Raw genomic sequence first — 55665 nt, 5'->3', positions numbered from 1 at the left:
GATCGACAGCGACACGGGTGCGGTCGTGCGGACCTTCACCGGCTCGCACAGCGGCGTCATCGCGGCGGGCGCGAGCACCGGTTCGATCGGCCTCGGGTCGTGGACCGCGGTGGACGGCCAGTACACCGTGGAGGTCACAGTTGCCGTGGACGGCAACGAGCACGAAGTGAAGCAGGGCAACAACACCACGAGCCGGACCCTGTCGGTCGGGCGCGGCGCGGACATGCCGTACACGCTGGACGAAGCGGAGCACGCCACTCCGGGCGGGGGCGCGCAGATCCTCAGCCCGAACCGCAAGATCGGCGACCTCGCGGGCGAGGCGAGCGGCCGCCAGGCCGTGGTCCTCGACGGGACCGGCGAGTACGTCCAGTTCACCACCACCACGGACACGAACACGCTGGTGACGCGCTTCGCGATCCCCGACGCCGCGGGCGGCGGGGGCATCGACTCGACGCTGAACCTGTACGTGAACGGGCAGTTCGTGCAGCCGGTCGAGCTGACCTCGAAGTACGCGTGGCTGTACGGGGCCGAGGCGAGCCCGAACAACTCGCCGAGCTCCGGCCCGGCCAGGCACATCTACGACGAGGCGAACGTGCTGCTCGACGACGTGATCCCGGCGGGGTCCACGATCCGGTTGCAGAAGGACGCGGCGAACACCGCGGCCTACTACGCGATCGACTTCATCAGCCTCGAAGAGGTCGCGCCGCAGGGGAACCCGGACCCGGCCCGGTACGTCGAGCCCTCCGGGTTCACGCACCAGGCCGTCCAGAACGCGCTCGACCAGGTGCGCATGGACACCACCGGGAACCTCGACGGCGTGTACCTGCCCGCGGGCGACTACGCGACCGCGCAGAAGTTCCAGGTGTACGGCAAGGCCGTCGAGGTCATCGGGGCCGGGCCCTGGTACACCCGGTTCTACGCGCCGGAGAACCAGGAGAACACCGACGTGGGCTTCCGCGCGGAGGCCACCGCGAACGGCTCCGTGTTCTCCGGGTTCGCGTACTTCGGGAACTACACCAGCCGGATCGACGGGCCGGGCAAGGTCTTCGACTGGCAGAACGTCTCGGACATGACGATCGACAATACGTGGACCGAGCACCAGGTGTGCATGTTCTGGGGCTCCAACATGGACGGCATCCAGATCACGGACTCCAGGACGCGGAACCTGTTCGCGGACGCGATCAACATGACGAACGGCAGCACCGACAACCTGGTGCAGAACGTGGAGTCGCGGGCCTCGGGCGACGACAGCTTCGCGCTGTTCGCGGCCACCGACTCCGGCGGCGGCCTCCAGTCGGGGAACGTGTACGAGAACCTGACCTCGATCCTGACGTGGCGGGCCGCGGGCCTGGCGGTCTACGGCGGGACCGGGAACACGTTCCGCGACATCCACATCGCCGACACGCTCGTGTACTCGGGGATCACGATCAGCTCGCTGGACTTCGGGTACCCGATGGACGGCTTCGGATCGAGCCCGACCACCGACTTCGAGAACATCTCGGTGGTCAGGGCGGGCGGCCACTTCTGGGGGCAGCAGACGTTCCCGGGGATCTGGCTGTTCTCGGCGTCCAAGGTGTTCCAGGGCATCAGGGTGAGCGATGTGGACATCGTGGACCCGACGTACTCGGGGATCATGTTCCAGACCAAGTACACCGGCAGCCAGCCGGAGTTCCCGGTCGCGGACACGGTCTTCACCGACGTCTCGGTCACGGGCGCGCGGCTCAGCGGCGACGAGTTCCAGTCCAAGTCCGGCATCGGCATCTGGGTCAACGAGATGCCCGAGCCCGGTCAGGGCCCGGCGGTCGGTGAGGCGGTCTTCAACGGCCTCGAACTGAGCGGGAACAACGAGGACATCCGGAACAACACGACGACGTTCGAGCTGATCATCAACTAGGGGAAGGGGACAGGGCCCCGCCGAGGCGACTCGGCGGGGCCCTGTCGTGTGCGACTAAGCGCGCGGGCGCTCGATCACGGTGTTGCCGAACGGGGCGAGTTCGACGGTCTCGCCAGCGGCCTCGAACGCGACCGCCTCCGGGGTGAAGTTGAGCACGAACACGTAGTCCGTGGTCCCGTCGGTGCGGACCTGCGCGGTGACGCCCGCGGGGAGGTCCGCGTCGAGGGCGCGCTCCACACCGGACTCGGCGATGAGCCCGCCGTAGAAGTCCGCGAGGAAATCGGCCCCGGTGCGGGCGGCGATGAAGTACGCCTTGCCCTCGCCGCGGCGGTTCACCGTCAGGGCCGGACGGCCCGCGTAGAAGTCGGCGCCGTACGCGCCCAGGGGCTCGGCGGTCTCGGCGTGGATCAGCTCGCACAGCTCCACGGCCTCGTAGGACTGGCCGTTCCACTCGACCGCGTTGCGGTCCTCGGGGTACAGGGCGTCGATCTCCTCGGCCCACACGCCGAGCGTCTCGCGGAGCGGGCCGGGGAAGCCGCCCAGGAACGTGCGGTCGTGCTCGTCCACGTAGCCCGTCGCGTACGTGGCGACGAACGTGCCGCCGCGCTGCACGAACGCGTCGATCGCCTCGGGCACGCCGGGGCGCAGCATGTACAGCATCGGGGCGACGAGGACCTTGTACCGGTCGAGGTAGCCCGGGGTGGCGATGAGCGAGGAATCGATGACGTCGGTGGGGACGCCGCGCTCCCAGAAGGCCCGGTGGTGCTCCATCACGGTGCGCTCGTAGGCGGTCCGCTCCTGGAGCATGCCCTTCTGGTCCTCCAGGGCCCAGCGCAGGTGCCAGTCGTAGACCACCGCGACGTCGGCGGGCGTGTCGGTGCCGACCACGCCGTCGAGCTCCGCGAGGCGGGCGCCGACCTCGGCCACGTCCTTGAAGACGCGGGTCTGCTCGGTGCCCTCGTGGTCCACGACGGCGCCGTGGAACTTCTCGGAGCCGCCGCGGCCCTTGCGGAACTGGAAGTACTGCACGGTGTCCGAGCCGTGGGCCACGGCCTGGAGCGACTGGAGCAGGTGGACGCCGGGGCGGTGGAGCTTGGCGACGGGGCGCCAGTTCGTGGCCGAGGGCGAGGACTCCATGAGCATGAACGGCTTGCCCTTGAGACCGCGCGTCAGGTCGTGCAGGAAGGAGGCGCGGGCGCCCTTCGCCGCGTCCTTGTCGGTGCCGGTCCACTCGGGGTAGGAGTCCCAGGAGACGACGTCGAGGACCTGCGCGAGCCGGTAGTAGTCGACGCCCGGGTAGGTGCCCATGAGGTTCGTCGTGCACGGCACGTCGGGGGTGACGGCCTTGAGCGGGGCGGTCTCGTGGAGGTAGAAGTCCACGAACTGCTCGGTGGTGAACCGCATCCACTCCAGGTTGAGGCCGTGGATGTCCTGCTCGCCGCGGCCGTGAGAGGAGGGCGACTCGATGTGGGACCACTGGGTGTAGGTCTTGGCCCAGAAGCCGGTCCACCACGCCTGGTTCAGCTCGTCCAGGGAGTCGAAGCGGCCCTGGAGGTAGGTGCGGAAGCGCTCCTGGCACAGGTCGCAGTGGCACTCCCCGCCGTACTCGTTGGAGAGGTGCCACACGCCGAGCGCCGGGTGGTCCTTGTACCGCTCGGCCAGCGCGGTGTTGATCGCGGTGGTCTTCTCGCGGTAGACCGGGGAGGTGAGGCAGTGGTTGTGGCGGCCGCCGTGGAGGTTCTTGGTGCGGTCCTTGTTGACGCGCAGGACCTCGGGGTACTTGTGGCTCATCCAGCCGGGGCGGGCGCCGGTGGGGGTGGCGAGCACGGCGGTGATGTCGTTCTCGGCCATGAGGTCGAGGATCTCGTCGAGCCAGCCGAACTCGTAGCGGCCCTCTTCGGGTTCGAGCGCGGCCCAGGAGAAGATGCCGACGGACAGGGTGTTGATCCCGGCGAGGCGGGCCAGCCGCATGTCCTCTTTCCAGGTGGTCTCCTTGGTGGGGAGCCACTGGTCGGGGTTGTAGTCGCCGCCGTGCAGGAGGTGGGGGACGCGTCCGATGACGGGCGCGTGGCGGACGATCGGTCGGTTCACGGGTGGGTGCTCCTTGGGCCTGGTCTGCTTTACCGGTATAACGCTTGCCAGTACAAGCTAGGTCGCGTCCGGCGGCATGTCAATGCGATCCCAGGTTCCGGACCGGCGCCCCGGATCGGGGGCGCCGGTCGCGGGGCTCAGGCCAGGCCGGGGGCCGGGGCGTCCTCGAATTCGCCGGGGCGGGCGCCGCGGCGGTTCGGGGGTTCGGTCGCGGCGGCGTCGAGGTGGGCGCGGGCGAGGGTGCGGCCCTGGTCGTCGGCGAGCCAGAGGATGAGGCGGCCGGGGGTCTCGCGGGCTGGGACGGTGAGCTGGACGGCGGGCGAGAGGCGGAAGGGCTCGGCCTTGACCGGGTCGGTCGTCGTCTGGGCCTGCGGGACGGCGGTGCCGACGGGGGTCCCGGCGGGGACCCAGGCGGCTTGAATCGTGCCGGAGGCGGCGTCGGGGCCGTGGTGGGAGACGTGGACGTCGAGCGCGAAGGGCGCGGCGGGCGGTTCGATGTCGGCGCCGGCGGCGAGCGGGACCAGGTCGAGGACCAGGACGGTGTCGGCGTTGACGTCGGCGGGGACGGCCCCGCCCCAGTCCTTGGGCCGCCGGTCGGCGTCGAGGAGGCCCGCGGCCTCGTGCTCGACGTCGGCGAACTCGGTGTACACGTACCCGGCGAACCGGTCGTGGCGGCGCAGCTCCTGGGTCTCCCAGCGCAGGTGCCAGGCGCGTTCGAGGCTGGTGAAGCCCTCGCCGTACTCGCTGTTGATGATCGGGACGCCCGCGCGCGGGAACGACGCGTCGCCGTACAGGGACTTGTCGACGATGAAGTCGGGGCCGAGGCGGACGGGGAAGTCCTCCTGCTCGCCGGAGGCGAGGCGCGCGACGGCGTCCTTCCATCCGGCGATGCTCGGCTCGTAGTAGTGCCAGTCGAGGAGGTCGGTGCGCACGTGGGACCAGCCGGAGTTCTCCACGATGGGGCGGGTCGCGTCGAGTTCGCGCAGGCGCTCGTAGGCGTGGACGGCGGCTTCGGCGCGGGCGGGGCTGCCGGGGATGTCCCAGTCGAGGCCCCACTCCTCGTTGTACAGGCCCCAGATGACGATGGAGGGGTGGTTGCCGTCGCGTTCGACCATGGCGGGGAGCTGGGCCTCGAACGCGGCGGCGGCCTCGGGCGAGAAGCGGCTCGGGCAGGCGGGTTCGGCCCACACGAGCATGCCGGTGCGGTCGGCCTCGTGGAGCCACAGGGGCTCTTCGAACTTGAGGTGCTTGCGCACGAGGTTGTAGCCGAGGCCGCGGGCGAGTTCGAGGTCGCGCAGGAGCGCGGGGGCGTCGGGGGCGGTGAGGCCGGTGTCGGGCCAGTAGCCCTGGTCGAGGACGCCGCGCAGGTAGATCCGCTCGCCGTTGAGGTGCAGTTCCTCGCCGCGGGTCTCGAAGCGGCGCAGGCCGGTGGCGGCGGTGACGAGGTCGGCCGCGTCCCCTTCGCCGGTGCGGATCTCGACGCGGTACAGGTGGGGGTCGGCGGGGCTCCAGAGGCGCGGCTCGCGGATCTCGATGCGGCCCTTGGCGACGCCGTCGGCGTCGGCGGTGAGGGTGATCGTCTCGCCGGTGTCGGCGGCGGCGGTGACGGCGGCCCCGGCGGGGGCGTCGCCCGCGAGGCGGACGGTGACGTCGATGCCGGTGAGGCTGTCGCCGCGCAGGGCGACGGAGGCGGCGTGGGTGCGGCCGCGGGCTTCGAGCCACACGGTCTGCCAGATCCCGGAGGTGGGCGTGAACGAGACGCCGTCGTAGTCGTCGCGCGGGAGGGACCGCTGCTTGCCGTGGGCGATGGCGCGCTTGTCGGCGGGCGCCTCGACCTCGACTTCGAGGAGGGCGGGGACGCCGGGGGCGAGGGCGTCGGTGACGTCGAACTCGAAGGACTCGTAGCCGCCGGTGTGCTCGCCGACCACGGTGCCGTCGAGGCGCACGACCGCGCGGTGGTGGACGGCCCCGAAGCTGAGCACGACCCGAGACCCGGCCCACTCGGCGGGGGCGGTGACGGTGCGGCGGTAGGTCCCGCGTTCGAGCCAGGTCCGCCGCACCCCCGAGGCACGGCTCTCCCACGCGAACGGGACCGTGATCGGGCCTTCGTAGCCGTCGGCGGCGAAGTCCCAGGCGCCGTTGAGGTTCTGCCAGCGCGCGGAGCGGTCACGGTCGGGCCGCGGGTATTCGGGGCGCGGCGTCTCGGGTGGGAGGGTCATGCGTCAGCCTTTCACGCTGCCGGCGAGGATGCCGTTGATGAAGTGCCGCTGGAGCAGGATGAATAGCACCAGCAGCGGGACGAGTGCGACGGAGCTCGCCGCGAGCAGTTCGCCTGTGACCGTGGCGTAGTCGGCGCCGATGCGGTTGCCGGTGATGTTCTGCGCGAGGGTGGAGAGCACGACCTGGAGGGTCGCCATGCGCTCGGAGCTCGCGGCCACCACGGGCCAGACGAAGTCGTTGTAGATGTTCATGACGGTGAGGACCGCGAGTCCGGCGAGGCCGGGGCGGATGACGGGGACGACGACGCGCCAGAAGATGGCGAACTCGCCGCAGCCGTCGACGCGGGCGGCGTCCAGCAGCTCGTCGGGGACGGCGCTGATGACCTGCCGCATCCAGAAGATCGCGAAGGCGTCGACCGCGCCGGGGAGGATGAGCGCCTGGTAGGTGTTCACCCAGCCGAGCTCCTTCATCTCCAGCAGCAGCGGGATGATGAGGACGATCGTGGGGAGCATGAGGGTGACGAGGACCGCGCCGAAGACGAGGTTCTTGCCGATCCACTGGTACTTCGCGAAGGCGAAGGCGGCGAGCGGGGCGAGGAACATCGTGGCCGCGCCCTTGACGAGCAGCACGACGGCGGTGTTGACGAAGCCCTGTCCGATGGGCACGTCCTGGAACATCGCGGTGTAGTTGTCGAGCGTGAACGTGGACAGGTCGAAGGTCAGCGGGGACCTGACGATGTCGTCGGCGGGTTTGAAGGCGGACAGGAGCGCCCAGCCCACGGGGAACAGGAACGCGATGCCGAGGAGCGTCAGGAGCAGGTGGGAGCCGACGTGGGGCCGGGTGCGTTCTGGGTTGGCGGCCATCGTCAGTCCTTCGCTCGCAGCAGGCGGACGAACAGGAGCGACAGCGCCATGACGAGGACGACCAGGAGGAACGAGTTCGCCGCGCCGGTGCCGAGGTCCGCCCGGGTGATGTGGTTGTAGAGGTAGTAGCCCGCGGTGGTGGTGGAGTTGTACGGGCCGCCCTGGGTGACCACGAACGGCTCGGCGAACATCTGGAACACCGCGAGGGTCTGGAGGACCACCGCGAACCCGATGGTGCGCCGCAGGAGCGGCACGGTGATGCTCCACAGCTGGCGGGCCTTGGAGGCGCCGTCGAGGTCGGCGGCCTCGTAGATCGAGTTGTTGATCGACTGGAGGCCCGAGAGCAGGATGATGACGATGAACCCGGTGGTCTTCCACAGGAACAGGAGCGCGAGGGTCGGCTTGGCCCACGCGCTGGTGGTGAGCCAGCCGGTCTCGGGGAGCCCGAAGAGGCCGAGGAACGCGTTGACGGCGCCGTACCGCTGGTCGAACAGGACGACCCAGATCTGGGCGACGGCCACGAGCGGGGTCACGAACGGGACGATGAAGGCGACCCGGTAGAGGCCGCGCAGGCGCAGTTTCGCGTTGTTGAGCAGGACGGCCACGAGGATGCCGAGGGCCATCTGGACGGGCACGATGAGCAGCCACAGGACCGCGGAGTTCCCGAGGGAGGACCAGAACGCGGGGTTGGTGAGCAGGTACGTGTAGTTGTCCCAGCCGACCCAGGTGGCCGCGCCGGTGCCGCGCCAGTCGGTGAAGGACAGGCGGGCGGTGAAGAACAGCGGGTAGACGCTGAACGCGGCGAAGACCGCGACGAACGGCAGGACGAACACGTACGGCGCGAGGCGTCGCCGCAGGCGCGGGCCGCGCCCGGCGCGAGGGGCGCGCCGGGTCGCGGGTGCGGTGGTCAGGGCCGTCACTGGCGGTCGACCAGGTTCGTCTGGATGTCCTCGCTCGCTTGGGCGAGGACCTCTTGGGGGGTCAGGTCGCCGTCGAGCATCCGCTGCACGTCGTTGCCGAGGTAGTCGACGGCGCCGGTCCACCAGGCGGGCGTGGGGGTGCCGCCGGGGATCTGGGCCCCGGCCTCGGTGGCGACGGTCCACAGGTCCTGGCCGCCGAGTGCGGTGATGCCGCTGTAGAGGGGCTTGGCGGGGTCGGCGGCGGGCGTGTAGCTGGGGATGGAGGTGGCGAGGCCCTCGGGGTAGACGTCGCCGGGGCCCCACACGGCGGCGTACCCGGCCTCGTCGAACATGAGGAACTCGTAGAACAGCCAGGCGAGGTCGGCGTTCTTGCCGTCCTTGGGCAGGACGAACGAGGAGCCGCCCATGGCGCCGGAGCGGGCGCCGCCCGCGTCCCAGGCGGGGAGCTGGGTGGCGCGCCAGTCGCCCGCGGTCTCGGTGAGGACCTGCTGCGGCGCGAACGAGAACCAGATGGCCCAGGGGTAGAACACCTGGTTGCCGTTGTCGAGTTCGGCGATGTCGGTGGGGGTGAGGTACTCGGCGCGGGTGCCCAGGCCCTCCTGCCGCACGGTGTCGAGGAACGTGAGGATGCGCTCGAACTCGGGGGTGTCGAGGCGGAGGTTCCCGTCGGCGTCGGCGATGGAGGTGCCGAGCTGGCTCGCGTACATCTCCAGTTGGAGCTGGCCGAGGAACGCGGACTGCTCCAGGTGGATCGGGGCCGAGCCGGGGACGGCGGCCTGGTAGTCGCGGGCGGCCTGGAGCAGGTCGTCGTAGGTCTCGATCGCCTCGACGTCGATCCCGGCGGCTTCGAGGGCGGTCGCGTTGTAGAACAGCAGGCCCGGGTCGAGGTCGAAGGGGACGCCGTAGACGCCGCCGCCGACGGTGTTGACGTCGAGCTTCTGCGGGGCGATGTCGGCGGCGTAAGGGGCGAGCACGTCGCTGAGGTCCCACAGGTAGTCGGTGAAGCCGCCGACCTTGGCGTCGTCGAGGAACACGCCGTCGGGCACGTCGGCGCCGGTGATGAGCGTGTTCTGGAGCTTCGCGTCGATGTCGACGGCGACGTGGTTGACCTTGATGTCGGGATATTTGGCGTTGAAGTCGGCGATGACGCCCTCGAAGACCTCGAAGAGGTCGCCGGAGCGGTCCCAGACGGTGATCTCGCCTTCGGTGCGGTCGGGGGCCTTGAGGAGGCTCGACGCGCCGGATTCCTCGTCGGAGGCGATGTCGGGTCCGCAGGCGGCCAGGGCGGGGGCCCCGGCGGCGAGGGCGGCGGACGCGAGCAGGGCGCGTCGCCGGAGGAGATGGCGTTGCATGGAACACTCCCTTGTGTGATTTTCCAACGTGTGCAAAACCTAGCACCCTTTGCCGACGTTGCAAACGGTAGGATGGGCCGTATGCCGGCAACACTTCGCGACGTCGCCGAACTGGCGCAGGTCTCCGTCCGCACCGTGTCCAATGTCGTGAGCGGATACGCCCACGTCAGCGAGCGCATGCGCCAGCGCGTGCTCGCCGCGATAGAGGAGCTCGACTACCGCGCGAACCCCGTCGCGCGCACCCTCCGCACCGGCCGCACGGGGATGCTCGCGCTCGTGGTGCCCGAGATCGACGTACCGTACTTCAGCGAACTCGCCCGCGACGTGATCGACGCGGCCGCCGAGTTCGGATACCGCGTCATGATCGACCAGACCGGCCACGACCACGAGCGCGAGCGGCGCCTCCTCATGGGCGACGACCGCACGATGCTGTTCGACGGCATCCTCTTCAGCCCGCTCGTGACCAAGTCCGAGCTGCTCGACATGCACCGCTCCGAGCACATGCCGCTGGTGCTGCTCGGCGAGCACGAGTTCGACGGGCGCTTCGACCACGTGGCGATCGACAACGTGCAGGCCGCCCGGGACGCCGTGTCGCACCTGGTGGCGGCCGGGCGGACCCGGATCGCCGCGATCGGGGCGCAGCCCCTGGAGGAGTACTCGACGCCGCTGCTGCGCACCGCCGGATACGAAGCGGCCCTTGAGGAGGCGGGACTCCAGGCGCGGCCGGGGTACGCGACCCCGGCGCCGCACTACAGCCGCACCGACGGGTACGAGGCGGCGACGGCGCTCATGGCGCTCGACCCGCGGCCCGACGCGATCTTCTGCTTCTCCGACCTCCTCGCGGTCGGCGCGATGCGCGCGGTCTTCGACGCCGGGCTGAGCGTCCCCGAGGACGTGGCGGTCGTCGGGATCGACGACATCGAGGAGGGCCGGTTCGCGCGGCCCTCGCTGAGCACGGTCTCCCTGGACACGCCGTTCATCGCGCGGGAGGCGGTGCGCCGCATCGTCGCCCGCATCGACGACCCGTCCGTCGCGGCCGAGGAGGTCGTGGCGCCGCACCGGCTCGTGGTGCGGGAGTCCACCGCTTCCTGAGTCCGATTTGCCCCCTTGCAACGTAGGCAAATTGCTGGCATGGTGTTTGCAACGTCTGCAAAGATGCGGGCGCACCCACTCCACAGGAGGCAACCCATGACGGTGACTAGACGGCTGGCCGCTCGGGCGCGCCGCTGGGCCGTGCTGCTGGCGGCCGCGGTCCTCGCGGCCGCCGGGGCGCAGGCCCTCGTCGCGACCCCGGCCCAGGCGGCGTATCCGGGCACGGTGCTCTACTCCCCCAACCTGACCACCTACCCGAGCGGCACCGCGGGCTACCCGCGCGCCATCGGCCTCGAACACGACGGCTCGGCCAACGAGACGATGCTCGCCACGTTCGCCAAGGGCGGCCACGGCGTCCCCACGAACCTCCCGATCTACCGCTCCACCAACGGCGGCACGAGCTGGACCCAGATCTCCACGATCACCTCGAACACCCCCGGCTGGGACCTGGAGGCGCCCACGCTCTTCGAGGTCCCGCGGAACATCAACGGGCTCAACGCGGGCGACCTCCTCGCCGCGGGCACCGCCTGGGACGTCGGGAACTACTCGGCGCAGAAGGTCGAGGTCTTCAAGAGCACGAACGGCGGCACGAGCTGGACGTTCCTGTCGAACTGCACCCAGACCTCGGGCGAGCCGAACACGTGGGGCCACGGCATCTGGGAGCCCACGTTCCTGGTGGCCGACAACAACACCCTCGCGTGCTTCATCTCCGACGAGCGGCCCTCCGGCGGCGCCACCAACAACCAGAAGATCGCGCACTACACCTCGACCAACGGCGGCGCGAGCTGGAGCTCCGGCATCCAGGACGACGTCGTGTTCCCGGCCGACAACCTGCTGCGGCCGGGCATGCAGACCTTCGCCGAGCTGCCCGACGGGCGCTTCGTCATGAGCTACGAGCTGTGCCGCGACGCCACCAACGCCGACCACGCGTGCGAGGTCTACATCAAGTACTCCGACGACGGCCTGAACTGGGGCGCGGCGGGCGACCGCGGCACCCTCGTGCAGACCTCCGACGACCGCGAGCTGCTGCACACCCCGTACGTGTCGTGGACGCCCGCGGGCGGCCCGAACGGGACGCTGCTCATCTCCGGCCAGCGCGTCGTCGCCGGGCCCACCGGGAACAAGACCGTGCTCGCCGAGTCCGGGACGGTGCTGTTCGCCAACCGGAACCTCGGCGCGGGCGACTGGTTCGAGGCGACCACCCCGGTGACGGTGAACCCGACCGGCGGGTACGCCTCCGGCGTCCCGTCGTGCCCCGGGTACTCGACCCCGGCGATCCCGCGCGAGGACGGCACGAGCTACCTGTACCTCGCGGCGACCTGGCTGGGCCAGAACAACCAGTGCGAGGTGCGGTTCGGGATCGGCACGGTCCCTGGCGCGACCGGCGCGGTCGTGAACCCGCAGACGGGCAAGTGCCTCGACGTGGACACGAACACGGCGGCCAACGGGAACCGGGCGCAGATCTACGCGTGCGGGGTCGCCTCGGGCCAGGACTGGTCGCGGTACTCCGACGGCTCGATCCGCTCGTTCGGCAAGTGCCTCGACGTGGACGCGCAGGGCACCGCCAACGGCACGAAGGTGCAGCTGTGGGAGTGCAACGGCTCGGGCGCGCAGGTCTGGACGCCGCAGGCGAACGGGTCGCTGCTGAACCCGCAGTCGGGCCGGTGCCTGGACATCTCGGCGGGCGGCACCGCCGACGGCACCAAGCTCCAGATCTACGACTGCAACGGGCTCTGGACGCAGGTGTGGACGCTGCCCGCGTAAGGGGCGCATGAGGTGAGGGGCCGGGGCCGCGGACGCGCGGTCCCGGCCTCCTTTGTAGGGTCGGCCGCATGGACGTGTTCGAGGAGCGGCGGGGCCTGCTGAAGGCGGTCGCCTACCGCGTCCTCGGCACGGTCACCGACGCCGAGGACGTCGTGCAGGAGGCGTGGCTGCGCTGGAACGGCGTGGACACGGCGGCCGTGGAGGACCCGGAGGCGTACCTCGTCACCGTCACGACGCGGCTGGCGATCGACCGGCTCCGCAGCGCCAAGGCCAAGCGCGAGTCCTATGTGGGCCCGTGGCTGCCCGAGCCGGCGCCCGCCGAGGGCGACGCCTCGGACCGGCTGGCGCTGGCCGACACCGTGTCGTCGGCGATGCTGCTGGTCCTGGAGGCGCTCTCGCCGCTGGAGCGGGCCGTGTTCGTGCTGCGGGAGGCGTTCGGGTACTCGCACGCCGAGGTCGCGCGGATCGTGGACCGCAGCGAGGCGTCGGTGCGGCAGACCGCGATGCGGGCCCGCGAGCACGTGGAGTCCAAGCGGCGCAGGTACGACACGGACGAGGCCACGCGGCGGCGGGCCACGGCGTCGTTCATGGAGGCGTGCGCGGGCGGGGACCTCGCGGCGCTCCTGGGGACGCTCGCGCCGGACGTGGTGCTCGTGTGCGACGGCGGCGGCCTCGCCCCGGCCCCGCGGCGGGCGCTCGCGGGCATGGAGCTGGTGGCGAACGCGCTCATCTCGTTCACGCGGCGGATGCCCCCGGACCCGAGCATCGCGTTCGAGGAGGTCAACGGGGGCCCGGCGGTCGTGGTCCGCTCCGGCGGCGTCGCGGCGGCCGTCGTCGTGCTGTACCTCGTGGACGGCGCGATCGAGGAGATCCACCTCGTCAGCAACCCCGAGAAGCTCGGCGCGCTGTGAACTGGGCCACCGCACCTCACGTCCGGGGCCCGGCGCCCGTCCTTGGGGCATGAACGACATCCTCATCATCGGCGCCGGGTACACCGGCATGATGGCGGCCGTCGGCGTCGCCCGCCGCACCAAGGCCGCCCGCGTCACCCTCCTCAACCCGGTCGAGCGCTTCAACGAGCGCCTGCGCCAGCACCAGGCGGCCGCGGGCCACGAGCTCGCCGAGTTCCGCATCCCCGACCTGGTCGGGCCCGCGGGCGTCCGGTTCGTCAAGGGCCGGGCCGCCGCGATCGACACCGCGGCGCGGCGCGTGGTCCTGGACGACGGCCGCGAACTCCCCTACGACACGCTGGTCTACGCGCTCGGATCGAGCACGCCCGCCGTCCCGAACGCGTTCACGATCGAGGACCCGAAACTCGCGGTCGCCCTGCGCGACAACCCGACCGGGACGTTCACCGTCGCCGGGGCGGGCCTCACGGGCATCGAGGCCGCCACCGAGGCGGCCGAGGCCCACCCGGACCTGCACGTGCGGCTCCTCAGCCGCGGCGAGCCCGGCGCGATGATGGGCCCGAGGGCCCGCGCGCACCTGGCGGCCGCCCTCGACCGGCTCGGCGTCGAGGTCCGCACCGGCGTCACCGTGGCCCGGGTGCTCCCCGACGCGGTGGAACTCGAAGGGGGCGAACGGCTCCCGAGCGACGTCACCCTGTGGACCACCGGCGTCTGCACGGCCCCCCTCGCCGCCGAGGCCGGGATCGCCACCGACGAGCACGGCCGGGTCGTGGTCGACGCGACCCTCCGCTCCACCTCCCATCCGGAGGTCTACGCGATCGGCGACGCCGCCGCGATCCGCCAGGCCTACGGCCTCGTCCACGGCACCTGCCAGAGCGGCATCCCCTCCGGCGCCCACACCGCCGAGTCCATCGTCCGCCAACTCAAGGGCAAGGCCCCCAAGCCCTTCCGCTTCGGCTACGTCCACCAGCCCGTCTCCCTCGGCCGCCGCGACGCCGTCATCCAGTTCACCAACCCCGACGACACCCCGAGCCGCTGGTACCTCAAGGGCCGCGCCGCCGTCGCCTACAAAGAGGCCGTCAGCTCCAGCCCCGTCAAGTTCTACCGCTCATCAATGCCGATCCCGGCCCGAATGACCGGCCGCACCGGGGGCCGAAAGAACCGCCTCTGACGGCGCAGGCCGGGGACCCGAACGGTCCCCGGCCGCTCTCGTCAGCGGGCGCCGGTCTGGGTGAGGTGCATCTTCGCGTAGCGGCCGGCGGCGTCGAGGAGTTGGGCGTGGGAGCCCTGTTCGGCGATGCGGCCGCGGTCGAGGACGACGATGACGTCGGCTTGGCGGATGGTGGAGAGGCGGTGGGCGACGACGAGGGTGGTGCGTCCGCGCATGAGGCGGCCCAGGGCCTCCTTGACGAGTTCCTCCGCTTCGGGGTCGAGCGCGGAGGTGGCCTCGTCGAGGAGGAGGATGCGCGGGTCGCGGACGAGGGCGCGGGCGATGGCGAGGCGCTGGCGCTGGCCGCCGGAGAGGCGAGCGCCCCGCTCGCCCACGACCGTGTCGAGGCCGTCGGGGAGGTCGCGCACGAACTCCCAGGCGTTGGCGTCCTTGAGGGCCGCGGTGATCCGGTCCTCGTCGGCGTCCATGCCATACCCGACGTTCTCGCGGATCGTGCCCTCGAACAGGACCGACTCCTGCGGCACCACCGAGGTGAAGCGCCGCGCCGTGCGCAGGTCGAGCTCCTGCATGTCCGTGCCGTCCAGGAGGATGCGCCCGGAGGTGGGCCGCACGAAGCCGAGGACGAGGTTGAGCAGGGTGGACTTGCCGGAGCCGGAGGAGCCGACGAACGCGACCGTGGTGCCCGCCGCGATGTCGAGCGAGACGTCCTGCACCGCTTCGGCGTCGGCACCGGCGTAGCGGTGCGAGACGCGGTCGAGGACGAGGCGGCCCTCCACGGCGGGGACGGCGCGCTTGCCCTCGTTCTGCTCGATGTCGGGGTCTTGGAGGACCTCGGCGATCGAGCGCACGGACTCCATGCCGCGCGCGCCGATCGGGATGAGCATGAGCAGGTTCGTCAGGCCCTGCGTCAGCAGCGCGAAGTACGTGGACAGGAGCACGACCTCGCCGGGCGTGATCGGCAGGAACCCGGTGATCGCGAAGACCGCGGCGAGCCCGAGGCAGCCGACGCCGAGGATCTGCATGGTGACCCACGAGATCGAGGCGACGTGCCCGTTGAGCATGTCGAGGTGGAGCCCGGCGCGGCGCACGCCGTCGGCGCCGGAGGCGACGCGCGAGACCGCGGTCTGCTCCAGGCCGTGCGCGCGGGTGACGGGGATGAGCGAGGCCATCTCGCCGACCCTCGCGGCGAAGCCCTCCATCTCGCGGCGGAACCGCTCGTTGCGGGCGCGCGAGCGGCGCTTCAGGGCCGCGCGCAGGCCGATCGCGATGGGGACGGTGAGCGCGTAGATCGGGAGGAACTGCGGGACCGCGATGGCGGTCATGGTGATCGCGCCGACGAGGACCATCGTGGACGACAGCAGCGGGTGGGTCATCTGCTGGAGCATCTGCTCGACGTTCTCGACGTCGCGCACGACCTTGTTCTGCACGATCGAGGCGCTGGTGCGCGTGTAGTAGCCGATCGAGAGGCTCTGGAGGCGCGCGGCCAGCGCGTTGCGCAGGTCGGCGCCGGTGTCGCGCACGACGGTCATGAAGTTGCGGGTGTAGACGATGTGGTTGGGGTAGTTCTGGACGAGGAGGGCCACGGCGACGGCGAGCCAGCCCAGGACCGCGCCGACAGACCCGCCGGAGGAGACCAGGTCGATGATCGCGGCGGTCACGACCGGGAGGAACCACAGCGGGACCTCCTTGACCGCGAACGCGGCGAACGCGGCGGTGAGCCGCCAGGGGCGGCGGGCGAGGAGGCGGAGGACGGAGCGGGCGGGATGGGCGCCATCGAGCAATACTGCGCTTTGAGCAAGCGCTTTCTTATGCATGGCTCCGATCGTACGGACCTGCCGGGCGACAGGCAATCCCGTAAGCGGACGGATGCGGAACGGGGCGGGGCCGGCGCCCCGCCCCGCCCGCGCGTTCCGTCAGGCGCCCTCGATGTCGATGACGACCTTCACTTCCCCGGACCCGGCGTGGAAGGCCTCCTGGTAGTCCGCGAGCGGCACCCGCTTGGTGATGAGGCGCCGCAGCCAGTCGCGGTCGGACTCGGCGAGGACCTCGGCGGCCCGCGCGCAGTGGCCGAGGTTCGCGTTGACCGAGCCCACGACCACGTCGTTCTCCAGGACGATGTCGCGGTTGAGGCTCCCGGCGTCGACGTTCACGCGCCGCCCGGCGGGCGAGACGCCCGTCAGGCAGGTGACGCCGAAGTTCCCGGTGGCGGCCATCGCGTCGAACACGAGCGCCTCGGCCCCGGTGGCCTCCACGACGATGTCGGGGACGACCGCCTCGATCGCCTTCGGGAAGCCCTCGTAGTGGTAGGTCGCGCCGAGCGCCTCCACGAGTTCGGGCTTCGCGCCGTCGGGGGCGCGGTCGAGCACGTGGACGTCGAGCCCGCGCTGCGAGCCGATGAGCGCGGCGAGGAGCCCGATCGGCCCGGCGCCGGTGACGAGCACCGACTGCGGGTCGAACCACGAGCGCCCGCCGACCTTGTCGATCTGCTCCCAGGCCTTGACGAGCACGCTCATCGGCTCCAGGAGCACCCCGACGTCGGCGAGCGACGGGTCCAGCTTCACGGCGTAGTCGGCCTCCACGGTCCACACCTCGCTGGCGTAGCCGTGGATCTCCTTGATGCCGCGCTCGGTGTAGTTCCCGTTGCGGCAGTTGTCGAACAGGCCGCGCGCGCACGCGCCGCACGGCTCGGGGTCGGGGCGGCGGACCACGCCGACCACGAGGTCCCCGGGCGCGAACCCGCTGCCCGCGGGGGCCTCGCGGACCCGCCCGAGGGACTCGTGCCCGATGACGAGCCGGTCGGCCCCCGGTGGGGCCCAGCCGTACTCGCCGTCGGCGAGCTCCCTGTCGGTGCCGCACACGCCGAGCGCGATGGCGTCGACGAGCAGCTCCCCTTCGCCTGCCACCGGCTCATCCATCTCCCCCAGCTCCAGCGACCCCTTGACGCCGGGCTCCACGGTCAACGCGCGCATGCCGCCCACCTCCCCTTTCACCTGCGAAACCACCTCAGTATGGGGGCTCGCGCGGGATCTCTCCCGGTTCTGGGGGAAGTGGGCGGGGGACGCTACGACTTGAAGTAGTGGCCCTCCTCCAGGTCGGCGAGGAAGCTCGGGTGCTCGGGCCTCCAGCCGAGGAGTGCACGGGTGGCCTCGCTGGAGGCGGCGCGGTCGTGGGCGAGGAAGCCCGCGAGCCAGCCGAAGTGCGCGGCGGCGTCCTCGGGCGCGACGGAGCCGGTCGGGATGCCGAGGCGCTCGCCCACGACGGCGGCCAGGTCGCGGATCGCCACGCCCTCGTCGCCGACGACGTGCAGTGTGGACCCGGCCGGGGCGTTCTCGACGGCGAGGCGGATGAGTTCGGCGGCGTCGTCGCGGTGGACGCCGGACCAGCGGTTGGTCCCCTCGCCGATCCACGCGGCCAGGCCCTTGTCGCGGTCGGCCTGGATCATCGTCGCGGTGAAGCCGGGGTCGCCGGCGCCGTAGACGATCGGGAAGCGGAAGACCATCGAGCGGACGCCGCGCTCGGCGAGGCCGAGCACGTACTCGGCGACGGCGAACCGGCGCGCGGGGCCGGAGGCGTCGGTGCCGAGGTCGTGGCCGTCGGCCTCGGTGGCGGCGGCGCCGTCCGTGACGGGGACGCCGGAAGCGAGGCCGAAGACCTTGCCGGTCCCGGCGAGGGCCTCGCCGATCGCCTCGGCGGCGGCGCGGTCGGCGTCCACGGCCTCGTCGAAGCGGCCGGAGAACGCGATGTCGTGGCGGAAGGCGAGGTGGACGACGGCGTCGGCGGCGAGGGACTCCTCGCGCAGGACCGCCAGGTCGCCGATGTCGCCGCGGCGGACCGCGGCCCCGGCCGCGGTGAGCGCGGCGGCGGAGGCGTCGGAGCGGGCGAGGCCGGTGACCTCGTGGCCCGCAGCGATGAGAGCGGGGACGACGCCGGAGCCGATCCAGCCCGAGCCGCCGGTGATGAAGACGCGCATGAGATGACCTCCATGATGTCAGTTCCTGACATCAAACATAGCACGGTCATGTCAGTCCATGACATCGGTATGATCGCGGCATGGCCAGGTGGGAACCGAACGCGCGAGGACGCCTCGAACAGGCGGCGATGGACCTGTTCACCGAGCACGGGTTCGAGCAGGTCACCGTCGCCGAGATCGCCGCGCGCGCCGGGCTCACCGAGCGGACCTTCTACCGGCACTTCAGCGACAAGCGCGAAGTGCTGTTCCCCGACGCGAGCCCGCTCTACCAGGGGCTCACCGACGCGCTCGCGGCCGCGCCCGACACGGCGACCCCCATCGAGGCCGTCGCGGCGGTCCTCGACACGACCGCCGCGTTCTTCACCGACCGGCACCGGTTCTCGCGCCGCCGCCAGGCCGTCATCGCCGCCAACGCCGAGCTGCGCGAGAGGGAGGCCGTCAAGCTCGCCTCGCTGGCCGACGCGCTCGCCTCGGGCCTGCGTGAGAGGGGCGTCGCCGAGCCCGCCGCGAGCCTCGCCGCGGAGGCCGGGATCGCGGTGTTCAAAGTGGCGCACCTCCAATGGGTCGCCGACGACGACCCCGGAGACCTGGGCGCGCTCATGCGAACGGCCCTCGGCGAGCTGCGGACGACGCTCAGTCCTTGACGGTCCCCGCGCCGTCGGCGCGGGGACCGGCCGGGCGGCGACCGCCGCCGCGCCGATCACGTCGCTCGTCCGCGACGCCGACGCCTGAACCAGGCGTCAGTCGATGACGGCCCAGCCGAGCGGGCCGAGGATCAGCCGGAACTCCTCGTCCCCGGCGGCGACGGTGAACGAGCGGGGGCGGCGGTCGAGGTTGGCGGCCGCGATGCGGACGCGGCCCCCGGCGCGCGAGCCGAGGGCCCACAGGTGCTCGTCGGGGCGCTCGGCCCACAGCAGCTCCCCCGCCGACATCTCGTCCAGGGTCTCCAGGACGGCCGCCACCGGGTAGTCGTCGCCCGCGGCCGAGCGGATGCCGCGCGGTCCCCACTCCTCGAACCAGGCGAGGCCCGCGACGCCGGGCACGGCGAGGGCCGCGGCCGCCGCGATCGTCCACGCCGCCAGCGGGTCGTCGCTCTGGCGCGGGTCGGCCGCGCCGGTGAACTCCGCGCCGTAGCCGTCGGCGAGGTCGGACCGGGTCGACATGAGCGGCGCGTCGGCGGTGGCGTTGTTGAACCGGGGCCGCAGCGTGACAGGTCCGATGAGGACCATCCGGCCGCCGCTCTCGGCGACCGCCTGGCGGGCGGCCAAGCGCTGCATGGCGACCGCTTCGAGGAGCTGCTCCGTACTGGTGTCGTGGAACAGGGGCGTGGTGGCGAACGCGAGCACTTCGGCGGCGTCGGGGATCGCGGCGAGGTTGCGGTTCAGCTCGGTGAAGTGCGCCCGGGAGCCGCCGACGAGCGGCGGGTGCAGTCCGGCGCGGGCCAGGGCCCCTTGGAGGGCGTCGAGGGCGGGCGCGTCGGTCACGTGGGTGTCGGGGTCGAACGCGGCGACGCGCGCGATCGGCAGGGGCGCGAGGAACTCCGCGAAGGCGGCGAGGTTCGCGCCCGACCTGGGGACGACGGCGCGCACGTCCAGCGGGAGGCCCGCGGCCGCGGCCCGGTCGAGGGCGGCGGGCCAGTTCGGGGCCCGGAGGTCGACCTCCACGAGGACGGTGCCGCCGAGGGGTGCGACGTCGGGGGCGGGGTCGGCCTCGGAGGAGGGCGCGGTCGCCGCGCCGAGGGAGATCTCCGGGAACAGGCCGCCGGGGATGAGTTCGACGCGCGGGGCGTCCGGGGTCGGCGCGGGCGGGCGGTGGGCCTCGGCGGTGACGGTGATCGACTGGCGCACACGGGCTCCCGCGGCCAGTTCGTACGGGGCCGGCAGCGCGAGGGGCCGGGAGTAGGTCTTGAAGGAGGCGTCCGTCCAGTTGCGCTGGTCCTCCATCTCGAACACGTCGCCGGTGAAGGCGAGGTCCACGGCGAGGCCGTCGTGCTCCCATGCGAGGGCGGCGATGTCGAGGACGGGCTGGTGCGGGCTGATCGCCGCCGGGAACCAGGTGTCCTCTTCGGACCCGTCTGAGTGGGTGGCACGCAGCGCGGTCCCGGCGAGGCGCGGCGGGTGGAGCGCGACGAGGCCGGTGCGGTTCGTCGGGAACGGTTCGGACGCTTCGAGATCGAGGTCGATCACGAGGGCGGCGTCCCGCACCAGGGCGGTGAGGGTCCCCGCGAGCGGGCCCCAGCGCAGGCCGAGGCGCAGGGTCTCGGCGTCGTCGAGGAGCGCGACGTCCCAGGCGGGGGTGTTCCAGTCCCGGTCGCGGGCCGCGGCCCGGACGCTGCGGAGCACCGTGCGGCCCGCGAAGGCGATGTCGGCGAGTTCGGCGCCGCGGCGCTCGATCGACCAGGGGCCGCGGCTCCAGGGCGTGGACTCGGTCCTCCAGTCGGCCATGTCAGAGCGCCGACATGCCGCCGTCGACGGCGAAGAGGCTGCCGGTGGCGAAGGCGCTCTCGTCGCTGGCGAGGAACACCATGATCCCCTCGACGTCGGCGGGCGTGCCGGGGCGGCCGAGGGGGATGCGGCCGATGATCGCGTCGCGGGCCTCGGCGTCGTCGGCGAGGGCGGCGGTCAGGCTGGTCTCGGTGTAGGTGGGGACCACGGTGTTGACGCGGATGCGGTTGGGGGCGTAAGTGGCCGCGGCGGTGCGGGCGAGGCCGTGGACGCCGGCCTTGGAGGTGCTGTACGCGGCGAACTCGCTGCCCTCGCCACTGAGGCCGGTCGGGCTGCCGGTGAGGACGATCGAGCCGCCGCCGTGCCGCAGCATGGACCTGACGGCGTGCTTGACGGTGATGAACGTGCCCGTCAGGTTCACCTCCATCGTGCGGCGCCACACCGCCGTGTTCAGGTCGGCGATCGGCGCGTCCTCGCCGATCAGCTGGACCGCCGCGTTGGCGACCACCGCGTCGGGGGCCCAGCCGCTCGCGTCCAGCTCGGCGAACACGTCCATGACGACGGCCTCGTCGGCGATGTCCACAGTGACCGCGCGGGCCCGGTCGCCGATGCGGCCCGCGGCCGCCGCGGCCGCCTCGCCGTCCCGGTCGGCGACGACCACCCGCGCGCCTTCGGCCGCGAACCGCGCCGCCACCGCGTACCCGATCCCGTTGGCGGCTCCGGTGATGAGGGCGGTCTTCCCGTCGAGCCTGCTCATGTGCGTTCCTCTCGGCAGCGTGGGATCGGCGAAGCGGGGCGCACGCGGCACCTCGGTCCACGATACTGACCGGCCCGTCGCCCGGGACCGCGGTCTACAGGCCCAGGACCTCGTCGAGGAGCGCGCCGCGGGCCTCCATGTCGGCGAGCGCGAGCGGCTCGGCGAGGTCGGGCGCGACGTCGGCGACCGCCTCGCGGGCCGCGTCGGTGAAGTGGACGGTCCCGTCCGGGTCGATGCGCTCGACCCCGTCGGCGCGGGCCATCCGCTCGTTGAACGCCACCGCGTCCTCAAGGGACGTGCCGGGCGGCAGGTCGAGTTCGACGGCGCCCTTGTCGATCTTGACGGGGTACCCGCCGGGCAGGCCGCCCGGGGCGGGCACCGACCAGCGCAGGACCTTCGAGTCCGGCAGGAGCGCCTCGATCACCGGGAGCGCGACGGCGGCGGTGAGGAAGTTCCAGCGCAGGCCCGCGTCGATCGCGGGCGCGCGGTACGCCAGCTCGTCCTCGCGGCGGCCGTCCTCGCCGAGGTAGACGCGGCAGCGGTCGTCCGGGCCGGGGTCCTCGGAGGTCATGACACCGGTGAGCTGCGAGTGGTGGCCGACGACGCGGACCAGCGGCGGCACGCCCCCGCCCGCCTCGGCGCGGAGCGCGGCGCTCGCCCGGCGCTGCATCATCCCCGCGTTCCCCAGGCCCAGCGCGGGCGCGAAGCCGATGCGCTCCAGGACCGGGCCGGTCACGTCGGGGATCGAGAGGTTCGCGACCGGGGCGGCCAGGCCGACCTCCTTGGCCGCGCGCATCACGTTGAGCACCACGGGGACCTGGTACGGCAGGCGCAGCGCGAGCCCGGCCGAGACGACGGCGTGCGCGGCCGGGTCGTCCCGCTCGGCCAGGCCCCACGGGCTGCGCAGCGAGGCGCACTGGACGACCACGTCGGGGCGGACCCTGTCCAGGAGCGCGGCCACGTCGTCGAGGCGGGTCGCGTCGAGCGGCGCGGCCTCCACGAGGCAGTCGGCGGCGCTGGCGATGACCGCCGCCGCCTGGTGGACGTTGCGTTCGGAGCGGCTGGCGATGACGAGGCGCCGCACGAACCCGCTCGCGGCGAGGCCCGCGGCGACCCGCTCCCCCATGTCGCCCAACCCGATGACCAGCGCTGTACTCATGCGGCCGATCCTATGCGACCGGGTGCGGCCGGGCGCGGACTCGGTCGAGCCCGGCCCGGCCGGAACCTCCTAGCCCCACTGGCCGGGCGTGTAGTTCCCGGCCGGGGTCTGGGTGATGGCGTTCAGGCGGTTGTAGGCGTTGATCGAGGCGATGAGCGAGACGATCGCGGCGAGCTGGTCGTCGTCGAAGTGCTTGCGCGCGTCGGCCCACACGTCCTCGGGGACGCCCGCGCCGTCGGCGATGCGGGTGCCCGCCTCGGTGAGCGCCAGCGCGGCCTTCTCGGCCTCGGTGTAGACCACGGCGTCGCGCCAGGCGCCGACGAGGGCGACGCGGACGGCGGTCTCCCCGGCGTGGACGGCGTCCTTGGTGTGCATGTCGAGGCATACGCCGCAGCCGTTGATCTGGCTGGCGCGGATGGTCACCAGGCCGCCGACGCCCTCGGGCAGGGCGGCTTCGAGCGACCGCGCGGCGGAGGTGAGGTGCTTGGCGAACTTGGCGCCGACGGGGTTCGCGTAGTAGTCGATGCGGGCTTCCATGGCGGTCTCCTTCGTTCCGTTGGGATTCACTGCCATGACGGATGCGCGCGGACTTGTGTGACCGGTGGTGCCGGGTGTCACAGGGACCGGCGGCCGGGCCCCACGGTCGGCCGCCGGTCGGTTCGGGTCTATCCGAAACGCCCGGGAGGGGTCCCGGACCTGGTCCCGCCGGGGGCCGGGGCGGTCTGATTTCATGGAGGCGGCCGCGGGGGGCACCGGTTCGGACCGGTTCGCGCCTTCCGTTCCGTGCCCTCCTCCCCCTTGAAGGCGGTTCCGATGGACGAGACGTCCGACCCGTTCGCCCGCATTCGCCGCAGGCTCGCCGAGCTGCTGCCCGAGTACCGCCTGGAGGCGGAGCCGGTGAGCACCACGGGCCTGAGCCAGGTGTTCCGGGCCGAGGACCTGCGGCTGCACCACCGCCCGGTGGCGGTGAAGGCGATGGCCGGGTACCTGGCGATGCACCCGGGGTACCGGCGGCGGTTCCTGCGGGAGATCCAGTTGATGACGGAGCTGGAGCACCCGAACGTCATGTACCTGATCCGGGCCTCGGCGGCGGACGAGGACCTGCTGTACCTGGTGATGCCGTGGGCGGAGGACGACCTGCGGCGGCGGCTGGGGCGCGAGCGGCTGGACCTGGCCGCGGCGGTGGACGTGGTGCTCCAGACGGCGCGGGCGCTGGACTTCGCGCACGACCGCGGGGTGGTGCACCGCGACGTCAAGCCCGCGAACCTCCTCTTCGGGGCCGAGGGGCACGTGTACCTGAGCGATTTCGGAGTGGCGAAGGACCGCACGGGCCCGGACCTGACGGTGGCGGGCGAGAGCATCGGGACGCGGCGGTACACGGCGCCGGAGGTGTACAGCGCGGGCCCGGCGGACCCGGACGCGCCGGAGGCCCCGGCCGGGCCGGTGTCCGAAGCGGACCGGGCGGGCGACGTGTACTCGCTGGGCGCGGTGCTGTACCACTGCCTGACCGGGCAGCGGCCCTTCGACCAGCTGGATGACAGCGCCGCGGAGCGGGCGCAGCGCGAGGGCGACCTGACGCCGGTGACGCTGCTGCACCCGCATCTCCCGGCGGCCCTGGACCCGGTGGTGGCCAAGGCGATGCACGTGGACCCGGCACGGCGGTACCGCACGTGCGGGGAGCTGGCGCACGCGCTGGCGCAGACGGTGGGGGTGACGGAGGCGGGTTCGGCGCTGCCGATCCTGCGGGACATCCAGGAGCGGCTGCGCGCGGAGCCGCCGGAGCCGGTCGCGCCGGCGGCGGTGCGCGCGCCGGGGCCGCGGCTCTTGCCGTTGCTCGCGCCGGTGGCGTCGCTGCTGCTGGTGGCGGCGGTCCTGGGGTGGACGGCGTTCGGGCCCGAGGACGGCGGGGGCAGCGGTGTCGCGGCCGAGGAGACCACGGGCCCGGAGGTCGAGGAGGAGGCCGGGCCGACGGCGCCGCCGCCGGTGACCGGCGACGAGCGGGTGGAGCGGCGGCCGGTGGCGGGCGAGTGCACGACCGACGACGAGGACACGTGGGTGGTCGTCGCCTGCGACTCGCCGGACGCGGCCGAGTACTACTACCGGATCGTGGTGAACCCGGAGGACCCGAACCCGTCGCAGCCGGACCACGACGACGCGTCGTGGCTGGCGTGCGGGGACGCGGGGGCGACGGACTTCGAGTACTACTGGGGCGATTCGACGACCGACTCCGACGAGGCGTGGGACCCCGAGACCGGGGTCGTCTACTACATCATGTGCTACCAGGAGATCTAGCCGTCGAGGCCCGCGAGGTCGCCGGGGTCGAGGGTGGCGCTCTGGAGGAGGGCGCGGATCAGGTTGTCGTTCAGGGCGTTCCCGAGCGGCTCGCCGAGGACTTCGTCGCGCAGGAGCCCGGCGACGCGGGGCCGGTACTCGGCGCTGGAGAGGCGCTCGCGCACGCCGGAGACGACGCGGGCGGCGGTGCCCTCGCTCCAGCTGCGTTCGCCCGCGAGAGCGGTGCGGCGCATGTCGTCGGCGACCTGGCGCCATGAGACCGGCTGGGGGCGCGGGAGCCCGCGGAGGTAGCGCTGGGCGAGGGAGGTCAGGACGAGCCGCTCGACCGGGGTCAGCTCGTGGCGGCCGGGGACGGCGGTCTCGTCGTCGGCGGCGCCGTCGTCGGGGGTGCGCCTGCCGCCGATGAGGCGGATCTCCAGGCAGTGCACGGCCTCGGCGAGGTCGCCGATGTAGACGGGCGTGTAGGAGTGCTCGATGAGCTTCTCCTGGCCCGCGAGGAGCATCGTGTCGCCGGGCAGGAGCATCGGCAGGCGGCCCTCGTTGCGCATCGTCCACTCGGTGCCGTGGCAGACGAGGCGGCCGTGGACGCGGGAGATGCGCTTGTCCTTGACGCCCAAGGGGATGTTGACGTTGTCCTCGTCGCGTCCGAAGAGGAGTTCGAAGGGGCGCGGCGGCACGACCCAGCCGACGGCCTCGCCGAGCGCGAGGACCGTGCCGGGCGGAGCGGGCGGCAGCGGGTCGGCGTCGTCGGGGGCCTCGGGGACGCCCGCGGCGAGGCTGCGGACCCACGGGGGCAGGATCTGCGGCGGGAAGACTGGCGTGCTCATTGCGGGCGTTCCTCTCAGGCGGTGTGGCTCCGATTATGTGCGGGCGGGCGCGGGACCCCTCTCGGCGCGCCCGGGAGGGCCTTGCGCGAGCACGTATACGTATATTATGTTTATACGTGGAAACCGACCGACACCACTCCTGGAGCACCCATGAACGACACCGTCCCCTACGGCATCCCGCTCGACCGCGAGCAGCGCTACGACCCGCCCGCCGCGCTCATGGCCCTCCACCGCGAGGCCCCGCTGCGGCGCCTGCGCTACTACCCCGACGGCACCCTCGGGTGGATCGTCACCGACCACCGGCTCGGCCGCAAGGTCCTCGCCGACACGCGGTTCAGGTCGCAGCTGCACGCCCCCGTCAAGGTCCCGATCCCCATGCCCCAGGTCGAGGCGCTCGGCGACTTCGAAGGGCCCCTGCCGGTCACGCCCGGCATGTTCATCGAGATGGACGGCGCGGACCACACCCGCCTGCGCCGCAAGCTCACCGGCGTCTTCACCGTCCGCCGCATGCGCCTGCTCGAACCGCGCGTCGCCGAGATCGTGGAGGAGCGCCTCGACGCACTCGAAGCGGCGGGCGGCGGCGCCGACCTCGTCGCCGAGTTCGCGCTTCCCGTTCCCGCCCTGGTGATCTCCGAACTCCTCGGCGTGCCCCGCGCCGACCAGGACCGCTTCACCGGCGACGCGGCCACCGTCATGACCATGACCGTCTCGGCCGAGGAGAAGGCCGCCGCGAGCGAGCGGATCATGGCCTTCATCGCCGCGCTCGCCGCGTCCAAGCGCGCCGAACCGCAGGACGACCTCCTCTCCGACCTCGCCGCCGACGAGGACCTTTCAGAGGCCGAGGTCATCGGCATAGCGATGCTCCTGCTCGTCGCCGGGCACGAGACCACCGCGAAGATGATCGGGCTCGGGACCATGGCGCTCCTGGAGAACCGCGACCAGTGGGACCTCCTGCGCGAGCGGCCCGAGCTCATGGCGAACGGCGTCGAGGAGCTGCTGCGGTACATCGGCGTCATCCACACCGGGATCATCCGGCAGGCCGCGGAGGACTTCGAGTTCGAGGGCGAGCAAATCAAGGCCGGGGAGTACATGACCGTCTCGGTGCAGACCGCCAACCGCGACCCCGAGCAGTTCGCCGAGCCCGACGTCTTCGACGTCGCCGGGAACGCCAAGGGCCACATGACCTTCGGCCACGGCGTCCACCAGTGCCTCGGCCAGCAGCTCGCCCGCGTCGAGATGCGCATCGCCTTCCAGCGGCTCATCGCCCGCCTGCCCGGCCTGCGCCTCGCCGTCCCCGCCGCGCAGGTGCCGATGCGCACCGACCAGAACTTCTACGGCGTGTCGGAGCTGCCCGTCACCTGGTGACGCGAAAACCGTTCGGCCCCACCGGCTCCGCCGCATAGCGTGGAGCCGGTGACCGACTTGACGTACGAGGAGTTCGTCCGGACCGCGACCGCCGACCCTCGTGGGCGAGGACCTGGCGAGCCTCCTTCCGTAACGGCCGCAGGCGGAACCCCTGCGGGGTGGCGTGGAAGCCCGCCTCCTGCAAGGCCGCGGCGAGGCCGGAGCCGGGGGCGTAGGCGTCGTTGACGCGTTCGATGTGGAGGGCCCCGGTGCGCCCTTCCCTGACGGCGTCGGCGAGCGCGGCCGCGGCGGCGCTCATGCGCGGGTCGGTCGCCAGGTCCTGCGTGGCGGGCCAGGCGATGAGGGTCCGGCCGCCGCGTTCGACGTAGAGGACGAGGTCGCCGCCGACGAGGACCACGAGCGACCCGGCCTTGCGGCCGGGCTTGTGGCCGTCGGCCTCGGGCCAGGGCAGGGCCGCGCCGTACGCGTTCGCGGGGTCGGCGGCGGCGAGGACCACGGCGGTGGCGTCGCCGCGGTTCGCCGTGGCGCGCAGGCGGTCCACCGCGCCTTCCATCGCGAACTGCGCCGCGCCGAGGCCGTCCACGACGTAGCCGCGGCGGGCCCGCCCGGACTCCTCGAAGGCCGAGAGGACCCGGTAGACCTTCGCGAACCCGCCTTCGACGCCTTCGGCGGCGACCGCGCCGCGGGTGACGACGCCGTGCCGGTCGAGCAGGGTGTGGGCCAGCGCGTGGGCGCGGACCGTCGGGTCGGGTTCGGGGGCGGGGAGGAGGGACCAGCGCCCGGCGACCGTGGGTCCGAAAGCGGCGGGCCCGCCGGCGGGCGCTTGGCGCAGGTCGCGCCAGCCGCCGCCGAAGCGGGCGCGCGGGGCGGCGCGGCGGGCCCGGTGGGCGGTGGACCCGGCGGTGCGGCCGGAGCCGAGGAGCGCGCGCAGCGGCGCGAGCGTGTCGTTGGCGACGCGGCCGGACCAGGCGAGGTCCCACAGGGCCGCGGTGAGTTCGGCGTCGGTGAACGTCGCGAAGCTCGCCTCGCGGACGCGGTCGGCGAGCTGGCGGAAGAAGAGCCCGTAGCCGCCGTCGAGGGCGGTGAGGACGGCGGTGTGGAGGTCGGTGGCGGGGAGGGGCTGGGGTTCGGGCAGGAGCAGCGGGGCGGTCTCGGCGGGGTAGAGCGCGATCCAGCCGTCGTTGCCGGGGAGCGATCCGGCTCCGGTCCAGAGGACTTCGCCGGAGGAGGTGAGCTCGTCGAGCATCGCCGGGCGGTAGTCGGCCACGCGCGAGGGCAGGATGAGGGACTCCAGGGCGGAGGCGGGGACGGACGCGCCTTGGAGCTGTTCGATCGCGCGGGCGAGGCCGTCGATGCCTTCGAGGCGGTCGTCCTCGGCGGTCTTGCCGCCGACGTGCTGCCAGCGCGGCAGGAACTCGGCGAGCGCGGCGGGCGGGACGGGTTCGAGCTCCTTGCGGAGCGCGGCGAGGGAGCGGCGGCGCAGGCGTCGCAGGACGGCGGGGTCGCACCATTCGCGGTGTTCGCCGCCGGGCCGGAACTCGCCTTCGACGAGGGAGAGGTCGCGGAGGGCGCGTTCGGCGACGGCGGGGCCGATGCCGAAGCGGGCGGCGGCGTCGGCGGTGGTGAAGGGGCCGTGGGTGCGGGCGTAGCGGGCGAGGAGGTCGCCGAGGGGGTCGGGCACAGGTTCGGTGAACGCGGCGGGGAGGCCGCCGGGGACCGCGGCGCCGAGGGCGTCGCGGAGGCGGGCGGTGTCTTCGACCGCGGCCCAGTGCGGACGGCCGGAGATGTCGGCTTCGACGGCGCGGCCCGCGGCGGCGAGGGTTTCGGCCCAGGCGGGGTCGGCGCCGCGTTCGGCGAGTTCGGCTGGGGTGAGGGGGCCGAGGAGGCGCAGGAGGTCGGCGACGCCCTCGGCGTCGCGGACGGGGTAGGTGCGCCGCTGGAGTTCGGCCTCGACTTCGGCGAGGACGCCGGGGTCGAGGAGGTCGCGGAGCTCCACTTGGCCGAGGAGGTCGGCGAGGAGGCGCGAGTCGAGGGAGAGGGCGGCGGCGCGGCGCTCGGCCAGGGGCGTGTCGCCTTCGTACATGAACTGGGCGACGTAGCCGAAGAGGAGGGAGCGGGCGAACGGCGAGGGGTCGGCGGTGGTGACCTCCACGAGGCGCACGTCCCGGGACTGGAGGTCGGCCATGAGGTCGGTGAGGCCGGGGACGTCGTAGACGTCCTGGAGGACTTCGCGGACGGCTTCGAGGATGATCGGGAAGGTGGGGAACCGCCCGGCGACTTCGAGGAGCTGGGAGGAGCGAAGGCGCTGCTGCCACAGGGGCTGGCGCTTGCCGGGCTGGCGGTGCGGGAGCAGGAGCGCGCGGGAGGCGGCCTCGCGGAAGCGGGAGGCGAACAACGAGGAGCCGGAGACGGCGCGGGTGACGGTGTCGCCGATCGCGGCGGGGTCGAAGGCGAGGTCGTCGGCGTGGAGGTCGGGTTCGGCGTCGCCGGTGTCGGGCAGGCGCAGGACGATGCCGTCGTCGTGGTGCATCAGCTGCGGGTCGATGCCGTGGCGGTCGCGGAGGCGCTCGCCGAGGGCGAGGGCCCAGGGGGCGTGGACCTGGGCGCCGAACGGGGAGTGGACGACGACGCGCCAGTCGCCGGTCTCGTCGCGGAAGCGCTCGATGAGGACGGTGCGGTCGTCGGGGACGAGGCCGGTGGCCTCGCGCTGCTCGGCGAGGTAGGCGATGGCGTTGCGGGCGGCGGACGCGTCGAGTCCGGCGGCGGCGAGGCGGTCGTGCGCGGCGTCCTCGTCCATCGCGGACAGTTCGCGGACGAACGCGCCGAGGGCGCGGCCGAGTTCGAGGGGGCGGCCGAGGCCGTCGCCGTGCCAGAACGGGAGGCGGCCGGGGACGCCGGGCGCGGGGGTGACCATGACGCGATCGCGGGTGATCTCCTCGATGCGCCATGAGGAGGTGCCGAGGGTGAAGACGTCGCCGACGCGGGACTCGTAGACCATCTCCTCGTCGAGTTCGCCGACGCGGCCGCCGCCGCGGCCGGTGGCGGCACCGGAGAGGAAGACGCCGAAGAGGCCGCGGTCGGGGATGGTGCCGCCGGAGGTGACGGCGAGGCGCTGCGCGCCGGGGCGGCCCGTGACGGTGCCCGCGGTGCGGTCCCAGACGATGCGCGGGCGCAGTTCGGCGAAGGCGTCGGAGGGGTAGCGGCCCGCGAGCATGTCGAGGACGGCGTCGAAGGCGGAGTCGGGGAGGGTCGCGAAGGGGGCGGCGCGGCGGACCAGGCCGAGGAGGTCGGCCACGTCCCACTCGTCCATGGCGGCCATGGCGACGAGCTGCTGGGCGAGCACGTCGAGGGGGTTGGCGGGGACGCGGAGCGCCTCGATCGCGCCCGCCTTCATGCGCTCGGCGACGACGGCGGACTGGATGAGGTCGGAGCGGACCTTCGGGAAGAACACGCCGCGCGAGACGGCCCCGACCTGGTGCCCGGCGCGGCCGACGCGCTGGAGCCCGGAGGCGACCGACGGGGGCGCCTCCACCTGGACGACGAGGTCGACCGCGCCCATGTCGATGCCCAGTTCCAGGCTGGAGGTGGCGACGACGGCGGGCAGGCGTCCGGCCTTGAGGTCCCCTTCGACCTCGGCGCGCTGCTCCTTGGAGATCGAGCCGTGGTGGGTGCGCGACAGGACCGGCGGCGCGCCCGAGGCGGCCCCGGAGCCGCCCATGGCGTCGGCCGGGCCGTGCGCCTCCGGGAGCGGCGCGCCGTGGCGGCGCTCGTACTCGATCTCGTTGAGGCGGTTGGAGAGCCGTTCGGCGACGCGGCGGGCGTTCGCGAAGACGATGGTCGAGCGGTGGGCCTCCACGAGGTCCACGATCCGCTCCTCCACGTGCGGCCAGATCGACCCGGCCGAGCGGGCCGCGGAAGCGGTGGGGGCGACGGGCGCGTCGCCGAGCGCGGCCATGTCCTCGACGGGGACGACCACTTGGAGGTCCCACTGCTTCTCGGAGGGCGGCTGGACGACCGCCACGTCGTGGCGCGGCGACAGGAACCGGGCCACCTCGGCGACGGGCCGCACGGTCGCCGAGAGGCCGATGCGGCGCGCGGGGCGGCGCAGGCGGGCGTCGAGGCGCTCCAGGGACAGCGCCAGGTGCGCGCCGCGCTTGGTGCCCGCGACGGCGTGGACCTCGTCGAGGATCACCGTCTCCACGCCCGCGAGCGCGTCCCGCGCGCCCGAGGTGAGCATGAGGAACAGCGACTCGGGCGTGGTGATGAGGATGTCGGGGGGCCGGTTCGCGATCGAGCGGCGCTCGTTCTGGGGCGTGTCGCCGGAGCGGATCGCGGTGCGCACGTGCGGTTCGGGCAGGCCCAGGCGGCGGGCCTCGGCGCGGATGCCGTCGCGGGGCGCGGCGAGGTTGCGCTCCACGTCGACGCCGAGGGCCTTGAGCGGGGAGATGTAGAGGACGCGGCAGCGCTCCTTCGGCTCGGCGGGCACCGGGGCCGTCGCGAGCGCGTCGAGGGCCGACAGGAACGCGGCGAGGGTCTTGCCCGAGCCGGTGGGGGCGACGACGAGCACGTCCCGGTCCTCCGCGAGGGCCGCCCACGCGCCCTGCTGCGCGGTCGTGGGAGCGCCGAACGCCGATGTGAACCACGAGGCGGTGGCCGGGGAGAACCGCGCGAGCGACGGGTGCGGGGCGGGGCTCGGCGCTCGACGGGACATGCGCTCAATGGTGCCCCGGGGGACCGACACCGGGTCCGGAAACGCGGGGAGCGGCGGCCGGCGCGGGCGTCAAGAACGCGTATGGAACGTCAGAAGCGGCGTCAAGAACACGTATGGATTCACGTGAATGCCCTTCGGGCCGGGCATTCCACCCCGGGATCGCGCTAGCGTGCGGCACCGGAGAGGAGCTCACGTGACCGCTCAAACCAGCGAGGGCAGGCTGGACCAGGAACCGGCCGGCCCGCCGCTCAGGCATGCCGCGAAAGGCGGCCCCCTGCGCATGGGGCTGTTCCTCGGCGCGCTCGGCGTCGTCTACGGCGACATCGGGACCAGCCCGATCTACGCCCTCCAGACGATCTTCAACCCCGGCGACCCGCACCCGGTCCCGGTGAACACCGAGAACGTGTACGGGATCGTCTCCCTCATCTTCTGGTCGGTCACCATCATCGTCACCGTCTTCTACGTGGGCCTGGCGATGCGCGCCGACAACGACGGCGAGGGCGGCATCATGGCGCTCATCACTCTCCTGCGCCGCCACGTCGGCGGCCGCGGCCGCAAGGCCGCGTTCGCGCTCGCCGCCCTCGGCATCTTCGGCGCGGCCCTGTTCCTGGGCGACTCGATGATCACCCCCGCGATCTCGGTCCTCTCGGCCGTCGAGGGCATCAAGACGGTCTCCACGGGCCTCGAAGCGGTCATCATCCCCGCGACCGCCGTCATCATCGTGATGCTGTTCGCACTCCAGAAGCGCGGCACGCACGTCATCGGCCGCTGGTTCGGCCCGATCATGGCCGTCTGGTTCGGCGCGCTCGCGCTCCTCGGCGTCGGCGGCATCGCCGGGAACCCCGAGATCCTCCGGGCCCTCTCCCCCACCTACGCGATCGACTTCGTGTTCGGGAACTTCGGCATCGCGTTCTTCGCGCTCGCCGCCGTCATCCTCACCTTCACCGGCGCCGAGGCCCTCTACGCCGACATGGGCCACTTCGGGCGCAAGCCCATCTCCCGCGCCTGGATCGCCGTGGTCTTCCCCTCGGTGATGCTCAACTACATGGGCCAGGGCGCGCTCATCCTGGAGGACTCCGGGAACGTCTCCGGGTCGTTCTTCCTCCTCGCCCCCGAGGCCCTGCGCATCCCGCTGCTGGTCCTCACCACCGTCGCCACGGTCATCGCCGCGCAGGCGGTCATCTCCGGAGCGTTCTCGGTCGCCTCGCAGGCGTCCGAGCTGGGGTACCTGCCGCGGCTGCGCATCGCGCACACCTCCGAACACCAGTACGGGCAGATCTACGTGCCGTGGATCAACTGGCTGCTCATGGTGTCCGTGCTGGTCCTGGTGTTCGCGTTCCGCACCTCCGAGGCGCTCGCGTTCGCGTACGGCATGGCCGTGATCGGGACGATCACCATCGTGGCCCTCCTGTTCCTGTACGTCGCGCGCATCCGCTGGGGCGCGCCCCGGTGGGCCCTCGCGACCGGCGGCGGCCTGCTCCTGGCGATCTGCCTGGCGTTCCTCGCCGCCAGCTCGACGAAGATCATCCACGGCGCGTGGCTGCCGCTGCTCATCGGCGTGGGCGCGTTCACCGTCATGATCACCTGGCAGCGGGGCCGCGAGGTCGTCACGTTCGAGCGCGAGAGCCGCGAGGGCTCGCTCCTGGAGTTCGTGGACAAGCTCCGCGAAGGGGAGCCGAAGGTCGCCCGCGTCCCCGGGACCGCGGTGTTCCTCGACCGCGGCAAGCACAGCGCGCCGCTCGCGATGCGCTCCAACCTGGAGCAGAACCACGCCCGGCACTCGCAGATCGTGATCCTCTCGGTCCTCACCGAGCCGGTCCCGCGGGTCGCCGAGGACGACCGGCTCACCGTGGACCAGCTCGGCGACGACAGGGACGCGGTCATCCACGTGACGGCCCGCTTCGGCTACATGGAGACCCCGGACGTGCCGCGGGCCCTGGAGGCCATCGACCCCGAGCAGGCCGAGGGGCGGCGCCTCAACCTCGACCGGGCCACGTACTTCCTGTCCACGATCCAGCTCAAGCCCGGCAAGGCCCGCACGATGGCGACCTGGCGCAAGCACCTGTTCATCGCCACGTCCCACATCACCGCGGACGCCGCCGAGCACTTCCGCCTCCCGCGCGAGCGCACGATGATCATCGGCTCGCACATCGAGGTCTAGGCGTACTCCCCCGCGAACGGGACGACCTTGATGACGTCGATCATGACGCCGTCGGGGGCCGCGACGATAAAGTGGCGCTGGCCGAAGTCCTCGGTGCGCAGCGGGAGCAGCTCGGTGAGCCCGGCGTCCACGACGAGGCGCCGGTGCTCGGCGTCGGCGTCCTCCACCTCGAAGTTGAGGAGGAGGCCGCCCGAGAGGGTCCTGCGGTGGCCTTCGGGGACCGTGGGGTGGGTCGCGTCGAGGATCGCCAGCTCGTACTGCGGGGCGTCGGGGCGGCGCAGGCTCACGTACCAGTCGGCGGTGAACACCGCCTCGAAGCCGAAGTGGCGCATGTAGAAGTCGGCGGTCGCGGCGACGTCCCCGGTGGCGAGCACGGGGTAGAAGCCGGTCAGGGTCGCGGTCATCGGGGTCTCCTCGGATCGGGTTTCGCATACCTCGGGTATGTGGAATGCGATGCTAACATACCCCGGGTATGCGAATTGGGGGTCGAGGCGATGGGCAGGGCCGAGCAGCGGGAGGCGACCAGGCGGGCGCTCCTGGAGGAGGGCCGCCGCCGGTTCGCGGCCGAGGGGTACCACGCGGTGGTGCTCAACGAGGTCGCGCGGGCCGCGGGCGTCACGAAGGGCGCGGCGTACCACCACTTCGGGAGCAAGCTCGGGCTGTTCCGGGCCGTGGTCGAGGAGGTCCAGGAGGAGCTGGGCGCGCGGGTCGCGGCCGAGGCGGAGCGGCACGAGGGGGCCTGGGAGCAGCTCCGGGCGGGCTGCCGGGCGTTCCTGGCGGCCGGGACCGACCCCTCGGTGAGCCGCATCCTGCTGGTGGACGCGCCCACGGTCCTCGGCTGGGACGAGTGGCGGGCGATGGACGAGGCGCACTCGGCGCGGCACCTCACGGAGGCGCTGCGGGCGCTCATCGACGCCGGGCTCATGGCGGACCGGCCGGTCGAGCCGCTCGCGCGGCTCCTGTCGGGCGGCATGAACGAGGCGGCGCTGTGGCTCGCGCGGTCCCCGGACCCGGACGCGGAAGTGCAGGCCGCCCTCGCTTTGGACCTGGTCCTGGGCGGCCTGCGTTCCGGGGCCGCCTGACGGCGGCCCCGGACGTCGTTATGCGGGCATGAGGACGGTGTCGATGATGTAGACGGTGGCGTTGGCGGTCTGCACGTTGCCGCAGACCACGGCGGCCTCGCCGTTCACGGTGAAGGCCTCGCCCGAGCCCTCGACCGACAGGTTCGTCCCCTGAAGGGTCGCGTGCTCCCCGGCGAGGTCCTCCGGCGCGAGCCGACCGGCCACCACGTGGTAGGTCAAGATCGACGTGAGCGTCTCAGTGTCGGCCAGGACCGCCTGGAGGTCGGCCTCGGGGATCTTCGCGAACGCGTCGTCCGTCGGCGCGAACACCGTGATGTCCTCAGCAGTGTTGAGCGTGTCCCCCAGACCCGCCTCAGTCACCGCGGTGACCAGCGTGGACAGGACCGGGTTGTTGGACGCCGCGGTCGCGACCGGGTCATCGGCCATACCGGTGAACGAGCCCTCGCCGTCCGCCGGGACCGCCGAACAAGCGGCACCGAACTCGCCGGAGACGGGCATCTCCTCGGTGGTCTCCTCCTGCACCGACTCCTCACTGGACGTGGCGTCCTCGTTGGAGGAGTCGTCGCCGGAGCCGCACGCGGTGAAGACGAAGGCGCAGCCGGCGGCGGCCAGCACGGCGCCTGCGCGGGTGAGCAGTCGATTGTTCATGGTCTTGCCTCTCTGTCGGTGCGGGGCGCTTGGCGCCCCGCGGTTCATTCGGCGTTCAGGACGATCGAGTGCCATCCGGTGGCGCCGTCCGGGAACGGGGCGACCCGCTCCGCTGTCTGGACGTCGCCGTCGCCGTCGGTCGCGCGGACCTCCAGGGTGCGGCGGCCGGATGCCGCCTCCCAGGTCCACTTCCATTGGCGCCACGTGTCGTCGCCGATCACGGGCGCGAGTTCTGCCTCGCTCCAGGGGCCTTCGTCCACGCGGACTTCGACGCGGGCGACGCCGCGCTGCTGGGCCCAGGCCACCCCGGCGACGGTGACCGGCCCGGCGGCGACCGTCGCGAGGGGTTTGGGGGTGTCGATGCGCGAGAAGGTCTTGATGGGGGCCTGGGCCTTCCAGTCGCGGCGGACCCAGTAGGCGTCGAAGTCCGCGAAGGACGACAGCTCGATCTCGGTGAGCCACTTGGTGGCCGAGACGTAGCCGTACAGGCCGGGCACGATCATGCGCACCGGGAAGCCGTGCTCCAGCGGGAGCGGGCGGCCGTTCATGCCGACGGCCACGAGCGCGTCGCGCCCGTCCGTGCAGGCCTCGGTCGGGGTGCCCGCGGTCCAGCCGTCGGCCGAGCGCGAGACCACCTGGTCCGCGCCGGGTTCGGGCCCGGCCTCGGCGAGGAGGTCCGCGAGGGGCACGCCGAGCCAGCGCGCGTTCCCGGCGAGGTTCCCGCCGACCTCGTTGGAGACGCAGGAGATCGTGATCTCGCGTTCGACCAGGCCGCGGTCGAGGAGGTCCCGGTAGGACAGTTCGAGGGGGTTGGCGACGCGGCCGGTGATGCGAAGCGTGTAGTCCTCGGGGAGAACGCGAGGGAGGACCAGGGCGGTGTCGACGCGGTAGAAGTCGGCGCTGGGCGTGAGGTACGGGGTGAGGCCGTCGATCTCGGCGGCGTCGGCGAGGCCGGTGCCCGCGGGGCCGACGTCGACGGGCGCGGGGAGGTCGATCGCGTCGCGAGCGTCTTCGAGGTCGGAGGTGCCGGTGAGCCGCCAGCCCGCCGCGCCGGCGAGCCCGGCGCCGCCGAGCGCGATGAGCACGCCCCGGCGGTCGACGGCGCGGCCCGGCGCGGCGGGTCCTTCGAGGCGTTCGCGGAGCAGCATCGCGAGGACGCCCGCACCGCAGGCGGCGCCCACGAGGGACGGGACCGCCCACGAGGGGGAGGCGGCGGGGCGGGCGAGGGCGGCTGCCGCGCCCGCCCCGCCGAGGAGGGCCAGGACCGCGTACCCGATCCAGGGGCGCCGACGGGCGGCGACGCCGGTGGCGGCGGCGAGCACGGCGAGCGCCGTGCCGATCCCGGCCAGGAGTGCGAGCTTGTCGTGCTCGCCGAAGGTGCGGATCGCGAACTCCTTGACGGGTTCGGGGACCGCGTCGACCACGGCGGCGCCGATGGCGGCGACGGGGGCGCTGCCGGGTGCGACGGCGGCGGCCGCGAGCTGCGCGGTCGCGAGGGCGACGGCGGCGCACGCGGTGCCGGCGAGTGCGGCGGCGGTGGTCGGTCTCATGCCCCTCATTCGGGGGCGGTGGGGCCGCGGATGGGTCGGCGGGCCGGAAAATCGGGGATTTTTTTCGCGGCGGGCGCGAAAGCGGGCCCGGCCTGGCGGCCGGGCCCGCTTCTGCGGAGGTCAGCCCTCTAGGGGGACGTCCGCGACCATCGGGAGCGTGGGGGCCGGGGAGCCGCCCGCGGGCTCCTCGGTGACGCCGATGAGTTCGGCGTCGCCGAGTCCTTCGACGAGCATCGTGGCGGAGCGGTCGCCGGGGTTCATGACGCCCGCGGAGACCTGGCCTTCGGGGTCGACCATCCAGACCTGGTAGGACCGCTCCTCGCCGATGGCGGCGAGCCCGGCGAGGACCACGACGGCCTTGTCGAGCCGCTCGGAGTAGACGACGGTGACGTCGCCGCCGCCGGTGGCCACGGTCCTGCCGACCTCGGCGTCCCCGGATTCGAGGACGGCGGCGATCTCGTCGGAGCGCGACGGCGCGGCCTCGCGCATGACCGACCAGGTGACGATGCCGCCGACGACGGCCATGACGGCGGCGAGGGCCCCGGCGGCGAGCGCGAGGCGCAGGCGCGGCATCCCGCGGTGGCGGCGCAATCGAGGTGCGGCCGTGCGGGGTTCGGGCGCGGGCGTCTCGGGGGCCTCCTGGCGGACGCGGGAGGCTTCGGCGAGGACGCGGGCGCGCAGCCGCGGCGGCGGGTCGGCGATCGTCACGTCGGAGAGGCGCCACACGGCCTCGCGCAGTTCGGCCGCCTCCTGGGCGCAGGACTCGCACTCGGTGAGGTGGTGCTCGACCTCGGCGCGCTCGTCGTCGTCGAGGGCGTCGACGGCCCAGGCGCCGATGAGGGTGTGGACGTCGGCGCTCATCGGGCCACCTCCAGGCAGTCGCGCAGTTTGAGCAGGCCGTCCCGGATGCGGGACTTGACCGTGGGCACGGCGGCGCCGAGCAGGGACGCGACCTGCCGGTAGGTGTGGCCGCCGTAGTAGGCGAGGGTGACCGCCTGCCGCTGGAGCTCGGTGAGGGTCGAGAGGCAGCGGCGGACCTGGCGGTGCTCCAGGCGGACCGCGGCGGCCTCGGCGACGGCGTCGTACTCGGGTTCGGGGCGCGCGGCGGCGCGGCGCTCGCGGTCGCCGGAGGCCTGCACGGACCGGACGCGGTCGACGGCGCGGCGGTGGGCGATGGTCGAGAGCCAGGCCCCGGCGGAGCCGCGGGCGGGGTCGAAGCGGGTGGCGGTGCGCCAGACCTCCACGAGGACCTCCTGGGCGACCTCCTCGGCCTGCGCGGGGTCGCGCAGGACGCGCAGGCACAGGCCGTAGACGCGCGGCGCGGCCTCGTCGTAGAGGCGCGCGAACGCGTCCTCGTCGCCCAGTGCCGTGGCGTGCAGCAGCTGTTCGAGCGCGGGCATCCTCGCCTCCTCCACCGCCGTCCGGCGGTCTCCGCCTGTGCTCCAGGCCGATGGATTCCCCCTTGTGGACATCATCACGCTCCGAGGTGTTTGTCAACTCCGATCGCCCGGTATTCGGAGCGGAGGCGGCCCCGGACGGGTCCGGTGGCGGGGTTTTTTCCGCGCGGGCGACAATGGCCCGGACGGACTCCTCACCCATCGCATCCGATAGGCCCCCGCATGACGAAACGCCAGTTCCCCCGCCCCCACGACCTCCTGCCTTTGATACGTTTCAAAAAGCCGGACTTGAATGCGAAGCGGCGGCGCCTGAACGCCGCGCTCACCATTGCCGACCTGCGGACCATCGCGAAGCGCCGCACCCCGCGCGCGGCGTTCGACTACACCGAGGGCGCCGCCGAGGGCGAGCTGTCGCTCGCGCGGGCCCGCCAGGCGTTCGCCGACGTCGAGTTCCATCCGGCGATCCTGCGGGACGTCTCGAAGGTGGACACCGGCTGGGACGTCCTCGGGAAGCGCTCGGCGCTCCCGTTCGGCATCGCGCCCACCGGGTTCACGCGCATGATGCACACCGAGGGCGAGACCGCCGGGGCCGGGGCGGCGGCCGCCGCGGGCATCCCGTTCGCGCTCTCCACGATGGGGACGACCCCGATCGAGGACGTCGCCGCCGCGGGCGGGCCCGAGGGGCGCCACTGGTTCCAGCTGTACATGTGGAAGGACCGGGACCGGTCGATGGCCCTGGTCGAGCGGGCCGCGGCGGCCGGGTTCGACACGCTCCTGGTGACGGTGGACGTGCCGGTGGCCGGGGCTCGGCTGCGCGACAAGCGCAACGGCTTCTCGATCCCGCCCGCGATCACCCCGGGGACGTTCTTCAACATGGCCTCGCGCCCGGCCTGGTGGTTCGACATGCTCACCACCGAGCCGCTCTCGTTCGCCTCGCTCAACCGCTGGTCGGGCACGATCGCCGAACTCCTCGACACCATGTTCGACCCGACGGTGGACTACGAGGACCTCGCCTGGATCAAGGAGCAGTGGCCCGGGAGACTCGTCGTCAAGGGCGTCCAGACCGTCGCGGACGCGAAGCGCTGCGCGGACCTGGGCGTGGACGCCGTGACGCTGTCGAACCACGGCGGGCGGCAACTGGACCGCGCCCCGATCCCGTTCCACCTGCTTCCCAGTGTGGTGAAGGAGGTCGGGGACGACATCGAGGTCCACTTGGACACCGGGATCATGTCCGGAGCCGACGTGGTCGCCTCGGTGGCGCTCGGGGCGCGGTACACGATGATCGGCCGGGCCTACCTGTACGGGCTCATGGCCGGAGGGCGCGAGGGCGTGGACCGCGCGATCGCGATCCTCCGCGAGGAGGTCGAGCGGACCATGCGCCTCCTCGGCGTGGCCTCGCTCGACGAGCTCGAACCCGGGCACGTCACCCAGTTGCAGCGGCTGGTGCCGCGGTCCGCTTGATCATCAGGGACATCACCGCGGCGAGTGCGCACAGCGCTCCCGCGGTGAACCACGCCGGGTCGTAGTCCCCCGTGGCGTCCCTGACGAAGCCCGCGCCCCACGCGATGAGGGCCGCGCCCACCTGGTGCGAGGCGAGGACCCACCCGAAGACGACCGCGCCGTCCTCGCCGAAGTGCTCGCGGCACAAACTGATCGTCGGCGGGACCGTGGCGACCCAGTCGAGGCCGTAGAAGACGATGAAGAACAGCATCGGCGGCTTCACGTCGCCCGCGAACAGAGTCGGGAGCGCGAGCAGCGAGAGGCCGCGGAGCGCGTAGTAGACCGCGAGCAGGTGCCGCGGGTCGAACCGGTCGGTGAGCCAGCCGGAGAAGATCGTGCCGATGAGGTCCACGACGCCGATGACCGCCAGGAGCGACGCGGCGGCCGTCAGGGGCATCCCGTGGTCGTGGGCGGCGGGCACGAAGTGGGCGCCGACGAGGCCGTTCGTGGACGCGCCACAGATCGCGAACGTGCCCGCGAGGAGCCAGAACGCGCGGGAGCCGCTGGCCTGCCACAGGCCGCCGAGGGCCCGCTTCGCCGCGCCCTGCGTCGAGGGCGCGGGAGTGGTGTAGTCGGCGTCGGCGCCGAAGGGCTTGAGGCCCACGTCCTCGGGCCGGTCGCGCACCACCAGGAGCACGAGCGGGACCATCGCGAGCGCGGTGGCCGCGACCAGGAGCGAGGCCGCGCGCCAGCCGGGGCCCTCCACGAGGAGGCCGACGAGCGGCAGGAACACGAGCTGCCCGGCGGCGCCCCCGGCGGTGAGGATGCCCGAGACGAGGCCGCGGCGGGCGATGAACCACCGGTTGGTGATCGTGGCGACGAACGCCATGGCCATCGACCCGGTGCCGATGCCGACGATGAAGCCCCAGCACAGGACCAGCTGCCACGACTCGGTCATGAAGACCGTCGCGCCGCCGCCGAGGGCGATGAGGCCCAGCGCGATCGAGACGACGCGGCGGATGCCGTACCGCTCCTGGAGCGCGGAGGCGAACGGCGAGAACAGGCCGTAGAGCAGGATGTTCACGGAGATGGCGGCGGAGATGGTGCCGTGGGACCAGCCGAACTCGTCGTGGAGCGGCTCGATGAAGACGCTCGGGGTGGCGCGGAAGGCGGCCGCGCCGACGAGGGCGACGAAGCTGACGGCGGCGACCCACCAGGCGCGGTGAACGGTGCGGCGGCTGGTCTTCTCGGGTAGTTCTGGGGCTGCGATGGACATGGATACAGCTTCGCCGAGCGGCGGCGGGGCGGCCAGTGGCCGACAGGCCAACATGTGCGAAGATCGGGCCATGAGCGTCTTTCGGCATCCCGGGCGGCACCGCGTCGCGGTCTTCGTCCGGCACGGTCTCCTCCCCGTCGAGCTGGGCATCCCGCACCGGGTCTTCGGCTCGGCGAAGTCCGGCGGCGAGCACCTGTACGAGGTCGTCACGTGCGCGACGGCACCGGGCGAGATCCGGACCGACGCCGACGTGACGGTGAACGTCGCGCACGGCCCGGAGGCCCTGGAGGAGGCCGACACGGTCGTGGTGCCCTCGGCGCACGAGAACGACGAGTCGTGGACGGCCGGGCGGCTCCCCGCGGACGTGGCCGCGGCCATGGAGCGCATCGGGCCGCGGACGCGGATCGCGTCGATCTGCACCGGCTCGTTCGTGCTCGCGGCGGCGGGGCTGCTCGACGGGCGGATGGCCACGACCCACTGGGACGCGTCCGAGCGGTTCCGGCGGCTCTATCCGCGGGTGCGGCTGGAGCCGGAGGTGCTGTACACCGAGGACGGGCGCGTGCTCACTTCGGCGGGTGTGGCCTCCGGGTTCGACCTGTGCCTGCACATGACGCGCCTCGACTTCGGTGTGGCCGTGGCGAACCGGGTGGCGCGGCGCTCGGTGGTGCCGCCGCACCGCGACGGCGGCCAGGCCCAGTACATCGAGCGTCCCGTGCCGGAGGCGGGGTCGGCCGCGACGGGCCGGGCCCGCGAGTGGGCGCTCGCCCGCCTCCACGAGCCGCTGACGCTGCGGCAGCTCGCGGAGTGCGAGGCGATGAGCGTCCGCACGTTCACGCGGCGCTTCCGCGAGGAGGTCGGCACCTCGCCGCAGCGGTGGCTCCTGCACCAGCGACTGGAGCGGGCGCGGCACCTGCTGGAGCGCAGCGACGAGCCGATCGACCGCGTCGCGGCGGGCGCGGGGTTCGGGTCGGCGTCGTCGCTGCGCCTGCACTTCCAGGCGTCCCTGGGGGTCACGCCGAGCGCGTACCGCCGGACGTTCGCGGGCTAGGCGACGACCGCGGTCACGCGGATCTCGACGCGCATCCCGGGCGCGCCGAGGGCCGCGACGCCGAGTTCGGTCCAGATCGGCTCGCGGCCGCCCATGCGCTTGCGGAACTGCTCGGCCATGACGCGGCCCGGCCGCTCGCCGATGTACGCGGGGTCGTCGGGCAGGTGGTAGGAGTTCACGTGGATCACGTCGGCCCACGTGGCGCCCGCCGCGGCGAGGACGCGCTCGACGTTGTCGAAGGCGCGCACGATCTCCTCTTCGAGGTCCTCGGGGAATTCGAGGTCGTCGTTCCAGCCGCCCTGGCCGGAGATCTCGACGCGGTCGCCGACGCGCACGGCCTGGCTGTAGCCGAGCATCCCGTGCAGCTTCTCGCCGGCGCCGGGGGTGATGAAGAACTGCGGCTCGCTCATGGTGTTCCCTCCATTTGACTTCATGCTTGAAGTCATCGTAGCACGATTGACTTCAAGCATGAAGTGACCGCCGCCGGTTAGACTGCGCGCATGGCCGAGACACAGGAGAACGCCGCGTCGGCGCCGGTGCGCTGGCTCGATCCGGCCGAGAAGGACGCCTGGACCGGGCTCGTCTCGCTCGTCTACCTCCTCCCGCCGAGTCTCGAAGGCCCGCTTCACAAGGAGTGCGGCATCACCCTCTTCGAGTACCTGGTCCTCAGCCACGTCTCCGAGGCCCCCGGGCGGCGCCTGCGCATGAGCGAGCTGGCGTTCCTCGCCAACGGCTCGCTCTCGCGCCTGTCCAACGTGGTCAAGCGGTTCGAGCAGCGCGGCTGGATGGAGCGCTCGCCCGACCCCGAGGACGGCCGCTACACGATCGCGGCCCTCACCGACGCCGGGTTCGACCTCGTCCGGGCCGCGGCCCCGGTCCACGTCAGGGCCGTCCGCGAAGCGGCGCTCGACCGCCTCGACGCGGACGACCACGCCGCGCTCGCCAGGATCGCCGAGAAGCTCCGCGTCCGGCCCGTGGACCTCGCCTAGTTGAGCACGTAGGTCCGGATGCTCTGCGCCGGGAGCTGGGACCCGAAGGAGCCGTTGGTCATCGGGACCGCGTTCGAGGCCGCGAGCGTCTGGGTCGAGGTGGTCACCCAGGTCGCGAACGAGCCCGTGCCGCCGCCTTCGAGCGTGAACGGCAGGTAGACCGCGGAGGCGTTCTTGTTCACGGCCACCATGACGATCCGCGAGCCGCTCTTGAACGCGGAGATGTACACGCCCGACTGCGGGTTCGCGGTCGCGGTGATCCGCTGGAAGCCCGGCCGCACCCACTTCGCGAAGTGCGCCAGGTTCGCGCCGCGCTTGCTGATCTGGCCGTCCTCGCGCATCGGGCCGTAGCCGCGGCGGATGTACCACCAGATGTACGCCTGGAAGCGGCCGTTCACGAGCGCGCGGTGCACGTGCTCGCCGACGTCGAGCGCCCCGGGCCACAGGTCGGCCGAGTCGCTGGAGTTCGGGTAGTAGACCTCGGTCATCCACAGCTCCTTGCCCGCGCCCTTCTGCTCGAACAGGGGGTACGGGAAGTCGGCGGGCTGCGTGCCGTAGAGGTGGGCGCCGAGGATGTCCGTGTTCGCCAGCGCGGCGGCGTCGTTGAGGATCGGGTCGGACATGCTCTTGCGGTACTGGAAGGACTCGGGGGCGATGACCCTGGTGCTGATCGCACCGGAGTTCTCCTTGAGGAAGCGCACGATCTCGGCGGCGGTCCAGGCGGTCCACTCGCTGGCGTAGTCGGGCTCGTTCTGGACCGAGACGGCGTAGAGGTTGACGCCGTTATTGCGCATGTAGACCGTGAAGTTGTTCAGGTGCTGGGCGTAGGCCGCGTACTGGTCGTAGCGCAGGCGCTTCCCGCCGGAGAAGGACTCGGTCATGCTCGCGGGCGGGTTCCAGGGGGAGGCGATGACCTTGGCGCCGAGGGCGACCGCGCGCTGCGCGGTGGCGACCTCGCGGCTCCAGTTGGCGCTGTCCTCGTGGACGGGGATGCGGAGGATGGAGAATCCGAGCTGCCCGGCGCCGTTGCCGAAGGCGGTGTCGCGCTGGGCGGCGGTGAGGTCGCTGATCCACACGGTGTGGTTCATGCCGCCGAAGCCCTGGATGGTCTGCTGCCCGATGGAGGGCTGGATGAGGACGGTGGTCTGCGCGGCGGCCGCGTCGGCGATGAGGGGCGCGCCGATGATCGGGAGCGCTCCCAGAGCGAGCAGGGAGCGGCGGTCGAGTCGCGGGGCGCGGGGGTCGTCGGGGCGAGGTGCCATCGTTCCTCCAGGAGGTCGGGAGTGTTGTTCCCGTTCACAATACATCGAAATACTTCAATTCGAAAGCGCATTCCGCCGCCATTCCGGGCGTCCGGTCACGCGGTCGTCAACCGCTCCCGCAGTTCTTCGAGCACGCCCTTGAGGAGCCGCGAGACGTGCATCTGCGAGATCCCGATCTCCGCGCCGATCTGCGCCTGGGTCTTCTCCTCGAAGAACCGCAGCGCCAGGATGCGCCGCTCGCGCTCGGGCAGGTCGCACAGGAGCGGCGCCAGCGCCTCGAACTCCTCCACGAGCGCGAGCGCGAGGTCCTCGCCGCCGAGGGTCTCGCACAGCGGCGCGCGGCCCGGGTCGCGGTACTCGGGCTCGTCGAGCGAGACCGACCAGAACGCCTGGCGCGCTTCGAGTCCCTCGTCCACCTCGGCCTCGGTGACGCCGAGGCGCTCGGCGAGGTCCGCGCCCGTGGCGGGGCGGCCCAGCTCCTGGGCGAGGTCGGCGGCGGCCTTGTTGATCGCCAGGCGCAGCTCCTGCAAGCGGCGCGGGACGCGCATCGGCCAGGCCGTGTCGCGGAAGCAGCGCCGCACCTCCCCCATCATCGTGGGCACGGCGTACGACAGGAACTCGCAGCCGAGGGTCGGGTCGAAGCGGTCCACGGCGTGGATGAGGCCGACCGAGGCGACCTGGAGGAGGTCGTCCTTGACGATGCCCTTGCCGCTGAAGCGCTGCGCGATGTGCTCGGCGAGCGGCAGGTGCCCGGTGATCAGCCGCTCGCGGAGTTCGGCGCGGCGCGGGTCGTCCGCGTCCAGTGCCGCCATCTCGGGGAAGAGCGGGGCCAGGTCGCGGTAGTCCGCGCGAGTCGACGTGTGCTGTCCTGGTGCCATTGCGGGTATCGCCCCCCGATCGTGACCCGAGCGTATAACGACGGGCTGCTCATGTCCGGGACACGAGTCGAATCGCAGGTCAGCGCCGGATCAGGCCCTGCTGGACGGCCGCGGCGACGGCCGCCGTCCGCGAGTCCACGCCGAGCTTCGCGAAGATGTGGACCAGGTGGGTCTTGACGGTCGCCTCGGTGACGAACAGGCGCTGCGCGATCTGCCGGTTCCCCAGGCCCTCGGCGAGGAGGGCGACGATCTCGGACTCGCGGGCCGTCAGCGCCGGGCGGCCGGACCGGGCCTGGTCCATCACGCGCGCGGCGACTTTCGGCGACAGGGACGACTCCCCGCGGGCGGCCGCGCGGATCGCCGCGAACAGCTCCTCGGGCGGGCAGGCCTTGAGCAGGTACCCGGTGGCCCCGGCGGCGACGGCGCGGCGCACGTCCGCGTCCGACTCGTACGTGGTCAGCACGAGGACGCGCGGCGCGTCGGGGAGCTTCGCGACCTCCTCGGCGACGGCGAACCCGTCGGGGCCGGAACCGAGCTGGAGGTCCATGAGCACCACGTCGGGCGCGCACCCGCGGATGCCGCGCAGCGCCGCGGCGGCGTCGGCGGCCTCGCCGACCACCTCCATGTCGCTCTCGCCGTCGACGAGCGCGGCCAGGCCCGCCCGGACCACGGGGTGGTCGTCCACCAGGAACAGGCGCATCACGGCTCCTCACCGAGCGGGACGGACGCGGCGAGCGCGGTGCCCTCGCCGGGGCGGGACTCGACCGCGAGGCTCCCGCCGACGCGTGCGAGGCGCTCGCGCATCCCCGGCAGGCCGAACCCGCGGCCGGACGGCGCGGTCGCGCCGGGGTCGAAGCCGCGGCCGTCGTCGCGCACGTCGAGGGCGACGGCGTCGCCGAGGTGCGAGAGCGTCACGACCGCCTCGGAGGCGGCCGCGTGCTCGACGGTGTTCGCCAGGGCCCCTTGGGCGACGCGCAGGAGCACCGCGGCGGCGGCCTCGCCGGTCCCGGCGGACTCGCCCTCCTCGCGGAAGACCGTGCGCAGGCCCGAGCGGTGCGTGACGTCGGCGCACAGCTCGCGCAGCGCGTCCGCGAGGCTGCGGCCTTCGAGCCGCGCGGGCGTCAGGTCGTGGACGAAGCGGCGCGCCTCGGCGAGGTTCTCGTCCGCGACCGCCGCGGCCTGGGCCGCGAGGGCCCGGGACCGGTCGGCGCCCCAGGACCGGTCGGCGGCCTGGAGCAGCATGCTGATGCTGGAGAGCCCCTGCGCGAGCGTGTCGTGGATCTCGCGGGCGAGGCGACCGCGCTCTTCGAGGGCCCCGGCGCGCAGCTGCGAGGCGGCGAGGGAGTCGCGGGCGGCCACGAGGTCGTCGATGAGGCGCTGGCGCTCGCGGATCTCGTACTGGAGGGCCCAGAACACGGCGGTGATGATCGCGGCGATGCCGATCGGCGCGAGCACCAGACTCGGGTCGAACACCTTCGCGATGCGCAGTTGACCGGCGACGACGGCCGCGGTGAGCAGCACGGCGGCTGCGATGACCCCCGCGGTCGGCAGCAGCCGCAGGCACAGGAAGTACAGAGGGACGGCGCACCACGCGAACGAGGGCGCCAGCAGCACGAGCGCCACCGCCACACCGATGACCAGGCCGAGCCACACCGGCAGCGCGGGCCCGAGCCGCCGCCACCAGACCACGCCCGCCCCGTAGAGCAGCGCCAAGAGCCCGGCCACCGCGAGCGCGGCGACGGTGAGCCGGTCGGCCAGCTCGTGCCGGGCGACCACCCTCGCGGCCGAGGCGGCGAGCAGCAGGAAGAACGCGGCGTGCATCGCGCCGTTCAACCAGGAGCGCTCCCCCACGGTCCCTCCGCCTCTCCTCCCCGGGGGCCCAGCGTAGGCCCGCGTGCCGCCCGCCCGCGGGCGCTTCGCGTCAAGGGTGCCCCGGACGCGCGGCGGGCGCGTCAATCGAAGGATGGAGACCGGATCGATCCGCCGCTCGATGCGGGGGCGGGGCCGCGGCCGAAGACTTGGCGGAGTGCCGGCGGAACCGCCGGACTCGATCCGAAGGAGCACCACATGCACGCGATCAACCTCCGCAAGCGCCTCGCCGTCGGGGCCGTCGCCGGACTCGCCGTCGTCGGCGGCATCGTCGGCGTCAGCGCCTACGCCGCACCGGGCGCCGAGACCGGGCCCGTCGAGGCCGTCGCGGTCGCCGAGGTCCAGGACGACGGGGTGCGCGGCGCGAACGCCCTCACCCGCGAAGCGGCCCTCGCAGTCCTCGACGCCGCCCAGGACAAGGCCGCCGAGCTCGACCAGCGCGTCACCGTCGCGATCGTCGACCGGGCCGGGAACACGGTCGCCATGGTCAAGGGCGACGGCGCGGGCCCGCAGAGCCCCGACTCGGCCGAAGCCAAGGCGTACACGGCCGTCTCGTGGGGCCAGGCCACCAGCGACCTGACGGAGAACGCCGTCGGCGACGGCGCGACGGTCGCCGACATCCCCGGGACCCTGTTCCTCGCGGGCGGCGTCCCGGTGGTCTACGACGGCGCGCCGATCGCAGGGATCGGCGTCGGCGGCGCCCCCAGCGGCGACATCGACGAGGAGATCGCCCTCGCGGGCCTCGCGGCGCTCGCGGACCTGGAGGGCTGATGAAGGCGCGCAAGGGGATCGGGCGCAGGCTCGTGCTCGCGGCCGGGGCCGGCTCGCTCGCGGCCTGCGCGCCGGTCCCCGAACCGCGCGGGCACCGCTCGGTGCGGGAGACCGAACGGACCGCCGCGCGGGTGCAGGGGAGCGTCGAGGACTGGAACCGGGAGCTGCTGGAGGCCGCCGCGGCCGGGGACGCCGACGGGGCGGCCCGGCTGCTGGGGCAGGGCGCGGAGCCGGACGTGCGCGACGGGGAGGGCCGCAGCCCGCTCATGCTCGCGGCGCTGGCCGACGAGGTGGCGGCGGCGCGGGTGCTCGTGGAGTACGGGGCGGACCCGGACGCGCGCGACGCCCTCGGGGACACCCCGTGGGTGACGTGCGGTGTGACCGGGTCGGTCGCGATGATGCGCGCGATCCTCGACGCGGGCCCGGACCTGGAGGTCCCGAACCGGCGCGGCGGCAGCCCGCTGCACCCGGCCTCGGAGCGCGGGCACGCCGACTACGTGCGGGAGGTGCTGGCGGCCACGGGGATCGCCGAGTACATCGACCGCGTCAACTACAACGGGTGGACGGCGCTGCTCGAAGCCGTGGCGCTCGGCGACGGCGGGGAGCCGCACCAGGAGGTCACGGCGCTGCTCCTCGACGCGGGCGCGGACGCCGCGGTCCGGGACAGGAACGGGCGCACCGCGCTCGACCACGCCCGCGAGCGCGGGTACGGGGTCATCGCGGACCTGCTGGAGGGCGTCAGGTGAGGCCGTTGGCCTCGGCAATGGCGAAGATGTCGGCGGGGGTGCCGGACATGATCGCGCGGGCGTGCTCGGTGACGAGTTCGACGGGCCAGTCCCACCAGGCGGCGCGCAGGAGCAGTTCGATCTCGTCGTCGGCGAAGCGCCTGCGGATCGGCTTGGCGGGGTTGCCGCCGACGATCGTGTAGGGCGCGACGTCGGCGGTGACGAGGGCGCCGGTCGCGATGATCGCGCCGTCGCCGATGGTCACGCCGGGCATGACGGTCACGTTGTTCCCGAACCAGACGTCGTTGCCGACGGTGGTGTCGCCGCGGCTCTCCACGTTCATGACGATGTCGAGCGTCGACTCGGCCCACGCGCCGCCGAAGATCGCGAACGGGAACGTCGAGACCCCGACCATCGGGTGGTCGGCCCCGGCCATGATGAACCGCGTCCCCGTCGCCAGCGCGCAGTACCTGCCGATGCGCAGCTTCTCCGGACCGTACGAGTAGAGGACGTTCCGCTCCTCGAACTCGGTGGCCGCGTCCGGGTCGTCGTAGTACGTGTACTCGCCGATCTCGATCTTCTCGGAGGCGACGAGCGGCTTCAGGAACACGACGCGCGGCTGTCCGGCCATCGGGTGCAGGACGGTGGGGTCGGGGATCAAGCGGGGTCCTCTCGGTGGGCCCCGGGGGCCGCGGGTGCGGCCCCCGGGATTCAAGCGGTTCCGGCGCGGGGCCGGAGGGGTCAGATGACCTGCCCGGTCTGGGACTGGAAGGAGTCGCCCTGCGGGGTGGTCTCGGTGTAGACGGTGTCGAGGAAGCCGTCGCCGTCGGAGTCGACGAGCGTGGTGTCCGCGACGCCGTCGCCGTCGGAGTCGATCTCGATCTCGTCCACGAGGCCGTCGCCGTCGTAGTCGGTGGCCACGACGTCGGCGTAGCCGTCGCCGTCGGTGTCGGTGACGACCTGGTTGACGAAGCCGTCGCCGTCGGTGTCGTAGGAGACCTGGTCGACCACGCCGTCGCCGTCCGTGTCGGACTCGAAGGTGTCGGCGACGCCGTCGCCGTCGGTGTCGTAGACCGCGGTCTCGAAGGTGCCGTCGCCGTCGGCGTCGATGAGCAGCTCGTCGGAGACGCCGTCGCCGTCGTAGTCGACCGCCACGCCGTCGGCCTGGCCGTCGCCGTCGGAGTCGATGTAGGTGACGCCGTCGGCGGTGATGGTGTTGTCGGCGTAGCCGTCGCCGTCGAGGTCGAAGGTCTCCTCGACCGTGACGCCGGGCAGGCCGCCGAGGCTCTCGTCCTCGGTCGTGTACTCGTCCTCGACGCCGGTGTCGGTCTCGTCGGGGGTCACGTCGTACTCGCTCATGGTGCTCATCCTCCGCTTGAATGTGTGCTTGGGTTGCTGATGACGACTCTACGAGGGCCGGGGGTCCCCAGAATCCCCAGAGTGTGCCAACCGCACCATTGATTCGGCGGCGGGTTCAGGCCGCGGCGCGCACGAGGCGGAGCTGGCCGATCTCGGCGGCGTTCTTCATCAGCTCGGCGTTGACCCATCCGGCCAGGTGGGCGACGGTGAGCCCGGCGTCGGCGGGCCAGGGGTACCCGGAGGGCGCGTCCAGGTCGGCGTCGGCGAGCTCGTCGAGGACGGCGAGCCACTCGTCGCGGTGCCCGCGGAGCCATTCGACGGCGGCGGCGGGGCCGGGCCACTTGACGTCGGCGCGGTCGGCCGGGACGCGGCCCCGCACGTGCGCGGCGGCGGTGGTCCACCACCAGCCGAGGTGCCAGGTGAGCCAGGCGATCGTGGGGACCGGGACGGGGTCGGGCTCGGTGTCGGCCCAGTCGGGCTCCCAGCCGTCGGGGCCCGGGTGGAGGGTCCAGGTCAGGGCGGCGGGCGACCACAGGAAGTCGTCGTCTTCGAGTCGTTCGAGGTGGTACTCGAAGAGCGCCCAGGTGAGTTCGAACTGCCAGCGGAGCAGGCCGGTGCGGTCGGTGGGTGCGGCGTCGGACATCGGCCGATCCTCGCATGCGGCAACGGGTCCGGTACAGCGGTTAAACCGGGGCCCGACGCGGTCGGGGCCCCGGTCCGCGCCGCCCGATCAGACGATCTCCAGGTTCGCCATCATCCCCATGTCCTCGTGCTCGGCGTTGTGGCAGTGGAAGAGGTAGCGGCCCCGGTAGCCGTCGAAGCGGGTGATGATCTCGGCCGACTCGCCGGGGCGCAGCGCGATCGTGTCCTTGAGCCCGGCGTCGTGCGGCAGGGGCGCGCCGCCGCCGCGCGAGAGCACCCGGAAGCCCACGAGGTGCAGGTGGACGGGGTGGTGGACGTCGGCGACGAGCCGCCACACCTCGACGTCGCCGAGGCGGGCGGTGACGTCGGCGCGGGCCGGGTCGAACGGGAGGCCGTCGATGAGCCAGCCGTGCCGCCCGTCGTCCATGCGGCCCGCGCGGAAGGCGAGGTCGCGGACGACGGCCGCATCCGCGCGGTCCCACTCGGGGAGGTCGTAGGCGAGGGTCGCGGGGATCTGCGCCGGAGTGCCGTCGCGGGCGACGCGGAACCGCATGACGTCGGCGGCGGGGCCGGTCCCGAGCCGGTTGCGCAGGCGCACGGCGGAGCCGACGGGCAGGCCCCCGAAGTCCACGAGCAGGTCGTAGCGTTCGGCGGGCGCGATCGGCAGCCGGTCGTGGGGCACGGGCGCGGCGAGAAGGCCCTGGTCGGCGCCGATCTGCACCAGCGGGACGGTCCGGCCGTCGTCGGCGACCGCTTCGAGCTCGTAGTGCCTCGCGTTGGAGGCGTTGAGGACCCGCAGCCGGTACAGGCCGGTGTCCACCTCGTGCTCGGGCCAGGGCGCGCCGTTGACGAGGACCACGTCGCCGAGGACGCCCGCGAGGTAGGGCTCGGTGACGCCGTGCTCGCCGGTGAGGCTCGGGTCGACCGCGGGGTAGGCCAACTGGCCGTCCTCGTCGAAGGCCCGGTCGGCGATCATCAGCGGCAGTTCGCGGTCGCCGCGCGGCAGGTCGAGGGCGTCCTCCACGTCATCGCGCACGAGGTGGAGCCCGGCGAGGCCGCGCCAGATCGCCGGGGCGGTGAAGTCCATGCGGTGGTCGTGGTACCAGAGCATGGCGGCGCGCTGGTCGAGCGGGAACCCGTACTCGCGCTGGAGGTTCGCGACCGCCGCGCGGTCGTCGGCCATGGAGTGGCCCGCGTGGCCGGTCCAGCCGTCGGGGAGCACGAGGTCGGTCGGGTAGCCGTCGGAGGCGGCGGGGGTGCGGCCGCCGTGGAGGTGGAGGACCGTGGGGACGGGGAGTTCGTTGCGGTGCAGCACCGTGGTGTGCCGCCCGCGCCGCGCCTCGATCGTGGGGCCGGGGAAGACGCCGCCGTAGGTCCACAGCCGCGTCGCGAAGCCGGGGATGATCTCGGCCTCGGCCTCCTGCTGGACCAGCTCGTACCGGTCGCCGTCCGCAGTGGACTCGACGGGGGCGAGCACGGGCGGGACCGGCAGGGGCGCCGTGAACGGCTCGGGCAGCGGCACGGCGCTGCGCAGCAGATCCCCCGTGGCGGCGGGGCGGCGGGCCCAGGCCGCGGACAGGGCGAGCCCGCCCGCCGCGACCGCGCCGATCCCGGCCCCGATCCCGAGCGCCCGCCGCCGCGAGACCGGCGCGTTCCACTCACCCATCGGCCCGGACCTCCTTGGCGCGCCTGGGAAGCGGACGCCGCCACACCGCGGCGAACGCCCCGGCGATCCCGGCGACCAGCGCGGCCCCGAGCGGGAAGTGCAGCCACAGCGCGCCGCCCGTGCCCGCGAAGTACTGCGCGGTCACGCCGGCCACGAGCGCCAGCGAGGACCAGAACGGCCACGCCCGGCGGCCCCGGACCCACACGGCCGCCGCCGCGCCGAGGTGCGCGATCGCGATGTAGGACACCAGGTCCGCGCCGCGCACGTGCCAGGCGAGCCCGTCGAAGTCGCCGCTGAGGTACACCCCGGCGAACACCGGCTGCGCGAACCCCGCGACCAGGTAGGCCGTGGTCACGCCCCGCAGGACCCACCCGCTCGCCGCGGTCCGCTCGGGTGCCGGGCCGGGCGGCGCGGTCGCCGCCTCCGGCGCGTCGATCGTCGTTTCTCGTTGCATGGCACCGAGGTTATGACCGATCGGTTAATTCATCAAAGACCAATATCGCTATGCTGTTATGACTCGAACGACATGAGGAGCACCCGTGGACCTGAACACCCTGCGCCAGTTCCTGGCGGTCGCCCGCCTGGAGCACCTCAGCGGCGCCGCCGCCGAACTGCGCGTGGCCCAGCCGTCCCTCAGCCGCAGCATCGCCCGGCTCGAAGCCGAACTCGGCGCGCCCCTGTTCGACCGCGCGGGCCGCTTGCAGCTCAACGACACCGGCCGGCTCTTCCGCGACCACGTCGAACGCGCGATCGGCGAACTGGAGGCCGGTCGCCGCGCGGTCGCGGAGTCCCTCAGCGGCGGCGCGGGCAGCGTGCGCCTCGCCTCGGAGACGTTCCTGCCCCTGACCGGGCCGCTCAACGCGTTCACCGCCGCGCACCCGGACGTGGAGCTGCGCCTCCACCAGATGGCCCCGGCCGAGATGGAGCGCGCCCTGCTCGCCCAGGAGGTGGACCTGTGCCTCGCCTCGCAGCCGGTCGCCGCGGACCGCACCGAGTCGGCGGTCGTCGCCGTCGAACCGGTCTGGCTCGCGACCCCGCTCGGCCACCGCCTCGCCGCCGCGGGGCGCGTGTCCGTCGAGGACCTCGCCGAGGAGCCGTTCGTGACGACCCGGCCCGGCCAATGGCAGCGCCGCCTCCTCGACCGGCTCCTCACCGAGCGCAACCGCGTGCCGCGAATCGTCTGCGAGACCGACGAGACCGCCGCCACGTTCGCGCTCGTCACCGCGGGCATCGGCGTGTGCCTGTTCCCCGAGATCGCCCGGACCACCTGGGCCATCCCGGGCGTCGCCTGGGCCGCGATCGACGACCCGCACTGCACCCGCACCCTCAGCCTCCACTGGACCGACGGCGACCGCCTCCCGGCCGCCGCACGCCTCATGCGGGCGCAGATCCTGGAATGGGACTGGACCGGGGCCTGAGCAGGTCGGGGCGCGGACCCTTACGGCCGCAGGTCGGCCACGCCCTTCCCGGTGGCGATGTCGAAGGGCACCGACACCTGGTCGTGGGCGATCCGCCACTCCCCCGCCGACTTCACGAGGCAGAACGTCGCGCGCACCCACATGCCCTCGGTGACCGCGCCGTTCTTCAGCCTCCCGCTGAGCCGCCCGAAGGCGTGTCCGAACGCGACGGTCTCGTCCACAGTCAGCCGCAGGTCCCGCAGCTCGTAGTCCACTGCTGCGAACACGGCGAACACGTTCGCCCAGTTCTTCAGCTTCGCGGCCACCCCGACGTGCTGGAGCGGCGGCTCGACGTCGAAGGACACCACGTCCTCGGCGTACAGCCGCCCGAGCGCATCAAGGTCCTTGGCGCGCAACCCCTCCACGATCGACCCGATCCGCTCCCGGATCGCCGCCTCGTCCGCCTCGCGCTGCTTGGTCATCGTCTCGTTCCCTTCTCTCGGTCGGAACCGTTCGGAACGTTGACGGGACAGCGGCCCCGGATGTGACGCCTCCCGACCGAGACCTGGAACACGTCCCCGGTCCGGGCGACCCGCCGGGCCTCCCGGGACGATCCGGCGCCCGCTAGGGGGCGGCCCAGCGCATGAGGCGCGCGGTGGTGACCGCGGGGGTCGGGAGGCCGTCGAGGGCGGTGAGTTCGAGGTCGAGCGCGGCGGGCCGCGGCTCGGCCGCGAGTTCGGCGGGCACGCGGTAGTGGAGGTCGAACGACTCGTCGCCGCCGTCCCAGCGCTCTTCGGCGACGAGCACGCCGCCGAGGCGCACCGCGACGGCCGCGGGGCCGTTGAGGCGGAAGCCGATCCGCAGTTCCCGGGCCTCGCCCTGCGGGTCCTTGAGCGTGACGGCCATCGACGCGGCGGTCGAGCGGGAGCGGCGGCCGTCCGCGCCGGTGTGGACCTGCGTGTCCTCGCCGCGGAAGGCGTGGTCGGACTCGGGCTGCTGCTCGCCGAACGCGACCTTGTCGACGGTCGTGCGGTCGAGCGCGAGCGACCCGTGGTCGGCGGCGGCGAGCGCGGCGCGGCGCTCCGCGATCCCGGAGGGCTCGGCGACGGGCCAGTACACGGTGTACCTGGCGTCGTGGAGCCCGAAGAACGGCTCCAGCTCGACCGAGCCCGCCGGGTCGGCGGTGGCGAGCCGGTAGCGCAGCGGCCCTTGGGGTTCGAGGACGTCGGCGGCGGGCAGGTCGGCGACGATCGGGGTGTCGGCGAGGCCGAGGAGGGGGCCGTGGGCGACGTGGCCCATGCGGGAGTCGTCGGCGAGGAGGCCGTCCAGGCGTCCGGCGCCGGTGCGGGCGGCGAGGAGGATCGGCCCGGCGAAGTACGCCTGCCAGGGCGAGCCGTCGGGGAGGCGTTCGGCCCGCACCGGCGCGAGGAGGCCGAAGGCGACCACGTCGCCCTTGCGCCAGGTGCGCTCGATGAGGACCGCGCCCGGTTCGGCGGTCGTGTCCACGGGCTCGTCGTTGACGCGCAGGTCGGCGAGGCCCTCGGCCCAGCCGGGCACGCGCAGGCGGAGCGTGAACTCGCGGGCCTCGTCCAGGTCGAACCAGACGGTGACGCCGGCGCTGGAGGGGAAACGGGTCTGGACCCTGATCCGGCCGCCGAACTCGGGCGCGTCGAGGACCGCGGGGAGGTACAGGTTGACCGCGAGC

Annotated in this window: 47 protein-coding genes and 1 pseudogene (2 of these 48 running past the window's edge); 16 read left to right on the top strand and 32 right to left on the bottom strand. The window is 73.0% G+C overall.

The features are described 5' to 3' along the window. On the top strand, positions 1-1894 hold the 3' portion of the coding sequence (locus ACFFXY_RS12525; protein WP_382350532.1) for a discoidin domain-containing protein. Its footprint begins 1430 nt before the window's first position; the window shows 1894 of its 3324 coding nt (coding positions 1431-3324); the start codon falls outside the window, past its left edge; it ends in the stop codon at positions 1892-1894. Positions 1895-1948: 54 nt separating this feature from the next. Here the strand turns inward: ACFFXY_RS12525 and ACFFXY_RS12520 are convergent, their stop codons facing one another. The 5 genes from ACFFXY_RS12520 to ACFFXY_RS12500 all read right to left on the bottom strand — a co-directional run bounded on the left by ACFFXY_RS12520 (position 1949) and on the right by ACFFXY_RS12500 (position 9340). After that, positions 1949-3973 (bottom strand): beta-galactosidase, encoded by a 2025-nt coding sequence (locus tag ACFFXY_RS12520; RefSeq protein ID WP_417398526.1) that lies wholly within the window; start codon positions 3971-3973, stop codon positions 1949-1951. Between the two features lie 149 nt (positions 3974-4122). Next, positions 4123-6204, bottom strand: a complete 2082-nt coding sequence (locus ACFFXY_RS12515) for a glycoside hydrolase family 2 protein (protein ID WP_382350526.1) — start codon at positions 6202-6204, stop codon at positions 4123-4125. Positions 6205-6207: 3 nt separating this feature from the next. Next, positions 6208-7068, bottom strand: a complete 861-nt coding sequence (locus ACFFXY_RS12510) for a carbohydrate ABC transporter permease (RefSeq protein WP_382350523.1) — start codon at positions 7066-7068, stop codon at positions 6208-6210. 2 nt (positions 7069-7070) lie between these two features. Next, the gene (locus ACFFXY_RS12505; protein ID WP_382350521.1) at positions 7071-7988 is read right to left on the bottom strand and encodes a carbohydrate ABC transporter permease; all 918 of its coding nucleotides are present in this window, start codon (positions 7986-7988) and stop codon (positions 7071-7073) included. Beyond that, positions 7985-9340, bottom strand: coding sequence for an extracellular solute-binding protein (locus ACFFXY_RS12500; RefSeq protein ID WP_382350518.1), 1356 nt, complete (start codon positions 9338-9340; stop codon positions 7985-7987). The genes ACFFXY_RS12505 and ACFFXY_RS12500 overlap by 4 nt, the downstream gene beginning before the upstream one ends. Positions 9341-9421: 81 nt before the next feature. Between ACFFXY_RS12500 and ACFFXY_RS12495 the strand changes: the two genes are divergently transcribed. From ACFFXY_RS12495 to ACFFXY_RS12480, 4 genes are all read left to right on the top strand, one after another. Further along, positions 9422-10432, top strand: coding sequence for a LacI family DNA-binding transcriptional regulator (locus tag ACFFXY_RS12495; RefSeq protein WP_382350515.1), 1011 nt, complete (start codon positions 9422-9424; stop codon positions 10430-10432). A gap of 96 nt (positions 10433-10528) precedes the next feature. After that, positions 10529-12196 (top strand): ricin-type beta-trefoil lectin domain protein, encoded by a 1668-nt coding sequence (locus tag ACFFXY_RS12490; protein ID WP_382350512.1) that lies wholly within the window; start codon positions 10529-10531, stop codon positions 12194-12196. 68 nt (positions 12197-12264) lie between these two features. Next, complete coding sequence (locus ACFFXY_RS12485) at positions 12265-13107, top strand: RNA polymerase sigma-70 factor (protein ID WP_382350509.1); 843 nt, start codon at positions 12265-12267, stop codon at positions 13105-13107. Positions 13108-13156: 49 nt separating this feature from the next. Then, complete coding sequence (locus tag ACFFXY_RS12480) at positions 13157-14275, top strand: NAD(P)/FAD-dependent oxidoreductase (RefSeq protein WP_382350506.1); 1119 nt, start codon at positions 13157-13159, stop codon at positions 14273-14275. 41 nt (positions 14276-14316) lie between these two features. On the opposite strand, the gene ACFFXY_RS12475 is transcribed toward ACFFXY_RS12480, so the two are convergent. The 3 genes from ACFFXY_RS12475 to ACFFXY_RS12465 form a co-directional block, all read right to left on the bottom strand. Further along, positions 14317-16089 (bottom strand): ABC transporter ATP-binding protein, encoded by a 1773-nt coding sequence (locus tag ACFFXY_RS12475; protein WP_382350504.1) that lies wholly within the window; start codon positions 16087-16089, stop codon positions 14317-14319. A gap of 99 nt (positions 16090-16188) precedes the next feature. After that, positions 16189-17244, bottom strand: a complete 1056-nt coding sequence (locus ACFFXY_RS12470; RefSeq protein WP_382350501.1) for a glucose 1-dehydrogenase — start codon at positions 17242-17244, stop codon at positions 16189-16191. 92 nt (positions 17245-17336) lie between these two features. Continuing rightward, on the bottom strand, positions 17337-18245 hold the full coding sequence (locus ACFFXY_RS12465) for an SDR family oxidoreductase (RefSeq protein WP_382350499.1): 909 nt from the start codon (positions 18243-18245) through the stop codon (positions 17337-17339). Positions 18246-18325: 80 nt separating this feature from the next. Between ACFFXY_RS12465 and ACFFXY_RS12460 the strand changes: the two genes are divergently transcribed. Beyond that, complete coding sequence (locus ACFFXY_RS12460) at positions 18326-18889, top strand: TetR/AcrR family transcriptional regulator (RefSeq protein ID WP_382350497.1); 564 nt, start codon at positions 18326-18328, stop codon at positions 18887-18889. A 96-nt stretch (positions 18890-18985) separates the two neighbouring features. Here the strand turns inward: ACFFXY_RS12460 and ACFFXY_RS12455 are convergent, their stop codons facing one another. The 4 genes from ACFFXY_RS12455 to ACFFXY_RS12440 all read right to left on the bottom strand — a co-directional run bounded on the left by ACFFXY_RS12455 (position 18986) and on the right by ACFFXY_RS12440 (position 23142). Next, a complete protein-coding gene (locus tag ACFFXY_RS12455) occupies positions 18986-20689 on the bottom strand; it encodes a D-apionate lactonase family protein (RefSeq protein ID WP_382350494.1) in 1704 nt (567 codons plus the stop codon). Position 20690: 1 nt separating this feature from the next. Continuing rightward, positions 20691-21446, bottom strand: coding sequence for an SDR family NAD(P)-dependent oxidoreductase (locus tag ACFFXY_RS12450; RefSeq protein ID WP_382350492.1), 756 nt, complete (start codon positions 21444-21446; stop codon positions 20691-20693). A 94-nt stretch (positions 21447-21540) separates the two neighbouring features. Next, a complete protein-coding gene (locus ACFFXY_RS12445) occupies positions 21541-22605 on the bottom strand; it encodes a KR domain-containing protein (protein WP_382350489.1) in 1065 nt (354 codons plus the stop codon). Positions 22606-22674: 69 nt separating this feature from the next. Next, positions 22675-23142 carry a carboxymuconolactone decarboxylase family protein gene (locus ACFFXY_RS12440; RefSeq protein WP_382350486.1) on the bottom strand — a complete coding sequence of 156 codons (468 nt, stop codon included), beginning with the start codon at positions 23140-23142 and terminating at the stop codon, positions 22675-22677. 276 nt (positions 23143-23418) lie between these two features. Between ACFFXY_RS12440 and ACFFXY_RS12435 the strand changes: the two genes are divergently transcribed. Further along, the gene (locus ACFFXY_RS12435; RefSeq protein ID WP_382350483.1) at positions 23419-24897 is read left to right on the top strand and encodes a serine/threonine-protein kinase; all 1479 of its coding nucleotides are present in this window, start codon (positions 23419-23421) and stop codon (positions 24895-24897) included. Here the strand turns inward: ACFFXY_RS12435 and ACFFXY_RS12430 are convergent. Beyond that, complete coding sequence (locus tag ACFFXY_RS12430; RefSeq protein ID WP_382350480.1) at positions 24894-25724, bottom strand: FHA domain-containing protein; 831 nt, start codon at positions 25722-25724, stop codon at positions 24894-24896. The genes ACFFXY_RS12435 and ACFFXY_RS12430 overlap by 4 nt on opposite strands. A 150-nt stretch (positions 25725-25874) precedes the next feature. Here ACFFXY_RS12430 and ACFFXY_RS12425 point away from each other — a divergent pair, with 150 nt between their 5' ends. Then, a complete protein-coding gene (locus ACFFXY_RS12425; protein ID WP_382350477.1) occupies positions 25875-27089 on the top strand; it encodes a cytochrome P450 in 1215 nt (404 codons plus the stop codon). Between the two features lie 133 nt (positions 27090-27222). On the opposite strand, the pseudogene ACFFXY_RS12420 reads toward ACFFXY_RS12425, so the two are convergent. After that, positions 27223-31800: pseudogene (locus ACFFXY_RS12420) on the bottom strand (ATP-dependent helicase); the annotation flags it as partial. 280 nt (positions 31801-32080) lie between these two features. Here ACFFXY_RS12420 and ACFFXY_RS12415 point away from each other — a divergent pair. Beyond that, complete coding sequence (locus ACFFXY_RS12415; protein WP_382350640.1) at positions 32081-33961, top strand: potassium transporter Kup; 1881 nt, start codon at positions 32081-32083, stop codon at positions 33959-33961. Here ACFFXY_RS12415 and ACFFXY_RS12410 read toward each other — a convergent pair. After that, positions 33958-34365 (bottom strand): VOC family protein, encoded by a 408-nt coding sequence (locus tag ACFFXY_RS12410; protein WP_382350472.1) that lies wholly within the window; start codon positions 34363-34365, stop codon positions 33958-33960. The two genes, ACFFXY_RS12415 and ACFFXY_RS12410, sit on opposite strands and share 4 nt — an antisense overlap. A 90-nt stretch (positions 34366-34455) precedes the next feature. On the opposite strand from ACFFXY_RS12410, the gene ACFFXY_RS12405 reads away from it, so the two are divergent. Next, positions 34456-35043 (top strand): TetR/AcrR family transcriptional regulator, encoded by a 588-nt coding sequence (locus tag ACFFXY_RS12405; protein ID WP_382350470.1) that lies wholly within the window; start codon positions 34456-34458, stop codon positions 35041-35043. 18 nt (positions 35044-35061) lie between these two features. Here ACFFXY_RS12405 and ACFFXY_RS12400 read toward each other — a convergent pair whose 3' ends face one another. From ACFFXY_RS12400 to sigK, 4 genes are all read right to left on the bottom strand, one after another. Beyond that, positions 35062-35691: a fasciclin domain-containing protein gene (locus ACFFXY_RS12400; protein WP_382350467.1), complete on the bottom strand. Its 630-nt coding sequence runs from the start codon at positions 35689-35691 to the stop codon at positions 35062-35064. Between the two features lie 44 nt (positions 35692-35735). Next, complete coding sequence (locus tag ACFFXY_RS12395; protein WP_382350465.1) at positions 35736-37241, bottom strand: molybdopterin-dependent oxidoreductase; 1506 nt, start codon at positions 37239-37241, stop codon at positions 35736-35738. Positions 37242-37361: 120 nt separating this feature from the next. Next, positions 37362-38102: an anti-sigma factor gene (locus tag ACFFXY_RS12390; protein WP_382350463.1), complete on the bottom strand. Its 741-nt coding sequence runs from the start codon at positions 38100-38102 to the stop codon at positions 37362-37364. Further along, positions 38099-38713 (bottom strand): ECF RNA polymerase sigma factor SigK, encoded by a 615-nt coding sequence (gene sigK, locus ACFFXY_RS12385; RefSeq protein WP_382350460.1) that lies wholly within the window; start codon positions 38711-38713, stop codon positions 38099-38101. The genes ACFFXY_RS12390 and sigK overlap by 4 nt, the downstream gene beginning before the upstream one ends. 147 nt (positions 38714-38860) lie before the next feature. Between sigK and ACFFXY_RS12380 the strand changes: the two genes are divergently transcribed. Next, positions 38861-40099 (top strand): alpha-hydroxy acid oxidase, encoded by a 1239-nt coding sequence (locus ACFFXY_RS12380; RefSeq protein WP_382350457.1) that lies wholly within the window; start codon positions 38861-38863, stop codon positions 40097-40099. On the opposite strand, the gene ACFFXY_RS12375 is transcribed toward ACFFXY_RS12380, so the two are convergent. After that, entirely contained in the window at positions 40062-41354 is a 1293-nt protein-coding gene (locus tag ACFFXY_RS12375; RefSeq protein WP_382350454.1) for an MFS transporter, read from the bottom strand. The genes ACFFXY_RS12380 and ACFFXY_RS12375 overlap by 38 nt on opposite strands. A 70-nt stretch (positions 41355-41424) precedes the next feature. Here ACFFXY_RS12375 and ACFFXY_RS12370 point away from each other — a divergent pair, with 70 nt between their 5' ends. Next, positions 41425-42402, top strand: a complete 978-nt coding sequence (locus ACFFXY_RS12370; RefSeq protein ID WP_382350452.1) for a GlxA family transcriptional regulator — start codon at positions 41425-41427, stop codon at positions 42400-42402. Here ACFFXY_RS12370 and ACFFXY_RS12365 read toward each other — a convergent pair. Beyond that, positions 42399-42812 carry a Rid family hydrolase gene (locus ACFFXY_RS12365; protein ID WP_382350450.1) on the bottom strand — a complete coding sequence of 138 codons (414 nt, stop codon included), beginning with the start codon at positions 42810-42812 and terminating at the stop codon, positions 42399-42401. The genes ACFFXY_RS12370 and ACFFXY_RS12365 overlap by 4 nt on opposite strands. Positions 42813-42902: 90 nt before the next feature. Here ACFFXY_RS12365 and ACFFXY_RS12360 point away from each other — a divergent pair, with 90 nt between their 5' ends. Next, on the top strand, positions 42903-43391 hold the full coding sequence (locus tag ACFFXY_RS12360) for a MarR family winged helix-turn-helix transcriptional regulator (RefSeq protein WP_382350447.1): 489 nt from the start codon (positions 42903-42905) through the stop codon (positions 43389-43391). On the opposite strand, the gene xynC is transcribed toward ACFFXY_RS12360, so the two are convergent. The 4 genes from xynC to ACFFXY_RS12340 all read right to left on the bottom strand — a co-directional run bounded on the left by xynC (position 43388) and on the right by ACFFXY_RS12340 (position 47382). Then, entirely contained in the window at positions 43388-44653 is a 1266-nt protein-coding gene (gene xynC, locus ACFFXY_RS12355; protein WP_382350444.1) for a glucuronoarabinoxylan endo-1,4-beta-xylanase XynC, read from the bottom strand. The two genes, ACFFXY_RS12360 and xynC, sit on opposite strands and share 4 nt — an antisense overlap. A gap of 95 nt (positions 44654-44748) precedes the next feature. Further along, entirely contained in the window at positions 44749-45531 is a 783-nt protein-coding gene (locus tag ACFFXY_RS12350; RefSeq protein ID WP_382350441.1) for a SigB/SigF/SigG family RNA polymerase sigma factor, read from the bottom strand. 79 nt (positions 45532-45610) lie between these two features. After that, the gene (locus ACFFXY_RS12345) at positions 45611-46231 is read right to left on the bottom strand and encodes a response regulator (protein ID WP_382350439.1); all 621 of its coding nucleotides are present in this window, start codon (positions 46229-46231) and stop codon (positions 45611-45613) included. Next, complete coding sequence (locus tag ACFFXY_RS12340) at positions 46231-47382, bottom strand: sensor histidine kinase (RefSeq protein WP_382350436.1); 1152 nt, start codon at positions 47380-47382, stop codon at positions 46231-46233. Before ACFFXY_RS12340 ends, ACFFXY_RS12345 begins: the two co-directional genes overlap by 1 nt. Positions 47383-47598: 216 nt before the next feature. Here ACFFXY_RS12340 and ACFFXY_RS12335 point away from each other — a divergent pair, with 216 nt between their 5' ends. Together ACFFXY_RS12335 and ACFFXY_RS12330 are read left to right on the top strand one after the other, a co-directional pair. Then, a complete protein-coding gene (locus ACFFXY_RS12335) occupies positions 47599-48171 on the top strand; it encodes a GlcG/HbpS family heme-binding protein (RefSeq protein WP_382350433.1) in 573 nt (190 codons plus the stop codon). Continuing rightward, entirely contained in the window at positions 48171-48917 is a 747-nt protein-coding gene (locus ACFFXY_RS12330) for an ankyrin repeat domain-containing protein (protein WP_382350431.1), read from the top strand. The genes ACFFXY_RS12335 and ACFFXY_RS12330 overlap by 1 nt, the downstream gene beginning before the upstream one ends. Here ACFFXY_RS12330 and ACFFXY_RS12325 read toward each other — a convergent pair. From ACFFXY_RS12325 to ACFFXY_RS12305, 5 genes are all read right to left on the bottom strand, one after another. Continuing rightward, positions 48910-49527, bottom strand: coding sequence for a CatB-related O-acetyltransferase (locus ACFFXY_RS12325; protein ID WP_382350637.1), 618 nt, complete (start codon positions 49525-49527; stop codon positions 48910-48912). The two genes, ACFFXY_RS12330 and ACFFXY_RS12325, sit on opposite strands and share 8 nt — an antisense overlap. Before the next feature lie 110 nt (positions 49528-49637). Next, positions 49638-50255, bottom strand: coding sequence for a hypothetical protein (locus ACFFXY_RS12320; RefSeq protein WP_382350428.1), 618 nt, complete (start codon positions 50253-50255; stop codon positions 49638-49640). Positions 50256-50370: 115 nt separating this feature from the next. Then, positions 50371-50898, bottom strand: coding sequence for a DinB family protein (locus tag ACFFXY_RS12315; RefSeq protein ID WP_382350425.1), 528 nt, complete (start codon positions 50896-50898; stop codon positions 50371-50373). Positions 50899-50985: 87 nt separating this feature from the next. Next, positions 50986-52563, bottom strand: a complete 1578-nt coding sequence (locus tag ACFFXY_RS12310) for a multicopper oxidase family protein (RefSeq protein WP_382350423.1) — start codon at positions 52561-52563, stop codon at positions 50986-50988. Further along, positions 52556-53017, bottom strand: a complete 462-nt coding sequence (locus ACFFXY_RS12305) for a hypothetical protein (RefSeq protein WP_382350421.1) — start codon at positions 53015-53017, stop codon at positions 52556-52558. The genes ACFFXY_RS12310 and ACFFXY_RS12305 overlap by 8 nt, the downstream gene beginning before the upstream one ends. Before the next feature lie 85 nt (positions 53018-53102). Here ACFFXY_RS12305 and ACFFXY_RS12300 point away from each other — a divergent pair, with 85 nt between their 5' ends. Further along, a complete protein-coding gene (locus tag ACFFXY_RS12300; protein WP_382350419.1) occupies positions 53103-53981 on the top strand; it encodes a LysR family transcriptional regulator in 879 nt (292 codons plus the stop codon). A 20-nt stretch (positions 53982-54001) separates the two neighbouring features. Here the strand turns inward: ACFFXY_RS12300 and ACFFXY_RS12295 are convergent, their stop codons facing one another. Both ACFFXY_RS12295 and ACFFXY_RS12290 read right to left on the bottom strand, forming a co-directional pair. Further along, positions 54002-54442 carry a YybH family protein gene (locus tag ACFFXY_RS12295; RefSeq protein ID WP_382350417.1) on the bottom strand — a complete coding sequence of 147 codons (441 nt, stop codon included), beginning with the start codon at positions 54440-54442 and terminating at the stop codon, positions 54002-54004. A 142-nt stretch (positions 54443-54584) separates the two neighbouring features. Next, a protein-coding gene (locus ACFFXY_RS12290) for a beta-L-arabinofuranosidase domain-containing protein (protein ID WP_382350414.1) crosses the window boundary here: on the bottom strand, positions 54585-55665 show its 3' end. Its footprint extends 1190 nt past the window's final position; only the last 1081 of its 2271 coding nucleotides appear in the window; its start codon lies beyond the right edge, outside the window — the gene reads right to left on this strand; its stop codon occupies positions 54585-54587.

This window comes from Glycomyces mayteni (genome assembly GCF_042428885.1).
GTDB lineage: Bacteria > Actinomycetota > Actinomycetes > Mycobacteriales > Micromonosporaceae > Glycomyces > Glycomyces mayteni.
This window is presented reverse-complemented; position numbering and strand designations above follow the sequence as displayed.

What these genes read in the sequence shown, in the direction of transcription:
- ACFFXY_RS12515 (WP_382350526.1), bottom strand. Translation starts at nt 6,204, where the DNA reads ATGACCCTCCCACCCGAGACGCCGCGCCCCGAATACCCGCGGCCCGAC.
- ACFFXY_RS12510 (WP_382350523.1), bottom strand. Translation starts at nt 7,068, where the DNA reads ATGGCCGCCAACCCAGAACGCACCCGGCCCCACGTCGGCTCCCACCTG.
- ACFFXY_RS12500 (WP_382350518.1), bottom strand. Translation starts at nt 9,340, where the DNA reads ATGCAACGCCATCTCCTCCGGCGACGCGCCCTGCTCGCGTCCGCCGCC.
- ACFFXY_RS12495 (WP_382350515.1), top strand. Translation starts at nt 9,422, where the DNA reads ATGCCGGCAACACTTCGCGACGTCGCCGAACTGGCGCAGGTCTCCGTC.
- ACFFXY_RS12490 (WP_382350512.1), top strand. Translation starts at nt 10,529, where the DNA reads ATGACGGTGACTAGACGGCTGGCCGCTCGGGCGCGCCGCTGGGCCGTG.
- ACFFXY_RS12485 (WP_382350509.1), top strand. Translation starts at nt 12,265, where the DNA reads ATGGACGTGTTCGAGGAGCGGCGGGGCCTGCTGAAGGCGGTCGCCTAC.
- ACFFXY_RS12480 (WP_382350506.1), top strand. Translation starts at nt 13,157, where the DNA reads ATGAACGACATCCTCATCATCGGCGCCGGGTACACCGGCATGATGGCG.
- ACFFXY_RS12475 (WP_382350504.1), bottom strand. Translation starts at nt 16,089, where the DNA reads ATGCATAAGAAAGCGCTTGCTCAAAGCGCAGTATTGCTCGATGGCGCC.
- ACFFXY_RS12470 (WP_382350501.1), bottom strand. Translation starts at nt 17,244, where the DNA reads ATGCGCGCGTTGACCGTGGAGCCCGGCGTCAAGGGGTCGCTGGAGCTG.
- ACFFXY_RS12465 (WP_382350499.1), bottom strand. Translation starts at nt 18,245, where the DNA reads ATGCGCGTCTTCATCACCGGCGGCTCGGGCTGGATCGGCTCCGGCGTC.
- ACFFXY_RS12460 (WP_382350497.1), top strand. Translation starts at nt 18,326, where the DNA reads ATGGCCAGGTGGGAACCGAACGCGCGAGGACGCCTCGAACAGGCGGCG.
- ACFFXY_RS12455 (WP_382350494.1), bottom strand. Translation starts at nt 20,689, where the DNA reads ATGGCCGACTGGAGGACCGAGTCCACGCCCTGGAGCCGCGGCCCCTGG.
- ACFFXY_RS12450 (WP_382350492.1), bottom strand. Translation starts at nt 21,446, where the DNA reads ATGAGCAGGCTCGACGGGAAGACCGCCCTCATCACCGGAGCCGCCAAC.
- ACFFXY_RS12445 (WP_382350489.1), bottom strand. Translation starts at nt 22,605, where the DNA reads ATGAGTACAGCGCTGGTCATCGGGTTGGGCGACATGGGGGAGCGGGTC.
- ACFFXY_RS12440 (WP_382350486.1), bottom strand. Translation starts at nt 23,142, where the DNA reads ATGGAAGCCCGCATCGACTACTACGCGAACCCCGTCGGCGCCAAGTTC.
- ACFFXY_RS12435 (WP_382350483.1), top strand. Translation starts at nt 23,419, where the DNA reads ATGGACGAGACGTCCGACCCGTTCGCCCGCATTCGCCGCAGGCTCGCC.
- ACFFXY_RS12430 (WP_382350480.1), bottom strand. Translation starts at nt 25,724, where the DNA reads ATGAGCACGCCAGTCTTCCCGCCGCAGATCCTGCCCCCGTGGGTCCGC.
- ACFFXY_RS12425 (WP_382350477.1), top strand. Translation starts at nt 25,875, where the DNA reads ATGAACGACACCGTCCCCTACGGCATCCCGCTCGACCGCGAGCAGCGC.
- ACFFXY_RS12415 (WP_382350640.1), top strand. Translation starts at nt 32,081, where the DNA reads ATGGGGCTGTTCCTCGGCGCGCTCGGCGTCGTCTACGGCGACATCGGG.
- ACFFXY_RS12410 (WP_382350472.1), bottom strand. Translation starts at nt 34,365, where the DNA reads ATGACCGCGACCCTGACCGGCTTCTACCCCGTGCTCGCCACCGGGGAC.
- ACFFXY_RS12405 (WP_382350470.1), top strand. Translation starts at nt 34,456, where the DNA reads ATGGGCAGGGCCGAGCAGCGGGAGGCGACCAGGCGGGCGCTCCTGGAG.
- ACFFXY_RS12400 (WP_382350467.1), bottom strand. Translation starts at nt 35,691, where the DNA reads ATGAACAATCGACTGCTCACCCGCGCAGGCGCCGTGCTGGCCGCCGCC.
- ACFFXY_RS12395 (WP_382350465.1), bottom strand. Translation starts at nt 37,241, where the DNA reads ATGAGACCGACCACCGCCGCCGCACTCGCCGGCACCGCGTGCGCCGCC.
- ACFFXY_RS12390 (WP_382350463.1), bottom strand. Translation starts at nt 38,102, where the DNA reads ATGAGCGCCGACGTCCACACCCTCATCGGCGCCTGGGCCGTCGACGCC.
- sigK (WP_382350460.1), bottom strand. Translation starts at nt 38,713, where the DNA reads ATGTCCACAAGGGGGAATCCATCGGCCTGGAGCACAGGCGGAGACCGC.
- ACFFXY_RS12380 (WP_382350457.1), top strand. Translation starts at nt 38,861, where the DNA reads ATGACGAAACGCCAGTTCCCCCGCCCCCACGACCTCCTGCCTTTGATA.
- ACFFXY_RS12375 (WP_382350454.1), bottom strand. Translation starts at nt 41,354, where the DNA reads ATGTCCATCGCAGCCCCAGAACTACCCGAGAAGACCAGCCGCCGCACC.
- ACFFXY_RS12370 (WP_382350452.1), top strand. Translation starts at nt 41,425, where the DNA reads ATGAGCGTCTTTCGGCATCCCGGGCGGCACCGCGTCGCGGTCTTCGTC.
- ACFFXY_RS12365 (WP_382350450.1), bottom strand. Translation starts at nt 42,812, where the DNA reads ATGAGCGAGCCGCAGTTCTTCATCACCCCCGGCGCCGGCGAGAAGCTG.
- ACFFXY_RS12360 (WP_382350447.1), top strand. Translation starts at nt 42,903, where the DNA reads ATGGCCGAGACACAGGAGAACGCCGCGTCGGCGCCGGTGCGCTGGCTC.
- xynC (WP_382350444.1), bottom strand. Translation starts at nt 44,653, where the DNA reads ATGGCACCTCGCCCCGACGACCCCCGCGCCCCGCGACTCGACCGCCGC.
- ACFFXY_RS12350 (WP_382350441.1), bottom strand. Translation starts at nt 45,531, where the DNA reads ATGGCACCAGGACAGCACACGTCGACTCGCGCGGACTACCGCGACCTG.
- ACFFXY_RS12345 (WP_382350439.1), bottom strand. Translation starts at nt 46,231, where the DNA reads ATGCGCCTGTTCCTGGTGGACGACCACCCCGTGGTCCGGGCGGGCCTG.
- ACFFXY_RS12335 (WP_382350433.1), top strand. Translation starts at nt 47,599, where the DNA reads ATGCACGCGATCAACCTCCGCAAGCGCCTCGCCGTCGGGGCCGTCGCC.
- ACFFXY_RS12330 (WP_382350431.1), top strand. Translation starts at nt 48,171, where the DNA reads ATGAAGGCGCGCAAGGGGATCGGGCGCAGGCTCGTGCTCGCGGCCGGG.
- ACFFXY_RS12325 (WP_382350637.1), bottom strand. Translation starts at nt 49,527, where the DNA reads ATGGCCGGACAGCCGCGCGTCGTGTTCCTGAAGCCGCTCGTCGCCTCC.
- ACFFXY_RS12320 (WP_382350428.1), bottom strand. Translation starts at nt 50,255, where the DNA reads ATGAGCGAGTACGACGTGACCCCCGACGAGACCGACACCGGCGTCGAG.
- ACFFXY_RS12315 (WP_382350425.1), bottom strand. Translation starts at nt 50,898, where the DNA reads ATGTCCGACGCCGCACCCACCGACCGCACCGGCCTGCTCCGCTGGCAG.
- ACFFXY_RS12310 (WP_382350423.1), bottom strand. Translation starts at nt 52,563, where the DNA reads ATGGGTGAGTGGAACGCGCCGGTCTCGCGGCGGCGGGCGCTCGGGATC.
- ACFFXY_RS12305 (WP_382350421.1), bottom strand. Translation starts at nt 53,017, where the DNA reads ATGCAACGAGAAACGACGATCGACGCGCCGGAGGCGGCGACCGCGCCG.
- ACFFXY_RS12295 (WP_382350417.1), bottom strand. Translation starts at nt 54,442, where the DNA reads ATGACCAAGCAGCGCGAGGCGGACGAGGCGGCGATCCGGGAGCGGATC.